At 43.2% G+C, this 57,671-nt stretch carries 57 protein-coding genes (2 of these 57 cut by a window edge); 47 read left to right on the top strand and 10 right to left on the bottom strand.

All coding sequences use genetic code 11. From position 1 onward, the window contains the following. The 29 genes from asd to mutL all read left to right on the top strand — a co-directional run. Positions 1-988, top strand: partial view of an aspartate-semialdehyde dehydrogenase gene (asd, locus tag MOB98_RS06295; protein ID WP_268358426.1) — the 3' portion only. 53 nt of this gene lie to the left of the window's left edge; 988 of the gene's 1,041 nt are visible here — the last part of the coding sequence; its start codon lies beyond the left edge, outside the window; it ends in the stop codon at positions 986-988. A 91-nt stretch (positions 989-1,079) separates the two neighbouring features. Continuing rightward, the gene (dapG, locus tag MOB98_RS06290; RefSeq protein WP_268358425.1) at positions 1,080-2,294 is read left to right on the top strand and encodes an aspartate kinase; all 1,215 of its coding nucleotides are present in this window, start codon (positions 1,080-1,082) and stop codon (positions 2,292-2,294) included. A gap of 30 nt (positions 2,295-2,324) precedes the next feature. Continuing rightward, positions 2,325-3,197 carry a 4-hydroxy-tetrahydrodipicolinate synthase gene (gene dapA, locus MOB98_RS06285; protein ID WP_268358424.1) on the top strand — a complete coding sequence of 291 codons (873 nt, stop codon included), beginning with the start codon at positions 2,325-2,327 and terminating at the stop codon, positions 3,195-3,197. Positions 3,198-3,375: 178 nt separating this feature from the next. After that, on the top strand, positions 3,376-5,043 hold the full coding sequence (gene rnjB / locus MOB98_RS06280; protein ID WP_268358423.1) for a ribonuclease J2: 1,668 nt from the start codon (positions 3,376-3,378) through the stop codon (positions 5,041-5,043). Positions 5,044-5,158: 115 nt separating this feature from the next. Continuing rightward, positions 5,159-5,896, top strand: a complete 738-nt coding sequence (gene tepA, locus MOB98_RS06275) for a translocation-enhancing protein TepA (protein WP_268358422.1) — start codon at positions 5,159-5,161, stop codon at positions 5,894-5,896. Continuing rightward, entirely contained in the window at positions 5,893-6,105 is a 213-nt protein-coding gene (tepJ, locus tag MOB98_RS06270) for a TepA modulator TepJ (protein ID WP_268358421.1), read from the top strand. Before tepA ends, tepJ begins: the two co-directional genes overlap by 4 nt. A gap of 130 nt (positions 6,106-6,235) precedes the next feature. Next, complete coding sequence (gene spoIIIE, locus MOB98_RS06265; RefSeq protein ID WP_268358420.1) at positions 6,236-8,599, top strand: DNA translocase SpoIIIE; 2,364 nt, start codon at positions 6,236-6,238, stop codon at positions 8,597-8,599. Positions 8,600-8,741: 142 nt separating this feature from the next. Next, positions 8,742-9,467, top strand: coding sequence for a GntR family transcriptional regulator (locus MOB98_RS06260; protein WP_268358419.1), 726 nt, complete (start codon positions 8,742-8,744; stop codon positions 9,465-9,467). A gap of 138 nt (positions 9,468-9,605) precedes the next feature. Next, positions 9,606-10,817 carry a bacillibactin exporter BcbE gene (bcbE, locus tag MOB98_RS06255; RefSeq protein WP_268358443.1) on the top strand — a complete coding sequence of 404 codons (1,212 nt, stop codon included), beginning with the start codon at positions 9,606-9,608 and terminating at the stop codon, positions 10,815-10,817. 259 nt (positions 10,818-11,076) lie between these two features. After that, the gene (gene yfmF, locus MOB98_RS06250) at positions 11,077-12,357 is read left to right on the top strand and encodes an EF-P 5-aminopentanol modification-associated protein YfmF (protein ID WP_268358418.1); all 1,281 of its coding nucleotides are present in this window, start codon (positions 11,077-11,079) and stop codon (positions 12,355-12,357) included. Then, complete coding sequence (yfmH, locus tag MOB98_RS06245) at positions 12,354-13,640, top strand: EF-P 5-aminopentanol modification-associated protein YfmH (RefSeq protein ID WP_268358417.1); 1,287 nt, start codon at positions 12,354-12,356, stop codon at positions 13,638-13,640. Before yfmF ends, yfmH begins: the two co-directional genes overlap by 4 nt. 54 nt (positions 13,641-13,694) lie before the next feature. Beyond that, positions 13,695-14,423: an elongation factor P 5-aminopentanone reductase gene (gene ymfI, locus MOB98_RS06240; protein WP_268358416.1), complete on the top strand. Its 729-nt coding sequence runs from the start codon at positions 13,695-13,697 to the stop codon at positions 14,421-14,423. Between the two features lie 80 nt (positions 14,424-14,503). Beyond that, positions 14,504-14,761: a DUF3243 domain-containing protein gene (locus MOB98_RS06235; protein ID WP_268358415.1), complete on the top strand. Its 258-nt coding sequence runs from the start codon at positions 14,504-14,506 to the stop codon at positions 14,759-14,761. Positions 14,762-14,890: 129 nt separating this feature from the next. Further along, positions 14,891-15,682, top strand: coding sequence for a YmfK family protein (locus MOB98_RS06230; RefSeq protein ID WP_268358414.1), 792 nt, complete (start codon positions 14,891-14,893; stop codon positions 15,680-15,682). Positions 15,683-15,700: 18 nt separating this feature from the next. Then, the gene (gene rodZ, locus MOB98_RS06225; protein WP_419900967.1) at positions 15,701-16,612 is read left to right on the top strand and encodes a cell shape determination protein RodZ; all 912 of its coding nucleotides are present in this window, start codon (positions 15,701-15,703) and stop codon (positions 16,610-16,612) included. A 49-nt stretch (positions 16,613-16,661) separates the two neighbouring features. After that, entirely contained in the window at positions 16,662-17,243 is a 582-nt protein-coding gene (pgsA, locus tag MOB98_RS06220; protein ID WP_003238444.1) for a CDP-diacylglycerol--glycerol-3-phosphate 3-phosphatidyltransferase, read from the top strand. An 18-nt stretch (positions 17,244-17,261) separates the two neighbouring features. Beyond that, entirely contained in the window at positions 17,262-18,512 is a 1,251-nt protein-coding gene (locus MOB98_RS06215) for a competence/damage-inducible protein A (RefSeq protein WP_268358413.1), read from the top strand. Between the two features lie 172 nt (positions 18,513-18,684). After that, positions 18,685-19,731 carry a recombinase RecA gene (recA, locus tag MOB98_RS06210; RefSeq protein ID WP_268358412.1) on the top strand — a complete coding sequence of 349 codons (1,047 nt, stop codon included), beginning with the start codon at positions 18,685-18,687 and terminating at the stop codon, positions 19,729-19,731. Positions 19,732-19,899: 168 nt separating this feature from the next. After that, the gene (locus MOB98_RS06205) at positions 19,900-21,075 is read left to right on the top strand and encodes a serine hydrolase domain-containing protein (protein ID WP_268358411.1); all 1,176 of its coding nucleotides are present in this window, start codon (positions 19,900-19,902) and stop codon (positions 21,073-21,075) included. A 275-nt stretch (positions 21,076-21,350) separates the two neighbouring features. Next, positions 21,351-22,913 carry a ribonuclease Y gene (gene rny, locus MOB98_RS06200; RefSeq protein WP_003221010.1) on the top strand — a complete coding sequence of 521 codons (1,563 nt, stop codon included), beginning with the start codon at positions 21,351-21,353 and terminating at the stop codon, positions 22,911-22,913. A 70-nt stretch (positions 22,914-22,983) separates the two neighbouring features. After that, complete coding sequence (ymdB, locus tag MOB98_RS06195) at positions 22,984-23,778, top strand: 2',3'-cyclic-nucleotide 2'-phosphodiesterase (RefSeq protein ID WP_268358407.1); 795 nt, start codon at positions 22,984-22,986, stop codon at positions 23,776-23,778. A 199-nt stretch (positions 23,779-23,977) separates the two neighbouring features. Next, positions 23,978-24,238, top strand: coding sequence for a stage V sporulation protein SpoVS (spoVS, locus tag MOB98_RS06190; RefSeq protein ID WP_003154135.1), 261 nt, complete (start codon positions 23,978-23,980; stop codon positions 24,236-24,238). A 266-nt stretch (positions 24,239-24,504) separates the two neighbouring features. After that, positions 24,505-25,548 carry an L-threonine 3-dehydrogenase gene (gene tdh, locus MOB98_RS06185; RefSeq protein WP_268358406.1) on the top strand — a complete coding sequence of 348 codons (1,044 nt, stop codon included), beginning with the start codon at positions 24,505-24,507 and terminating at the stop codon, positions 25,546-25,548. Between the two features lie 13 nt (positions 25,549-25,561). Then, positions 25,562-26,740, top strand: coding sequence for a glycine C-acetyltransferase (locus tag MOB98_RS06180; protein WP_268358405.1), 1,179 nt, complete (start codon positions 25,562-25,564; stop codon positions 26,738-26,740). A gap of 146 nt (positions 26,741-26,886) precedes the next feature. Then, a complete protein-coding gene (gene miaB / locus MOB98_RS06175) occupies positions 26,887-28,416 on the top strand; it encodes a tRNA (N6-isopentenyl adenosine(37)-C2)-methylthiotransferase MiaB (protein WP_268358404.1) in 1,530 nt (509 codons plus the stop codon). 1 nt (position 28,417) lies between these two features. Then, the gene (ricA, locus tag MOB98_RS06170; RefSeq protein ID WP_268358403.1) at positions 28,418-28,849 is read left to right on the top strand and encodes a regulatory iron-sulfur-containing complex subunit RicA; all 432 of its coding nucleotides are present in this window, start codon (positions 28,418-28,420) and stop codon (positions 28,847-28,849) included. Positions 28,850-29,109: 260 nt separating this feature from the next. Beyond that, the gene (gene cotE / locus MOB98_RS06165) at positions 29,110-29,655 is read left to right on the top strand and encodes an outer spore coat protein CotE (protein WP_003231833.1); all 546 of its coding nucleotides are present in this window, start codon (positions 29,110-29,112) and stop codon (positions 29,653-29,655) included. A 132-nt stretch (positions 29,656-29,787) separates the two neighbouring features. Continuing rightward, positions 29,788-32,364 (top strand): DNA mismatch repair protein MutS, encoded by a 2,577-nt coding sequence (gene mutS / locus MOB98_RS06160; RefSeq protein WP_268367300.1) that lies wholly within the window; start codon positions 29,788-29,790, stop codon positions 32,362-32,364. Positions 32,365-32,379: 15 nt separating this feature from the next. Beyond that, positions 32,380-34,266, top strand: coding sequence for a DNA mismatch repair endonuclease MutL (gene mutL / locus MOB98_RS06155; RefSeq protein WP_268358401.1), 1,887 nt, complete (start codon positions 32,380-32,382; stop codon positions 34,264-34,266). A gap of 409 nt (positions 34,267-34,675) precedes the next feature. Here mutL and MOB98_RS06150 read toward each other — a convergent pair whose 3' ends face one another. Next, positions 34,676-35,131 (bottom strand): regulatory YrvL family protein, encoded by a 456-nt coding sequence (locus MOB98_RS06150; protein WP_268367299.1) that lies wholly within the window; start codon positions 35,129-35,131, stop codon positions 34,676-34,678. Positions 35,132-35,303: 172 nt separating this feature from the next. Continuing rightward, positions 35,304-35,861 carry a hypothetical protein gene (locus MOB98_RS06145; protein ID WP_268360804.1) on the bottom strand — a complete coding sequence of 186 codons (558 nt, stop codon included), beginning with the start codon at positions 35,859-35,861 and terminating at the stop codon, positions 35,304-35,306. A 120-nt stretch (positions 35,862-35,981) separates the two neighbouring features. Here MOB98_RS06145 and MOB98_RS06140 point away from each other — a divergent pair, with 120 nt between their 5' ends. Next, a complete protein-coding gene (locus MOB98_RS06140; protein WP_268360806.1) occupies positions 35,982-36,614 on the top strand; it encodes a TetR/AcrR family transcriptional regulator in 633 nt (210 codons plus the stop codon). 73 nt (positions 36,615-36,687) lie between these two features. Here the strand turns inward: MOB98_RS06140 and MOB98_RS06135 are convergent, their stop codons facing one another. The 3 genes from MOB98_RS06135 to aprX form a co-directional block, all read right to left on the bottom strand. Then, entirely contained in the window at positions 36,688-37,044 is a 357-nt protein-coding gene (locus tag MOB98_RS06135; protein WP_268360808.1) for a hypothetical protein, read from the bottom strand. Between the two features lie 78 nt (positions 37,045-37,122). Continuing rightward, a complete protein-coding gene (locus MOB98_RS06130; protein WP_268360809.1) occupies positions 37,123-37,947 on the bottom strand; it encodes an MBL fold metallo-hydrolase in 825 nt (274 codons plus the stop codon). 112 nt (positions 37,948-38,059) lie between these two features. Next, a complete protein-coding gene (gene aprX, locus MOB98_RS06125; protein WP_268360810.1) occupies positions 38,060-39,388 on the bottom strand; it encodes a serine protease AprX in 1,329 nt (442 codons plus the stop codon). A gap of 222 nt (positions 39,389-39,610) precedes the next feature. Between aprX and MOB98_RS06120 the strand changes: the two genes are divergently transcribed. The 3 genes from MOB98_RS06120 to MOB98_RS06110 all read left to right on the top strand — a co-directional run bounded on the left by MOB98_RS06120 (position 39,611) and on the right by MOB98_RS06110 (position 41,364). Further along, the gene (locus MOB98_RS06120; RefSeq protein WP_268360811.1) at positions 39,611-39,844 is read left to right on the top strand and encodes a hypothetical protein; all 234 of its coding nucleotides are present in this window, start codon (positions 39,611-39,613) and stop codon (positions 39,842-39,844) included. Positions 39,845-40,129: 285 nt separating this feature from the next. Continuing rightward, positions 40,130-40,837, top strand: coding sequence for a poly-gamma-glutamate hydrolase family protein (locus tag MOB98_RS06115; protein WP_268360813.1), 708 nt, complete (start codon positions 40,130-40,132; stop codon positions 40,835-40,837). A gap of 74 nt (positions 40,838-40,911) precedes the next feature. Then, positions 40,912-41,364: an OsmC family protein gene (locus MOB98_RS06110; RefSeq protein ID WP_268360815.1), complete on the top strand. Its 453-nt coding sequence runs from the start codon at positions 40,912-40,914 to the stop codon at positions 41,362-41,364. Positions 41,365-41,376: 12 nt separating this feature from the next. Here the strand turns inward: MOB98_RS06110 and ebrB are convergent, their stop codons facing one another. The 3 genes from ebrB to MOB98_RS06095 all read right to left on the bottom strand — a co-directional run bounded on the left by ebrB (position 41,377) and on the right by MOB98_RS06095 (position 42,446). Next, entirely contained in the window at positions 41,377-41,730 is a 354-nt protein-coding gene (ebrB, locus tag MOB98_RS06105; protein ID WP_268360816.1) for a multidrug efflux SMR transporter subunit EbrB, read from the bottom strand. Between the two features lie 12 nt (positions 41,731-41,742). After that, on the bottom strand, positions 41,743-42,060 hold the full coding sequence (gene ebrA / locus MOB98_RS06100) for a multidrug efflux SMR transporter subunit EbrA (protein ID WP_268360818.1): 318 nt from the start codon (positions 42,058-42,060) through the stop codon (positions 41,743-41,745). 140 nt (positions 42,061-42,200) lie between these two features. Next, entirely contained in the window at positions 42,201-42,446 is a 246-nt protein-coding gene (locus MOB98_RS06095; protein WP_268360819.1) for a hypothetical protein, read from the bottom strand. 89 nt (positions 42,447-42,535) lie between these two features. Here MOB98_RS06095 and MOB98_RS06090 point away from each other — a divergent pair, with 89 nt between their 5' ends. From MOB98_RS06090 to MOB98_RS06050, 9 genes are all read left to right on the top strand, one after another. Then, positions 42,536-42,949, top strand: coding sequence for a YmaF family protein (locus MOB98_RS06090; RefSeq protein ID WP_268360820.1), 414 nt, complete (start codon positions 42,536-42,538; stop codon positions 42,947-42,949). A 99-nt stretch (positions 42,950-43,048) separates the two neighbouring features. After that, positions 43,049-43,993, top strand: a complete 945-nt coding sequence (miaA, locus tag MOB98_RS06085) for a tRNA (adenosine(37)-N6)-dimethylallyltransferase MiaA (RefSeq protein ID WP_268360822.1) — start codon at positions 43,049-43,051, stop codon at positions 43,991-43,993. A gap of 39 nt (positions 43,994-44,032) precedes the next feature. Beyond that, on the top strand, positions 44,033-44,254 hold the full coding sequence (hfq, locus tag MOB98_RS06080) for an RNA chaperone Hfq (protein WP_003221097.1): 222 nt from the start codon (positions 44,033-44,035) through the stop codon (positions 44,252-44,254). A gap of 102 nt (positions 44,255-44,356) precedes the next feature. Further along, complete coding sequence (locus MOB98_RS06075; RefSeq protein ID WP_268360823.1) at positions 44,357-44,632, top strand: YmzC family protein; 276 nt, start codon at positions 44,357-44,359, stop codon at positions 44,630-44,632. Between the two features lie 81 nt (positions 44,633-44,713). Beyond that, on the top strand, positions 44,714-44,944 hold the full coding sequence (locus tag MOB98_RS06070; protein ID WP_003238362.1) for a hypothetical protein: 231 nt from the start codon (positions 44,714-44,716) through the stop codon (positions 44,942-44,944). A 243-nt stretch (positions 44,945-45,187) separates the two neighbouring features. Then, a complete protein-coding gene (gene nrdI / locus MOB98_RS06065) occupies positions 45,188-45,580 on the top strand; it encodes a class Ib ribonucleoside-diphosphate reductase assembly flavoprotein NrdI (protein WP_014476876.1) in 393 nt (130 codons plus the stop codon). Next, positions 45,540-47,642 (top strand): class 1b ribonucleoside-diphosphate reductase subunit alpha, encoded by a 2,103-nt coding sequence (nrdE, locus tag MOB98_RS06060; RefSeq protein WP_268360825.1) that lies wholly within the window; start codon positions 45,540-45,542, stop codon positions 47,640-47,642. The genes nrdI and nrdE overlap by 41 nt, the downstream gene beginning before the upstream one ends. Positions 47,643-47,659: 17 nt before the next feature. After that, positions 47,660-48,649, top strand: coding sequence for a class 1b ribonucleoside-diphosphate reductase subunit beta (nrdF, locus tag MOB98_RS06055; RefSeq protein WP_071576906.1), 990 nt, complete (start codon positions 47,660-47,662; stop codon positions 48,647-48,649). A gap of 68 nt (positions 48,650-48,717) precedes the next feature. Further along, positions 48,718-49,338, top strand: coding sequence for a hypothetical protein (locus tag MOB98_RS06050; RefSeq protein ID WP_268360827.1), 621 nt, complete (start codon positions 48,718-48,720; stop codon positions 49,336-49,338). Positions 49,339-49,401: 63 nt separating this feature from the next. Here MOB98_RS06050 and cwlC read toward each other — a convergent pair whose 3' ends face one another. After that, positions 49,402-50,169: a sporulation-specific N-acetylmuramoyl-L-alanine amidase gene (gene cwlC, locus MOB98_RS06045; protein WP_268360829.1), complete on the bottom strand. Its 768-nt coding sequence runs from the start codon at positions 50,167-50,169 to the stop codon at positions 49,402-49,404. Positions 50,170-50,907: 738 nt separating this feature from the next. On the opposite strand from cwlC, the gene spoVK reads away from it, so the two are divergent. The 5 genes from spoVK (at position 50,908) to glnA (ending at position 56,463) form a co-directional block, all read left to right on the top strand. Continuing rightward, positions 50,908-51,876 (top strand): stage V sporulation protein K, encoded by a 969-nt coding sequence (gene spoVK, locus MOB98_RS06040; protein ID WP_268360830.1) that lies wholly within the window; start codon positions 50,908-50,910, stop codon positions 51,874-51,876. A 132-nt stretch (positions 51,877-52,008) separates the two neighbouring features. Continuing rightward, positions 52,009-53,271: a GTPase HflX gene (hflX, locus tag MOB98_RS06035; protein WP_268360832.1), complete on the top strand. Its 1,263-nt coding sequence runs from the start codon at positions 52,009-52,011 to the stop codon at positions 53,269-53,271. A 17-nt stretch (positions 53,272-53,288) separates the two neighbouring features. Beyond that, positions 53,289-54,554, top strand: a complete 1,266-nt coding sequence (locus tag MOB98_RS06030) for an aminotransferase class I/II-fold pyridoxal phosphate-dependent enzyme (RefSeq protein ID WP_268360834.1) — start codon at positions 53,289-53,291, stop codon at positions 54,552-54,554. 109 nt (positions 54,555-54,663) lie between these two features. After that, complete coding sequence (glnR, locus tag MOB98_RS06025; protein WP_003238341.1) at positions 54,664-55,071, top strand: transcriptional repressor GlnR; 408 nt, start codon at positions 54,664-54,666, stop codon at positions 55,069-55,071. A gap of 57 nt (positions 55,072-55,128) precedes the next feature. Then, positions 55,129-56,463 (top strand): type I glutamate--ammonia ligase, encoded by a 1,335-nt coding sequence (gene glnA, locus MOB98_RS06020; protein ID WP_268360836.1) that lies wholly within the window; start codon positions 55,129-55,131, stop codon positions 56,461-56,463. 117 nt (positions 56,464-56,580) lie between these two features. On the opposite strand, the gene MOB98_RS06015 is transcribed toward glnA, so the two are convergent. Continuing rightward, positions 56,581-57,671, bottom strand: partial view of a site-specific integrase gene (locus MOB98_RS06015; RefSeq protein ID WP_162101712.1) — the 3' portion only. Its footprint extends 55 nt past the window's final position; only the last 1,091 of its 1,146 coding nucleotides appear in the window; its start codon lies off the right edge, out of view; its stop codon occupies positions 56,581-56,583.

Below are 57,671 nucleotides of genomic sequence, written 5' to 3'. Positions count from 1 at the left end.
ACAAATGCTTAGAACACTTGAAGACAGAAACTTTGAAATGGACACACTTACATTGCTATCCTCAAAACGCTCTGCGGGGACAAAAGTCACGTTTAAAGGCCAAGAGCTGACTGTTCAAGAAGCTTCTCCTGAGAGCTTTGAAGGGATAGATATTGCTTTATTCAGCGCCGGCGGAAGCGTATCACAAGCATTGGCACCAGAAGCTGTAAAACGCGGCGCTATTGTTATAGATAATACGAGTGCATTCCGTATGGACGAAAATACACCGCTTGTCGTGCCTGAAGTGAATGAGGCAGACTTGCATGAACACAACGGCATTATTGCCAATCCTAACTGCTCTACAATCCAAATGGTTGCGGCTCTTGAGCCGATCCGCAAAGCATATGGCTTAAACAAAGTCATCGTATCAACTTACCAGGCGGTATCAGGAGCGGGAAATGAAGCTGTAAAAGAGCTTTACAGCCAAACACAGGCCATTTTAAATCAAGAAGAAATTGAGCCTGCGATCATGCCTGTAAAAGGTGACAAAAAACACTATCAAATCGCCTTCAACGCGATTCCGCAAATTGATAAATTCCAAGATAACGGCTATACGTTTGAGGAAATGAAAATGATAAATGAAACGAAAAAAATCATGCACATGCCGGAGCTTCAAGTTGCGGCGACCTGTGTAAGACTGCCAATTCAAACTGGGCACTCAGAGTCCGTCTACATTGAGGTAGACCGTGATGACGCTACCGTTGAAGATATTAAAAATCTATTAAAAGAAGCTCCGGGCGTGACACTTCAGGATGACCCAAGCCAGCAGCTTTATCCGATGCCTGCTGATGCCGTCGGCAAAAACGATGTGTTTGTAGGCCGCATCCGCAAAGACTTGGACAGAGCAAACGGTTTTCATTTATGGGTTGTTTCTGATAACCTATTAAAAGGCGCGGCATGGAACTCTGTTCAGATTGCAGAAAGCCTGAAAAAACTAAACCTCGTATAAAAGAGAGAATTTCCCAAAGACGAATAGAAGAGAGTAAGGCGCTATCAGCCTGCTCTCTTCTGTTACGTCCGAATAATTTGGAGTGAAAACAGTGAAGATAATTGTTCAAAAGTTTGGCGGAACTTCTGTAAAAGATGATAAAGGCCGCAAACTGGCTTTAGGGCATATTAAAGAAGCAATTAGTGAAGGATATAAGGTTGTCGTTGTCGTTTCAGCGATGGGCCGGAAAGGAGACCCGTACGCAACAGATTCTTTGCTGGGGCTGCTTTACGGCGATCAGTCAGCGATTTCTCCACGGGAGCAGGATTTGCTTTTATCTTGCGGAGAGACTATTTCCTCTGTCGTCTTTACCAGCATGCTGCTTGATAACGGTGTGAAAGCAGCTGCACTGACAGGAGCGCAGGCTGGCTTTTTAACAAATGACCAGCATACCAATGCGAAAATCATTGAAATGAGACCAGAGCGTTTGTTCAGTGTGCTCGCGAATCATGACGCAGTCGTCGTCGCAGGATTCCAGGGCGCAACTGAAAAAGGTGATACAACAACAATCGGCAGGGGAGGAAGCGATACGTCCGCAGCCGCACTCGGAGCAGCGGTTGATGCAGACTACATCGATATTTTCACCGATGTTGAAGGCGTGATGACCGCTGACCCGAGAGTGGTGGAAAATGCGAAACCGCTTCCTGTCGTGACGTATACGGAAATTTGCAACCTGGCGTATCAAGGGGCAAAAGTCATTCATCCGCGGGCTGTGGAAATTGCAATGCAGGCAAAAGTACCGATCCGCGTCCGTTCGACTTATTCGAAAGATAAAGGCACGTTGGTGACATCGCATCACTCTTCCAAAGTCGGAAGCGATGTTTTCGAAAGGCTGATTACGGGAATTGCCCATGTCAAAGATGTCACACAGTTCAAAGTGCCAGCGAAAATCGGCCAGTATAATGTTCAGACTGAAGTGTTCAAAGCGATGGCGAATGCGGGAATCAGCGTTGATTTCTTTAACATTACACCTAGTGAGATCGTCTATACGGTGGCCGGCAATAAAACAGAAACGGCTCAGCGTATTTTAATGGATATGGGCTATGATCCGATGATAACGAGAAACTGTGCGAAGGTATCAGCGGTCGGAGCAGGCATTATGGGTGTTCCTGGTGTCACGTCCAAAATTGTATCGGCTCTTTCAGAAAAAGAAATTCCGATCCTTCAGTCGGCTGACAGCCATACGACGATATGGGTGCTCGTCCATGAAGCGGATATGGTTCCTGCTGTAAACGCTTTGCATGAAGTGTTTGAACTTTCCAAGTAAATGTGATTGAATCATGATGAGGTGAAAAAAATGAATTTCGGAAATGTGTCTACAGCGATGATTACGCCCTTTGACAATAAAGGGAACGTAGACTTTCAAAAACTGTCTACACTGATTGATTACTTGTTGAAAAACGGATCGGATTCTTTAGTAGTGGCGGGAACAACTGGAGAGTCTCCAACCCTTTCAACCGAAGAAAAAATTGCGCTTTTTGAATATACGGTAAAAGAAGTGAACGGACGTGTACCTGTGATTGCGGGTACTGGAAGCAACAACACGAAAGATTCCATTAAGCTGACAAAAAAAGCTGAGGAAGCGGGCGTAGATGCGGTTATGCTTGTTACGCCGTATTACAATAAGCCTTCACAAGAAGGGATGTACCAGCATTTTAAAGCAATTGCGGCAGAAACGTCTCTTCCGGTTATGCTGTATAATGTGCCGGGCCGTACGGTTGCTTCTCTGGCTCCTGAAACGACGATTCGTTTGGCGGAAGACATTCCGAATGTTGTTGCGATTAAAGAAGCGAGCGGAGACCTCGAAGCAATTACCAAAATTGTTGCGGAAACGCCGGAAGACTTCTCTGTCTATTCAGGAGATGACGCCCTGACGCTTCCTATTCTCGCAGTCGGAGGAAGAGGAGTTGTTTCAGTGGCGAGCCATATTGCAGGCTCTGATATGCAGCAAATGATCAAAAATTATACGAATGGGCAAACAGCTAATGCGGCACTGATTCATCAGAAACTGCTGCCGATTATGAAGGAACTGTTTAAAGCGCCTAACCCTGCTCCGGTCAAAACAGCGCTTCAGCTAAGAGGCCTTGATGTCGGTTCAGTGCGTCTGCCCCTTGTCCCGTTAACCGAAGATGAACGGCTGAGCTTAAGCAGCACGATCAGCGAACTGTAAGAAAAATTTCATACAGTGAAACAAACGCGGTCATTCTCACATTCAGCTGAGTTTGACCGTTTCTTATACATATTGGTTTTCCCTAAACCTTCTGCTTTATCTTGTTTTCTAAATTTACTTTCAGTTATAATAGGAACAAGTGATGATGGACGGGTATGAGACTAGGAGGATATAGATTTTGAAAAAGAAAAATACAGAAAACGTTAGAATTATCGCCCTTGGCGGTGTCGGAGAAATTGGGAAGAACCTTTATGTCATCGAAATTGACTCAGACATATTTGTTGTTGATGCCGGCCTTATGCACCCAGAAAACGAGATGCTCGGTATTGATGTAGTAATTCCTGACATATCATATTTGATTGAACGGGCTGAACGCGTCAAGGCAATCTTTTTAACGCACGGGCACGATGAAAATATCGGCGGCGTTTTTTACTTATTAAACAAGCTGTCCGTTCCAGTGTATGGGACAAAGCTGACGCTTGCACTGTTAAGAGAAAAATTAAAACAATACGGACATAACCGAAAAACTGATTTAAGAGAAATTCACTCAAAATCTGTCATTACATTTGAATCGACTAAAGTATCGTTCTTTAGAACGATTCACAGCATCCCTGATTCCGTAGGTGTAAGTTTTAAAACATCACTTGGATCTATTGTATGCACAGGAGACTTCAAATTTGACCAAACACCTGCACTTAATCAAATGTGCGACATTGGCGAGATCGCCAAGATCGGCAATAGCGGCGTGCTCGCCCTGCTTTCTGACAGTGCAAATGCGGAACGTCCGGGTTATACCCCATCGGAAGCAGCTGTCAGCGGAGAAATTTCAGACGCGCTTTATAATTCTGATAATCGGGTGATTATTGCCGTTTTCGCATCCAATATTAACCGGATTCAGCAAGTCATTCATGCAGCGGCTCAAAATGGAAGAAAGATTGCCGTTGCCGGAAAAAATCTTCAATCTGTCCTGCAGCTGGCAAGAAAGCTTGGATATATTGAAGCAGATGATGAACTGTTTATTTCCGTGCAGGATGTCAAGAAATATCCGAAGCGCGAAGTGGCGATAGTTACAGCCGGCAGCCAAGGTGAACCGTTAGCTGCCCTGACAAGAATGGCAAACAAAGCTCATAAACAGCTGAACATTGAAGAAGGGGATACGGTTGTCATTGCGTCTACACCAATCCCTGGGCAAGAACTCATTTATTCAAAAACTGTAGATCTTCTCGCGAGAGCCGGTGCACAAGTCATCTTTGCCCAAAAACGTGTCCATGTGTCTGGCCACGGCTCACAAGAAGAGTTAAAGCTGATGATCAATCTGCTGAAACCAAAATATTTAATTCCAGTAAACGGCGAATACAGAATGCAAAAAGCTCATTCAAAAATCGCTGAGGAAATCGGCATGAAGCGCAGTGACATCTTCTTAATTGAAAAAGGAGACGTCGTTGAATTCCGTGGGCAAAACGTGAAAATCGGGGATAAAGTTCCGTACGGCAATATTTTAATTGATGGATTAGGTGTCGGTGATATCGGCAATATCGTGTTGCGAGACCGCCGCTTACTTTCACAGGACGGAATTTTAATCGTTGTCATTACACTTGATAAACAAAAGAAACATCTTGTATCAGGGCCAGAAATTATCACTCGCGGTTTTGTTTATGTAAGAGAGTCTGAAGGCCTTATCGTACAGGCTACTGAGCTTGTCCGTTCCATCGTGACAGAAGCGACTGAAACATCAAATGTTGAATGGTCAACGCTGAAGCAGGCAATGCGGGATGCTTTGAACCAATTCCTATATGAAAAAACCAAACGTAAACCGATGATCATCCCAATTATTATGGAAGTATAATGTCTGACTAAAGACCGGAGCAGTTCCGGTCTTTATTTTTTGCCCTTTCAGCCGGGATTGAATTGAGTATCTTTGTTCATAATACAAAGAGAAACTCGGAAAGGGTGAAAGCGAGATGGATCATCGTATGGAAAACTCAGAAGAAGAACGTACTGAAAAAAATGATGCGAAAGACAGCATTATGAATAAAATACAGCAGCTTGGTGAAACGACGCTCCCGCAGCTGCCCCAAGATACCAATATTCATTGTCTGACCATTATCGGACAAATAGAAGGTCATGTTCAGCTTCCTCCGCAAAACAAAACAACAAAATATGAGCATGTTATCCCGCAGATTGTGGCAATTGAACAAAATCCTAAAATTGAAGGCTTACTGATTATATTAAATACTGTCGGAGGAGATGTAGAAGCCGGTCTCGCCATAGCTGAAATGCTCGCGTCTTTATCAAAACCGACCGTTTCCATCGTGCTTGGCGGAGGGCATTCCATCGGCGTTCCGATAGCGGTATCCTGTGATTACAGCTATATCGCCGAAACAGCAACAATGACGATTCATCCCGTTCGGCTGACAGGACTGGTCATCGGTGTGCCACAAACGTTTGAATACCTGGATAAGATGCAAGAAAGAGTTGTAAAATTTGTGACAAGCCATTCAAATATAACCGAAGAGAAGTTTAAAGAGCTGATGTTTTCAAAAGGAAATTTAACACGTGACATCGGAACAAATGTAGTCGGCAAGGATGCAGTTGAATACGGACTGATCGATCACGCTGGCGGTGTCGGACAAGCGATTAATAAGCTGAATGAACTGATTGAAGAGGCGAGACGAGAAGAAGGACGGATGATTCAATGATTTTGTATACCGTGATGCCGCAGGAAATTGTATTTGCGGAACAGAACCAACAGACGAGCCCACATGAGCAGATTGAATATAAAGGTGTGCCGCTCCTTGTCGAGATGAAAGGCAATGAAGCGGAAGTCATACAAATCATGAGCACAAATCCAATGCATTTTCTCCACCCGGACATTTCTCCGGGACAAAAGCTGAAATTAAACGTATAAGATTCCACCCCTTTTTTAAGGGCAAAATATGCTATAATAGGGGAATCCTACAGAAAAACCGCAGCCTGTAAACGGCTGCTTTCTTCATTATGTATGAACTTACATTTTTTAACGCAGTAAGGTGATGAGTGTGGCAAAGAAAAAACGAAAATCAAGAAAAAAACAGGCGAAACAGCTCAATATCAAATACGAACTCAACGGGTTGCTGTGTATCGCCATTTCAATTATCGCGATTCTGCAGCTGGGGGTAGTCGGGCAAACCTTTATTTACTTGTTCCGCTTTTTTGCTGGAGAATGGTTTATTTTATGCTTGTTAGGTTTATTGGTGTTAGGAGTCTCGCTGTTTTGGAAGAAGAAAACGCCTAGCTTATTAACGAGACGAAAGGCCGGGTTGTATTGCATTATTGCAAGCATATTGCTCCTTTCTCACGTGCAGCTGTTTAAAAATCTAACGCACAAAGGGTCGATAGAATCCGCAAGCGTTGTTCGCAACACATGGGAATTGTTTTTGATGGACATGAATGGCAGCTCCGCTTCACCTGATTTAGGTGGAGGGATGATCGGTGCGCTGCTGTTTGCGGCTTCACACTTTTTATTTGCGTCGACTGGTTCTCAAATTATGGCGATTGTAATGATTTTGATCGGAATGATTCTGGTCACAGGGCGCTCACTTCAAGAAACGCTGAAAAAGTGGATGAGCCCGATTGGCCGCTTTATAAAAGAACAATGGTTTGCATTTGTTGATGATATGAAATCCGTCAAAACGAATATGAAGTCATCGAAAAAAACGAAATCGCCGAGCAAAAAACATAAACCGGACCGCAAAAAAGAGCAAATGGAACCAGAGCCTTCTGATGAAGAGGAGGAACCAGAAACAGCATCGCCTCTTATTCATTCAGAGCCGATTATCTCAAGCTTTTCAGATCGAAATGAAGATGAAGAGCCTCCAGTTATAGATAAGCGCTCCGAACCTGTATCAGAGCCGCTTCAGGACATCCAACCGGAGACAAGTGATCAGGAAACTGTTTCTGCTCCACCAATGACCTTTACGGAGCTGGAAAATAAGGATTACGAGATGCCGTCACTGGATTTACTGGCAGATCCGAAGCATACCGGCCAGCAGGCTGATAAAAAGAATATTTATGAAAATGCGAGAAAGCTTGAGCGAACCTTCCAGAGCTTTGGCGTAAAGGCGAAAGTGACGCAGGTTCATCTCGGGCCGGCTGTAACAAAATATGAGGTGTATCCTGACGTCGGAGTGAAGGTTAGCAAAATTGTCAATTTAAGCGATGACTTAGCGCTAGCACTTGCGGCAAAAGATATCAGGATCGAGGCGCCTATACCAGGAAAATCAGCAATTGGTATTGAGGTTCCGAACGCAGAAGTGGCGATGGTATCACTGAAGGAAGTGCTCGAGTCTAAATTAAATGACAGACCGGATGCAAAGCTTCTAATCGGACTCGGCCGCAATATTTCAGGTGAGGCTGTGCTCGCTGAGTTAAATAAGATGCCCCATCTATTGGTTGCAGGCGCAACAGGAAGCGGGAAAAGCGTCTGTGTCAACGGCATTATTACAAGCATTTTGATGCGTGCGAAACCGCATGAAGTGAAAATGATGATGATCGATCCTAAAATGGTAGAACTGAATGTCTACAACGGGATTCCACATTTGCTTGCCCCAGTTGTAACCGATCCGAAAAAAGCCTCACAGGCTTTGAAAAAAGTCGTCAATGAAATGGAACGGCGATACGAATTATTTTCTCATACAGGTACAAGAAATATTGAAGGTTATAATGATTATATAAAGCGCTCCAACAATGAAGAAGGAGCGAAACAGCCTGAGCTGCCTTATATCGTTGTCATTGTGGACGAGCTGGCGGATCTGATGATGGTCGCTTCATCTGATGTGGAAGATTCGATTACGAGATTGTCCCAAATGGCGCGGGCTGCCGGCATCCATCTCATTATTGCGACACAGCGGCCGTCGGTTGACGTTATCACAGGTGTTATCAAAGCGAATATTCCATCACGAATTGCATTCAGCGTTTCTTCACAGACGGATTCCAGGACGATTCTTGACATGGGTGGCGCTGAGAAGCTGCTCGGACGCGGCGATATGCTGTTTTTGCCTGTCGGCGCTAATAAACCTGTCCGTGTGCAGGGAGCATTTTTGTCGGATGACGAAGTGGAAAAGGTCGTCGATCATGTGATTACGCAGCAGAAAGCGCAATATCAGGAAGAAATGATTCCTGAGGAAACAACGGAATCTCATTCCGAGGTTACTGATGAACTTTATGATGAAGCGGTTGAATTAATCGTCGGCATGCAGACAGCATCTGTTTCAATGCTGCAAAGAAGATTCAGAATCGGTTATACGAGAGCGGCGCGCCTGATTGACGCAATGGAGGAACGAGGGGTTGTCGGGCCGTATGAAGGCAGTAAACCCAGGGAAGTCTTATTATCAAAAGAAAAATATGATGAGCTCTCTTCGTAATGAAGGGAGTTCAGTTTTCTGTAGTTGTCAATAATATCATTATGTAAACTAACACCTGGCTATTTATTTTTTCGACAAAACATGATATAGTTGTCCCAATTGTTCAATAATTTTTATCGAAAGTGGTTTACGGAGGGGAAACATGTCTACAAAAGCTGATAATCGGCACTTGTATTTAAAAGTAATTGAACGAATTAAAGAGGATATTAAAAATGGAATCTACACCGAGAAGGAAAAGCTGCCTTCTGAATTTGAGCTTTCTAAAAAGCTGGGCGTCAGCAGAGCGACGCTTAGAGAAGCCTTGCGGATACTGGAAGAAGAGCATGTGATTATCAGAAGGCATGGTGTAGGCACTTTTGTCCATTCTAAGCCGTTATTTCTTTCGGGCATTGAACAGCTGAACAGTGTAACCAAGATGATAGAACAGGCGAATATGACGCCTGGCACGATTTTTCTATCATCGCAAGTGCTCATGCCGTCTGAAGACGACGTCAAGAGATTTCATTTGGCAGAAGGGCAAGAACTTTTTTACCTCGAACGAGTCAGGACAGCTAACGGCCAGCCGATTGTATATTGTATAGACAAAATTCCGATGGATATTTTGCCGAATTCTTTTTCTCATCAGCAAGAATCTATGTTTGATTTGCTTGAGAAAAATTCTGGCTCCGTGATCAGCTATGCAGTGACTGATATTGAACCGATCGGCTATCATGATACCATTTCTCCAGTGCTTGAATGCGATCCGGAAACAGCTCTTTTGCTGTTAAAACAAATCCATTACGATCAGCACGACCAACCGGTGCTTTATTCATTAAATTATTTTAGAGCGGATAAATTCAGATTTCATGTTTTACGTAAACGATTCTAAAACGGACGCCTGTGATGTGTCTGTTTTTTTATTTGCGCTGATTCATGTTTCTTTGTACATACTTTGACGCTGATTAACGCAACATATAAGGGATGACAAGAAAGTGAATGGGTGAAAATGTTGAGAAAGAAAAATGGAATGAAAACGATTATTGCATTGTCTTCCGTACCGCTTGTAATGACACTCGGGAACTCCATGCTGATTCCCGTTCTGCCGATGATGGAGAAAAAACTGTCGGTGACTTCATTTCAAGTGTCTTTAATTATCACCGTATATTCAGTGGTGGCAATTATTTGCATACCAATTGCGGGGTATCTGTCAGATCGATTTGGGAGAAAGAAAATATTGCTTCCTTGCCTCATCATTGCAGGATTAGGGGGGGTAGTGGCAGCTTTTGCTTCCACCTATATGAAAAATCCTTACGCTATGATTTTGGCGGGCAGGGTTCTTCAAGGGATCGGTTCTGCAGGTGCAGCTCCTATCGTCATGCCGTTTATCGGCGATTTGTTTGAAGGAGACGATGAAAAGGTAAGCGCCGGTCTTGGCGATATTGAAACCGCCAACACGTCAGGGAAAGTACTGAGTCCCATACTTGGTGCGTTACTGGCTTCTTGGTACTGGTTTGTTCCGTTTTGGTTTATTCCGTTTTTCTGTTTGGTCAGCTTTTTACTCGTGTTGTTTTTGGTGCCCAAGCCTGAAGAAGATGAAGATGCGCCTGCGGTTTCTGAGTTTATCAAGAGTGTGCGGAAAATCTTTAAACAGGATGGGCGCTGGCTTTATACAGTTTTTATTATCGGGTGTGTGATCATGTTTTTGTTATTCGGCGTATTATTTTATTTATCAGATACGCTGGAGAACAAGTATGCCATTGACGGGGTGGCAAAAGGCGGATTGCTGGCAATACCACTTTTATTTTTGTCAACCAGCTCTTTTATAGCCGGCAAAAAGATCGGCAAAGATAAAGGCCGAATGAAATTTTGCGTGGTGACAGGAATGATTATGTTAACGCTGTCGTTTATTGCTTTGTGGTGGAACCACAGTTTTTATTTATTATTCGCCTTTTTAAGTTTTGGCGGAATTGGGATCGGAATGGCTCTTCCTGCTTTAGATGCGCTGATAACCGAAGGCATTGAGAGTGAGCAATGCGGAACCATTTCTTCCTTTTACAATAGTATGCGCTTTATAGGAGTAGCTCTCGGTCCTCCTGTGTTTGCGGCGTTAATGTCTAATGCAAGCTGGCTTATTTTTATTCTATCGGCGTTTTGCAGCATTGTTTCTTTATTCCTAGTGATCTTTACTGTCGATGCTAAAAAAAGCGAAGAGGAAGAAAAAAACTTAGGGACGGTCTAACCAACCGTCTTTTTTGCTTTGACTATGATACCGGCCATTTAACGGCATATTTTCAGCAGTTTGCTTCTGTCATTTTGAGGCGCAAACAGGACTTTCTGAATGAAAAAGGATCAACTAAACATCCTCCGTCTTGTCAGGCGGAGGTTATTGTTTCCTTATAAATCCTACAGTTGCTATAATTACATGAAAGAGTGTTTCTGCGCATGCTGAAAATTGGTCATAATACATACTAATTAGAAATGAACGAAGGAGGTTCCATATGTCATATGTAAATGAAATCAAAACAAAGCACGGCGGTTTAACCGCACACATTGTAGAAACAGAAAAATTCAAAACCGTTTCACTTATATTTAAAATGCTTGCGCCGCTGACAAAAGACCAAGTCACTAAAAGAGCGCTGCTCCCGCATGTGCTTCTTCGCGGAACAAAAAGCCATCCGAAAACAGCAGAATTGCGTTCTTATTTGGATGAACTGTACGGCACGTCAGTATCGGCGGATCTTTCGAAAAAAGGAGAGCGGCACGTCATTACATTCAGGCTTGAAATCCCGAATGAAAAATATTTAAAAGATCAAACGCCGCTTCTAGAAAAAGGCCTGCAGCTTCTCGCAGAAATCGTTTTTTCGCCTGCTTTAGAGGGAGGCGCTTTTCAGCCACAATATGTGGCTCAGGAAAAACGGACGCTCAAGCAAAGAATCCAAGCCGTTTATGATGATAAAATGCGCTACTCGAATTTAAGGCTGATACAGGAAATGTGCAAAAATGAACCTTACGCACTCCATGTCAATGGTGAAATCGACGATGTCGATGCCATTACGGTCGATCAATTATATGACACGTACAAAACCGCTATTCAAAAAGACCAGCTTGACCTTTATGTCGTTGGCGATGTGGACAGTAACCAAGTGCACGAGGCAATTGACAAGTATTTTCAAACGGAAGAGCGCATCCTTGGCACGACTCAAAACAATCACGCTGAGCAAAAGGCCCAGCCTAAAGAAGTGATTGATGAAGAAGATGTCAAACAAGGAAAGCTGAATATCGGCTACCGCACTGGTATCACTTATACGGATCAGGATTATCCTGCTTTACAAGTGTTTAACGGACTGTTTGGCGGATTCTCTCATTCCAAGCTTTTCATCAATGTTCGGGAAAAAGCCAGTCTTGCTTACTATGCCGCTTCGCGTATAGAAAGTTTTAAAGGATTGTTAATGGTAATGTCGGGCATTGAAGTGAAAAATTACGAACAGGCTGTTTCGATTATTGCGGAACAATTCCAGGCAATGAAAAACGGTGACTTCAGTGAGCAGGACATCGATCAGACAAAGGCCGTCATTCGAAATCAAGTGCTGGAAACCATTGATACTGCGTACGGCTTATCTGAGTTTTTATATCAGCAGGCCGCTGCCCAAGTCGATATTCCAATCGAAGACTTCCTCGCCAATATTGAGAAGGTCACAAAAGAGGATATCGTAAAAGCCGGCGAAAAGATTCAGCTTGATACGACTTATTTCTTAAAAGGGACGGAGGGTGCATCTTGATCAAACCAATCGAATATGAACAGCTTCAGGAGACGCTGTACCATGAAAAAATGCCAAACGGCCTTGACGTTTACGTATTGCCGAAAAAAGGCTTCAACAAGACATATGCGGTCTTCACAACAAAGTACGGCTCGATAGATAACCGGTTTGTCCCTTTAGATAAAAACGAGATGGTTCACGTGCCGGACGGCATCGCCCATTTTCTTGAGCACAAGCTGTTTGAAAAAGCGGACGGAGACGTTTTTCAAGATTTCAGCAAACAGGGCGCTTCTGCCAATGCGTTTACATCATTTACAAGAACGGCTTACCTTTTCTCAAGCACTTCAAATGTTGAACGCAATTTAGAAACGCTGATCGATTTTGTGCAGGACCCGTATTTTACTGAAAAGACGGTTGAAAAGGAAAAAGGGATTATCGGGCAGGAGATTAACATGTATGACGACAACCCTGATTGGAGGCTTTACTTCGGGGTCATTGAAAACATGTACAAAGAACACCCTGTCAGAATTGACATAGCCGGAACAGTAGAAAGCATTTCACATATTACAAAAGACCTTCTTTATGAATGCTATGAAACGTTTTATCACCCGAGCAACATGCTCCTCTTTATTGTCGGTCCTGTAGATCCTGAAGCGATCATTTCTCAGGTAAGAGAAAATCAGGAAAGAAAGCCATATACGGATCAGCCGGAGATCAAACGGGAGGAAGTAGAGGAGCAAGAAGCGGTTTTCCGAAAAGAAAAAGAAATTAAAATGAACGTACAGGGTCCGAAATGCCTTGTCGGGCTGAAATCAAAGAACCCGTTTAAATTAGGCAAAGAGCTGTTAAAGCATGAGCTTTCAATGAACTTGCTGCTTGAATCTCTTTTTGGCAAAAGCTCTGCCCAGTACGAATCACTTTATGAAAAAGGATATATTGATGAAACGTTCAGCTTCGATTTTACTGCTGAATACGGGTTCGGTTTTGCGGCGATCGGCGGAGATACGCCGGAACCTGACCAATTGGCTGAAAACATTTCAAGCATGCTGCTGCGCGCCGGTGAACTGATTACGGCTGAAAAGATTGAACTTGCCAGAAAGAAAAAGATTGGTACATTCTTAAAAGCGCTGAATTCACCTGAATACATCGCCAATCAATTCACCCGTTATGCCTTCCTGGATATGAGCCTGTTTGATGTCGTAACGGTTCTTGAGCAAATTACATTTGAAGATGTCCAGCAAGTGATAGAAGAGGAAATTGCTGCGGATAGACTGACTGTCTGCAAGGTTGTTCCTAAATCATAAACAAAACATCCCTCCAGTGTGAGGGGTGTTTTTCTGCGGAAAGAAGGAAAGAGGATGAACAAAACAGCACTAATCACCGGAGCAAGCGGCGGCATTGGCAAAAGCATAAGCGAAACCCTTGCGGCAGAGGGATACAATCTGCTGCTGCATTACAATACAAATCAAAACGCGGCAGCGGAGCTTGCTGAAAAAACAAGTGAGACATTTGGCGTGCATGCTGAGATTTTGCAAGCCGATCTGTCCGCGCCAGAAGGAGCAGATAGGCTGACAAGTTCAATTGTTCAGCCAATTGATGCGATCATTTTAAACAGCGGAAGAAGCCATTTTGGACTGATTACGGATGTGGATAATGCAACGGTCCAGGAAATGGTTCAGCTCCATGTGGCGAGTCCGTATATGCTGACGAGAAACCTTCTTCCAGGCATGATCCGGAAGAAATCAGGAGCGATTGTGGCTGTCAGCTCAATTTGGGGAGAAACTGGAGCATCTTGTGAAGTGCTGTACAGCATGGCAAAGGGAGCCCAGCACTCGTTTGTAAAAGGGCTGGCTAAGGAGCTGGCGCCAAGCGGCATCAGAGTAAACGCCGTAGCGCCGGGCGCGGTTGATACAAATATGATGAATCAATTCACCCCGTCTGAAAAAGAGGAGATCGCTGATGAGATTCCGATCGGCAGGCTTGCCCGGCCGCAAGAAATTGCGGATGCAACAGCTTTTCTTCTGTCTGAAAAAGCGTCATATATTACCGGCCAAATTCTGTCGGTGAATGGCGGCTGGCACTGCTGACCCGAAAATATTCGATGTATAGTTTCCTTTGCGAGGGACACAATAATCTTGTAACTTCACATGAAATGGAGGAAACAAGCATGTCAGTATTAGAAAACTGGGATAGCTGGAAAAACTTCCTTGGCGACCGTCTGAACTATGCGCAAGATAAAGGCATGAGCCAGGATACAATTACAGATCTAGCGACAGAAATCGGCAGTTACTTGGCTAATGAAGTGGATTCTAAGAACGAGCAGGAAAAAGTGCTGGCAGATCTGTGGAGCGTTGCATCAAAAGATGAACAGCGCGCCATTGCCAATATGATGGTTAAGCTTGTTGAAAATAACAGCACTCACTAGGAAGAGAGGAGATTTTTCCTCTCTTTTTTATGTTTTCCTCATCACAGCAACATTCTTCTTTCTAATTAGAGAAAAATGCTTTATGATAAAGGAAGGTAAAATTTTGCCACAATGAAGGGGGTATATCATTTGGCAAAGCTCGAATGGTATTTTGAATATGAAATTCAAGTCAACCGCCCCGGATTGCTCGGGGATATTTCATCTCTTCTTGGGATGCTTTCTATTAACATTGTAACGATAAACGGCGTCGATCTTTCCAGAAGGGGAATGCTCCTCAGGTGCCGCCATATAGATCAAATTAAACGATTAGAATCAATCTTAAAAACGATGGAAACAATTAAAGTAACGAAGCTGAGAGAACCGCGTCTTCGCGATCGTCTTGCCGTACGTCACGGCCGTTACATTCAAAGGGATGCTGATGACAAGAAGACGTTCCGCTTTGAACGGGACGAGCTCGGCTTATTAGTCGATTTTATGGCCGAGCTGTTCAAGAAAGAAGGCCATAAATTAATCGGAATCCGTGGTATGCCGCGTGTCGGAAAAACAGAATCGATTGTGGCCTCCAGCGTTTGTGCTAGCAAAAGGTGGCTGTTTGTGTCATCGACCTTGCTGAAGCAGACAATAAGAAGCCAGCTGATTGCCGATGAATACAGCACTGAAAATGTCTTTATCGTTGACGGAATTGTGTCAACAAGAAGAGGGTCAGAACGCCATCTCCAGCTGGTCAGAGAAATCATGAGGCTGCCTGCAACAAAAGTCGTGGAGCATCCGGACATATTTGTTCAAAATACAGAGTATACACTCGATGACTTTGATTATATTATTGAACTAAGAAATGAACCTGATGAGGTTATTACATATGAACATGCCGAAGAACCCCAAATGTTTGATCAATCCGGGTTTTCAAGCTTTGATTTTTAAAATTGGAAGGTGTTTGTTGTGACTGAACTAGGAATCCGGCTCAAAGAAGCCAGAGAGGAAAAAGCAATGTCATTGGATGATCTCCAAGCGGCAACAAAGATTCAAAAAAGGTATTTAACCGCCTTGGAGGAAGGTAACTATGACATTATCCCGGGGAAGTTTTATGTTCGGGCATTCATCAAGCAATATGCGGAAGCCGTCGGGCTTGATGCGGATCAGCTGTTTGAGGAGCATAAAAAAGATATCCCAAATACGTATCATGACGATGTGTCTGAAAAGATTTCCGGCATGAATCTTCAAAAGGAAATGCCAAAGTCAGCATCTAAGGCGCTGGAACTGCTGCCAACAATACTTGTGATTCTCGGTGTCATTGTCGTGATAGCGATTGTGTACGCGATCATTCAATTTGCGAATCATAAAAACAGCGATGATAATAATGCAGCATCTCAAAAATCAATTACGCAAAGTGAAAGCAAGTATGAAATCCCTAAAGATTCAACGCTAAAAGAAAATCAAAATAACAGCTCTGAAAAAGAGACAGACACTAAAAAAGAAACAAAAGAAAACGAAGATAAAAAAGAAAAAGACAGTGATAAACTGGAGATTAAAGCAGCTGGCACCGAAGGATCGTTAACGACTTATGAAGTGTCCGGCGCTGATAAAATCGAGCTTGAACTGAAGGCATCAGACAGCTCTTGGGTTCGGGTGCGCGATGAAAACAGCAGCTCGTTAAAAGAGGGAACGCTGAAAAAAGACGAAACCTTTAAAAAAGATATAACTGATCAGAAACAAGTTGAAATCCGCACCGGATATGCACCTAATCTGAAAATAAAAATCAACGGTAAGGTTCTTTCATATGAACTGGATCCGAAAGATGTGATGGCACAAACCATAAAGATTGTAAATAAAAAGGAAGAAAAGTCATCTTAATTACCAGATGACTTTTCTTCACGTCCGAGTATGAAACTGGAGGGGCTTTATGTTTAACTTACCAAATAAAATCACACTAGCTAGAATCGCATTAATCCCAATCTTCATGATTATCATGCTGGCACCGTTTGACTGGGGCAGGCTCGAATTTGGAGATGAATCGATCCCGGTTGCACACTTGGCCGGCGCTATTTTATTTATTATTGCATCCACAACAGACTGGGTGGACGGGTATTATGCCCGAAAACTGAATCTCGTGACAAACTTCGGGAAGTTTCTTGATCCGCTTGCGGACAAACTGCTTGTGTCCGCAGCGTTAATTATCCTTGTTCAATTTGATCTTGCGCCAGCCTGGATGGTTATTGTGATAATCAGCCGAGAGTTTGCCGTAACAGGTTTAAGGCTTGTCTTAGCCGGAACAGGAGAAGTCGTTGCTGCTAATATGCTTGGTAAAATTAAAACCTGGGCACAAATCATTGCAGTATCCGCATTGCTTCTTCATAATCTTCCGTTTGAACTTGTGTCATTCCCATTTGCTGACTTGGCGCTGTGGGTAGCCGTCTTCTTTACAGTCGTATCAGGCTGGGAATATTTCTCTAAAAACTGGGAAGCGCTAAAAACATCTAACTAAGAAAGAAGGACTTACGTCATGGAATTTCCAAAAAAAGCAGAAATTATTGCAGTCGGTTCAGAGCTGTTGCTTGGCCAAATCGCCAATACTAATGCTCAATTTATCAGCAAACAGCTCGCTGAAATCGGAGTAAACGTATTTTATCATACAGCAGTCGGAGATAATCCGGAGCGGCTGAAGCAGGTCATCCGCATTGCAGAAGAACGCTCTGACTTCATTATTTTTTCAGGAGGTCTCGGACCGACAAAAGATGATCTGACGAAAGAAACGATTGCAAATGCGCTGGGACGTCCGCTTGTGTTAAATGATGAGGCATTTCAATCTATTGAGGATTATTTCAAGCGAACAAAACGCACGATGTCACCTAATAACCGCAAACAGGCGCTTGTGATTGAAGGATCTGACGTACTTGCGAATCACTTTGGAATGGCTCCGGGAATGCTCATAGAGCATGAATCGCGCTTTTATATGCTTCTTCCTGGGCCGCCAAGCGAGTTGCGTCCAATGGTTGAAAACGAGGCAAAGCCTCTTCTGCTGAAAAAGATGGGCTCAAATGAAAAAATTGTGTCAACCGTTCTTCGCTTTTTCGGTATCGGCGAATCCCAGCTTGAAGCTGATTTGGAAGATATCATTGATGCACAAACGAACCCGACAATCGCTCCTTTGGCTGCCGACGGTGAGGTGACGCTGCGTCTGACAGCCAAGCATGCAGATGAAAAGGAAACAGAGCGTTTGTTAAAAGAAACAGAGGCTCTTATCCTAGAGCGTGTCGGTGAATTTTTCTACGGCTACGATGACACTTCCCTTGTCAAAGAGCTTTCTAAAGCATGTAAGGAAAAAGGCATTACGCTTTCCGCGGCGGAAAGCTTCACCGGCGGGCTGTTTTCTGAGTGGCTGACCGATCTTAGCGGCGCTTCAACATTATTTGCCGGCGGCGTCGTTTGCTATACAAACGACGTGAAGCAGAATGTGCTTGGCGTTAAGAAGGATACATTAGAGCGTTTTGGCGCAGTCAGCAAGGAGTGTGCTTTAGAGCTGGCAAAAGGTGTTCAAAAACTCACTGGGAGCGATATCGGCATCAGCTTTACCGGTGTAGCAGGACCTGATGCTCAAGAAGGGCATGACCCTGGACACGTGTTTATCGGCATTTCAGCAAATGGAAAAGAAGAGGTTCACGAGTTTCACTTTGCTGGCTCCAGAACGGGAATCAGAAAACGCGGCGCTAAATATGGCTGCCATTTAATCTTGAAGCTTTTAGAGCAAAAATAATATTTTCAGCACATTATCCTCCTAAGAAAACATGATTTCTCTGATACATTATGATATTTTGAAAGAAATCACGCCAAGAAAAAATCCGAATATGCGTTCGCTTTTTTCTTGGCAAATCCCTTCAAACAGGGTATAGTATATGTAGTGGTAACATAAAGGAGGAAAAAATAGAATGAGTGATCGTCAGGCAGCCTTAGATATGGCTCTTAAACAAATAGAAAAACAGTTCGGCAAAGGTTCCATTATGAAACTGGGAGAAAAGACAGATACAAGAATTTCTACTGTTCCAAGCGGCTCCCTCGCTCTTGATACAGCACTGGGAATTGGCGGATATCCGCGCGGGCGGATTATTGAAGTATACGGACCAGAAAGCTCTGGTAAAACAACTGTGGCGCTGCATGCGATTGCTGAGGTTCAGCAGCAGGGCGGACAAGCCGCGTTTATCGATGCGGAGCATGCGTTAGATCCGGTATACGCGCAAAAGCTCGGTGTCAATATCGAAGAGCTTTTACTGTCTCAGCCTGACACAGGCGAGCAGGCGCTTGAAATTGCGGAAGCATTGGTTCGAAGCGGTGCAGTTGACATTGTTGTTGTTGACTCAGTGGCGGCTCTCGTTCCGAAAGCGGAAATTGAAGGCGACATGGGAGATTCGCATGTCGGTTTACAAGCACGCTTAATGTCTCAAGCCCTTCGTAAGCTTTCAGGGGCTATTAATAAATCGAAGACAATCGCGATTTTCATTAACCAAATTCGTGAAAAAGTCGGCGTTATGTTCGGGAACCCGGAAACAACTCCTGGCGGCCGTGCGCTGAAGTTCTACTCTTCCGTGCGTCTTGAAGTGCGCCGTGCTGAACAGCTGAAACAAGGGAATGACGTAATGGGGAACAAAACGAAAATCAAAGTCGTGAAGAACAAGGTGGCTCCGCCGTTCCGCACAGCCGAGGTTGACATTATGTACGGAGAAGGTATTTCAAAAGAAGGCGAAATCATTGATCTGGGAACTGAACTTGATATCGTGCAAAAAAGCGGTTCATGGTACTCATATGAAGAAGAGCGTCTTGGCCAAGGCCGTGAAAATGCAAAACAATTCCTGAAAGAAAATAAAGATATCATGCTGATGATCCAGGAGCAAATTCGCGAACATTACGGCTTGGATAATCACGGGGTAGCGCAGCAGCAAGCTGAAGAGGCACAAGAAGAATTCGAATTTGAAGAATAAAAATAAAATCAGTTTGAAATGATACAAAAGGCTGGGGGAAAAAACTCAGCCTTTTTGTATTTTGCAAAAAAATGATAAAAATATTGCTTTTTTTGACAACTTTTTCAGTGCTTCATTCGTCTAACAAAACGTGTGCAAAATGGAATTTATTTTGGGAGGAAAAAATGAATGACAAGCCCAACCCGCAGAAGAACTGCGAAACGCAGACGGAGAAAACTAAATAAGAGGGGCAAACTTCTGCTTGGTTTTTTAGCAGCGATGATTTGCTTTACGATGTGGAATGTGCTTCATCGAAATAGTGAAGAGAACGAGCCATCTCAAGAAACTGCAGCAGCTTCAGATACCAGCCAGAAAAAAGAAGTCAAAAAGAAAATCGCCAAAAAATCAAAGGAACAAATCAAAACAGTGGACCGCAACCAAAAAATCAGCAATTATTTAAAGGAGATCGGTTTCAGCGGAACAGCCATGATTGTCAGAAATGGCGAAATCGTAATAAATAAAGGTTTTGGTTATGCAGACCGTAAACAAAAAATTCAAAATAATCCGTTGACATCTTTTTATGTCGGTTCGTCACAAAAAGCGCTGATTGCAACCGCTATTTTGCAGCTTGAGGAAAAGGGAAAACTTCAGACAAGTGATCCGGTAAGCGCGTATTTACCTCATTTCCCTAACGGACAAACGATTACTTTGAAAAATCTGCTTACACATACATCGGGAATAAACGGACATATTGAAGGAAACGGCGCAATCACTCCGGACGATTTAATAAAAGACATAGAACGTCAGGGAATTAATCGCCAGCCGGGCGTATGGGACTACAAGGATTCCAACTATTCTGTTCTTGCTTATATTGTGGCTGAAGTAAGCGGTGAGTCCTATGAACAATACATAACGAATCATATTTTTAAACCGGCGGGAATGAAGCATGCAGGCTTTTACAAAACATATGAAAAAGAACCTTATCCTGCTGTCGGGTATAAGCTGAAAGGCAGCAGAACGGTTACACCGTATATACCTGATCTATCTCAGCTGTATGGAGCCGGTGATATTTATATGAGCGCTATAGATATGTACAAATTTGACCAAGCGCTGATAGATGGAAAACTGTATTCGCAAAAAAGCTATGAAAAGATGTTTACCCCAGGGAGCAGTTCCACATACGGTATGGGATTTTATGTTGCTCCCGGTAGCTATTCAAACCATGGTGTCATGCCGGGCTTCAACGTCTTGAACAGCTTTAGCAAATCTGGGCAAACCATTGTTGTTTTGTTGTCAAACATTCAAAATAACGCTAAACTGGGCCAAGTGAACAATAAAATATATCAGCTGCTGAATCAAGAATAAATCTGATCTGCTTTTGGAAGGATTGCATACAGTACGTTAAAAGGCGGTTGTATGCAAACGTTAAGATGGCAAGCTTGACAAGTATTTCCGACACATTTACAATGAAGTTGTAACATTTGTTTTTTTAACATGATTGTTAAACCATTTTAAACTTGACAAGGGCGATGAAAATACTCATTCCCTGTGAAGGTTCTGTATGTTGAGAAAACTAGACAATGTACATGCCGACACTTATTTAAGCAACAACCAAGTTCATAGCAAGAGGAGGTGAAAGTATGACCCCAATTATGATGGTTCTCATCTCCATTTTGCTGATTCTACTCGGTTTAGTTGTTGGCTACTTTGTTCGTAAAACCATTGCCGAAGCAAAAATTGCGGGCGCACGCGGTGCAGCCGAGCAAATTCTTGAAGATGCAAAGCGTGATGCTGAAGCACTGAAAAAAGAAGCTCTGCTTGAAGCAAAGGATGAAATCCACAAACTTCGAATAGATGCTGAACAGGAAGTTCGTGAAAGACGAAATGAGCTTCAAAAACAAGAAAACCGTTTACTCCAGAAGGAGGAAAACCTTGATCGTAAACATGAGGGAATTGATAAACGGGAAGCGATGTTGGAGAAGAAAGATCATTCTCTGAATGAACGACAACAACATATTGAAGAGATGGAAAGCAAAGTGGATGAGATGATTCGTATGCAGCAGTCAGAGTTGGAACGGATTTCGAGTCTGACTCGTGATGAAGCAAAACAAATCATTCTTGAGCGGGTTGAAAACGAGCTTTCACATGACATCGCCATCATGACAAAAGAAACTGAAAACCGTGCGAAAGAAGAAGCGGATAAGAAAGCGAAAAACATTCTTTCACTCGCCTTACAACGCTGCGCAGCGGACCACGTTGCCGAAACAACGGTATCAGTTGTCAATCTTCCAAATGATGAGATGAAAGGACGTATCATCGGACGGGAAGGGCGTAACATTCGTACGCTTGAAACGCTGACAGGAATTGACCTGATTATTGATGATACGCCTGAAGCTGTCATTCTTTCCGGATTTGATCCGATCAGACGTGAGACAGCAAGGATTGCTCTTGATAAACTCGTTCAGGATGGCCGTATTCATCCGGCACGGATTGAAGAAATGGTTGAAAAATCTCGCCGCGAGGTCGATGACTATATTCGTGAGATGGGTGAGCAAACGACATTTGAGGTTGGCGTTCACGGCCTCCACCCAGATCTCATCAAGATCCTCGGCCGCTTAAAGTTCCGTACAAGCTACGGTCAAAATGTGCTTAAACATTCTATGGAAGTCGCATTCTTGGCCGGTTTAATGGCATCGGAGCTTGGGGAAGACGCAAAGCTTGCTAAACGTGCGGGACTTCTTCACGACATCGGGAAAGCAATTGACCATGAAGTAGAAGGAAGCCACGTTGAAATCGGGGTAGAGCTTGCAACCAAATATAAAGAGCACCCAGTCGTGATTAACAGTATTGCATCACACCACGGGGATGAAGAGCCGACTTCCATTATCGCTGTGCTGGTAGCTGCAGCAGATGCGCTTTCAGCTGCAAGACCTGGCGCAAGAAGCGAGACGCTCGAGAACTATATTCGAAGACTTGAAAAGCTCGAAGAAATTTCTGAGTCCTACGAAGGTGTTGAAAAATCATTTGCCATTCAGGCTGGACGTGAAGTGCGTATTATGGTGAAGCCGGATTCAATTAATGATCTTGAAGCTCATCGACTGGCGCGAGATATCCGTAAGCGAATTGAGGACGAGCTCGATTATCCAGGTCATATTAAAGTGACAGTAATCAGAGAAACTCGAGCCGTAGAGTATGCAAAATAAAGTGATGCGCTAAGCATCACTTTATTTTTTTGACGGCCAAGGAATTTTTAAGATAGAAGGGATTTACAAAATGAGAATTTTATTTATCGGAGATGTTGTTGGTTCACCGGGCCGCGACATGGTAAGAGAATATGTACCAAAGCTAAAAACAAAATATAAGCCACACTTTACCATTATTAATGGTGAAAATGCCGCACATGGGAAAGGCCTGACTGAAAAAATCTATCACAGCTTAATCCAGGCCGGCGCAGATGCCATCACGATGGGGAACCATACATGGGACAAAAAAGAAATTTTCGATTTTATAGATGACGTTCCCAACTTGGTTCGCCCTGCAAACTTTCCGGAGGGAACGCCGGGAAAAGGGATGACCTATGTGAAAGCAAACGGCAAAGAGCTTGCCGTCATTAATTTACAAGGCCGCACGTTTTTGCCGCCGCTTGATGATCCGTTTTTAAAAGCGGATGAATTGATTGCTGAAGCTGCGAAAAGAACACCGTACATCTTTATTGACTTCCATGCCGAAGCGACAAGTGAAAAGCTCGCACTTGGCTGGTATACGGACGGACGTGCATCAGCTGTTGTTGGAACTCATACACACGTGCAAACAGCGGATAACCGTATTTTGCCGAAGGGTACAGCATATATTACTGATGTAGGAATGACTGGACCGTATGATGGTATACTCGGGATGGACAGAGAAACGATTATTAAGCGATTCAAAACGAATCTTCCAGTCCGTTTTACTGTCGCTGAAGGAAAAACAACACTGAGCGGAGTCGTCATTGACATTGACGATCAAACGAAAAAGGCTGTCAAAATTGAACGTATTCTAATCAATGATGATCACATGTTCTTTGAATAATTGAACATATGGTTATTTTATAAAAATATTAAAAAGAAAAGCAGGAATATAGCAACTCCTTAGTGAATATAGTAAAAATGGAAGGTAGCCCGCTATTTTTGAAAAGCATTGTGGGGATGGCTTTTTGGATAGCAACATCTAATAATGATTGTTCTAATGAACACTCACTTATCCATTGTAAAACTAAGGGGGAGCAGAAATGGAAATCTTAAAAGTTTCAGCAAAATCGAGTCCAAATTCAGTGGCAGGTGCGCTTGCAGGTGTGTTAAGAGAGCGAGGAGCCGCCGAGATTCAAGCGATTGGAGCGGGTGCATTAAACCAAGCTGTAAAAGCTGTGGCGATTGCCAGAGGATTTGTGGCGCCTAGCGGCGTTGATTTGATTTGTATTCCGGCTTTTACAGATATTCAGATCGATGGGGAAGAAAGAACAGCGATTAAATTAATCGTGGAGCCTCGCTAAAAACAAATAAAGCATTCTCAACCTGTTTGCCTAGGGCAAACAGGTTGTTTTTCATTTATCGTGATATTTTCTTCCTATAGTATTTTCAGCATATAAATCGCGGAAATACAAAAGTCAGAAATGATCCGGAACGTTTCAGAAAAAAATTTACGCCCATTTTTCAAGACGGATACTTTTGTATTCCTCAGAAAGACAGTGCTGTTTACGCTTATTCCATATCATGGTACAATCCGAATGTAACAAGAATTTTTCAAGGAGGATTGTACATGCAGAGTGGAAAGATGAAAGCTCTTATGAAAAAGGACGGGACGTTCGGTGCTGTGCTGACTGAAGTTCCCATTCCTAAGATTGATAAACATGAAGTCCTCATAAAAGTGAAAGCTGCTTCCATATGCGGCACGGATGTGCACATTTACAATTGGGATCAATGGGCACGACAGAGAATCAAAACACCCTATGTTTTTGGCCATGAGTTCAGCGGCATTGTTGAAGCAGTAGGAGAGAATGTGGGCAGTGTAAAAGTGGGAGAGTATGTGTCTGCGGAAACGCATATAGTCTGCGGTGAATGTGTTCCTTGCGTAACCGGAAAATCTCATGTTTGTACCAATACAGCTATTATTGGGGTGGACACGGCTGGCTGTTTTGCGGAGTATGTAAAAGTTCCTGCTAATAACGTTTGGAAGAACCCCGCTGATATGGATCCGTCGATTGCTTCCATTCAAGAGCCTTTAGGAAATGCGGTTCATACAGTGCTTGAAAGCCAGCAGGCAGGAGGAACCACTGCGGTCATTGGTTGCGGACCGATTGGACTTATGGCTGTTGCGGTTGCAAAAGCAGCAGGTGCTTCTCAGGTGATAGCGATAGATAAAAATGAATACAGGCTGGCGCTTGCCAAACAACTGGGAGCTGCACGTACTGTTTCGATTGAAAAAGAAGATCCGCTTAAAATTGTAAGCGCTTTAACGAATGGGGAAGGAGCAGATCTCGTTTGTGAGATGTCAGGCCATCCCTCGGCGATTGCCCAAGGTCTTGCGATGGCTGCGAATGGCGGAAGATTTCACATTCTCAGCTTGCCGGAACATCCGGTGACAATTGATTTGACGAATAAAGTAGTATTTAAAGGACTTACGATCCAAGGAATCACAGGAAGAAAAATGTTTTCCACATGGCGGCAGGTGTCTCAATTGCTCGGGTCAAACGTACTCGACCTTTCACCTGTGATTACCCATCAGTTTCCGTTAGAGGAGTTTGAGAAAGGATTCGAACTGATGAGAAGCGGCCAATGCGGAAAAGTAATTTTAATTCCATAAAAGGGGGATAAACATGACGAAGGAATTTGAGTTTTTAAAAGCAGAGCTTGATAGAATGAAAGAAAACCATACTTGGCAGGATATAAAACAGCTTGAATCAATGCAGGGCCCATCTGTTACAGTGAATCATAAAAACGCCATTCAGCTTTCTTCTAATAATTACCTCGGATTTACTTCACACCCAAGACTCATCAAAGCCGCGCAGGAGGCTGTTCAGCAATTTGGAGCCGGCACTGGATCAGTGAGAACGATTGCCGGCACATTTACAATGCATCAAGAGCTTGAGAAAAAGCTGGCGGCCTTTAAAAAAACAGAGGCGGCACTTGTATTCCAATCAGGCTTCACAACAAACCAAGGCGTACTTTCAAGTATTCTCTCAAACGAAGATATTGTCATCTCAGATGAGTTGAATCATGCCTCTATTATTGACGGAATCAGACTGACAAAGGCAGATAAAAAGGTGTATCAGCACGTCGATATGAGTGATTTAGAGAGGGTGCTGAGAAAATCAATGAATTATCGGATGCGTCTGATTGTGACAGACGGTGTATTTTCCATGGATGGCAACATAGCCCCTTTGCCTGATATTGTAGAGCTCGCTGAGAAATATGACGCATTTGTGATGGTAGATGATGCCCATGCATCAGGAGTGCTTGGCGAAAACGGCAGGGGAACAGTGAATCACTTCGGTCTGGACGGCAGAGTCCATATTCAAGTAGGAACGCTAAGCAAGGCAATCGGAGTGCTCGGCGGCTATGCTGCCGGTTCAAAGGTGCTGATCGATTATTTGCGCCATAAAGGCCGTCCGTTTTTATTCAGCACGTCCCATCCGCCGGCTGTCACTGCAGCTTGTATGGAAGCAATTGATGTCTTGCTGGAAGAGCCAGAGCATATGGAGCGCTTGTGGGAAAATACGTCCTATTTTAAATCAATGATTGTGAAAATGGGTCTGACTCTCACGCAGAGTGAAACACCGATTCTTCCGATTTTAATAGGTGATGAAGGCGTTGCAAAGCAATTTTCTGATCAGCTCCTTTCACGCGGCGTTTTTGCCCAAAGCATCGTTTTCCCGACTGTAGCAAAAGGAAAAGCCAGAATTCGCACGATTATAACTGCTGAGCATACCAAAGAAGAATTGAATGAGGCGCTTGACGCCATCAAAAAGACGGCTAAAGAGCTCCAGCTATTGTAAGAGGAAGAGAGAATGCTCTTCCTCTTTTGATTCCTTATTGATTATTATTCTCAATGAGTGTACAATGATAGGTTGCCAGTTGTGCAGAGCTTCAAGAACCTTTATACTGGAGGGTGGAAGTTTGGTTTGAAAGGAGAAATCATGACATGAATGAAAAACAAAAATTAGAGAGCGGACAAGTTAATCCATCGGACAAAAAATCCGAGAAGGATTACAGCAAGTACTTTGAAGCTGTTTACATTCCGCCTTCCTTAAAAGATGCGAAAAAACGAGGCAAGGAAGCCGTTACTTATCATAATGACTTTAAAATTTCTGAAGAGTTTAAGGGGCTGGGAGACGGAAGAAAGTTCTATATCCGTACGTACGGCTGCCAAATGAATGAACACGATACAGAGGTTATGGCAGGGATCTTTATGGCGCTCGGTTACGAAGCGACGAACTCTGTTGACGATGCCAATGTCATTTTATTAAACACATGCGCGATCCGTGAGAATGCCGAGAACAAGGTATTTGGTGAGCTGGGGCACTTAAAAGCGCTGAAAAAAAACAATCCCGACCTGATTTTAGGGGTGTGCGGCTGTATGTCCCAAGAGGAATCAGTTGTGAACCGGATTTTGAAAAAACATCCGTTTGTCGATATGATTTTCGGAACGCATAACATCCACCGCCTGCCGGAGCTTTTGTCAGAAGCATACCTTTCAAAAGAAATGGTCGTAGAAGTTTGGTCCAAGGAAGGGGACGTTATTGAAAACCTTCCGAAAGTCCGGAACGGAAAAATTAAGGGCTGGGTCAATATCATGTACGGCTGTGACAAATTCTGTACGTATTGCATCGTGCCTTACACACGCGGAAAAGAAAGAAGCCGACGCCCTGAAGAGATCATTCAGGAAGTGAGAAGGCTTGCAAGCGAAGGCTATAAGGAAATTACTTTATTAGGCCAAAACGTAAACGCGTACGGAAAAGACTTTGAAGATATGACATACGGCCTCGGTGATTTGATGGATGAACTGAGAAAAATCGATATTCCGAGAATCCGTTTTACAACGAGTCATCCGCGTGATTTCGACGACCGCCTCATTGAAGTGCTCGCAAAAGGCGGCAACCTGCTTGATCACATTCATCTGCCGGTTCAATCAGGAAGCTCAGAGGTTCTGAAGCTGATGGCCCGTAAATATGACAGAGAGCGTTACATGGAACTCGTGCGAAAAATTAAGGCAGCAATGCCGAACGCATCTCTGACAACAGACATTATCGTCGGATTCCCGAACGAAACGGACGAACAGTTTGAAGAAACGCTTTCTCTATACCGTGAAGTGGAGTTTGACAGCGCCTATACGTTCATCTACTCTCCGCGTGAAGGCACTCCGGCTGCCAAAATGAAAGATAATGTACCAATGCGTGTGAAAAAAGAACGTCTGCAGCGTCTGAACGCACTGGTGAATGATATTTCTGCTAAAAAAATGAAGGAATACGAAGGCAAGGTTGTCGAAGTATTAGTTGAGGGTGAAAGCAAAAATAATCCTGATATTCTTGCCGGCTACACTGAAAAAAGTAAACTTGTCAATTTCAAAGGGCCGAAGGAAGCAATCGGCAAAATCGTCCGCGTGAAAATCCAGCAAGCGAAAACATGGTCGCTTGACGGAGAAATGGTAGGAGAAGCAATCGAGGTGAAATAAGATGACGCTCTACTCAAAAAAAGACATTGTGCAGCAGGCGCGAAACCTTGCAAAAATGATCTCTGAAACAGAGGAGGTTGATTTTTTCAAACGGGCTGAAGCACAAATCAATGAGAATGACAAAGTGTCTGCAATCATTAATCAGATCAAAGCCTTGCAAAAGCAGGCTGTCAATCTGAAGCATTACGAAAAGCATGAAGCGCTCAAGCAAGTAGAAGCAAAAATTGACGCGCTGCAAGAAGAGCTTGAAGAGATTCCTGTCATACAGGAATTCAGAGATTCGCAGATGGAGGTAAATGACCTTCTGCAGCTCGTTGCACACACCATTTCCAACCAAGTCACAAATGAAATCATCACATCAACCGGAGGCGACCTTCTAAAAGGGGAAACCGGTTCGAAGGTGAAGCATTCAAATAACAGCTGTTCTCTCTAAACACGGTGCCTTTCAGGCCCGTGTTTTTTTATATTCATGCTGAATATAATTGAACTAAAAAAACTATGTACTAAATGTTCGGTGTGCTTTTCTGATCTCGCCCGCGAAGAAACTTTATCGCACTTATAAGTAAAGTTTCTAGGCGCGCCTGCATACAATGGAACAGAAACTTTGTATTTTTATATTTTATTTATAAAAATGCACACTAGACAAATGCCCAGCATAAGATAACACGAAGAAGAACAAGGAGGCATGCCGGAATGTCTGAATACAGGGAAATTATTACGAAGGCGGTAGTAGCGAAAGGCAGAAAATTCACCCAATGCACCAATACCATCTCCCCTGAGAAAAAACCGAGCAGCATTTTGGGTGGTTGGATTATCAACCACAAGTATGACGCTGAAAAAATCGGGAAAACAGTAGAAATTGAAGGGTATTATGATATAAACGTATGGTACTCTTACGCGGACAACACAAAAACAGAGGTTGTCACAGAGCGGGTGAAATACGTAGATGTCATTAAACTCAGATACAGAGACAACAATTACTTAGATGATGAGCATGAAGTGATTGCGAAAGTCCTTCAGCAGCCTAACTGTCTTGAAGTGACCATTTCACCGAATGGAAATAAAATTGTTGTTCAGGCAGAAAGGGAGTTTTTGGCGGAAGTGGTAGGAGAAACAAAGGTTGTTGTTGAGGTTAATCCAGACTGGGAAGAGGATGACGAAGAAGATTGGGAAGATGAGCTTGATGAAGAGCTGGAAGACATCAATCCTGAGTTTTTAGTGGGAGATCCTGAAGAATAAACAAGGGACTAGGGGAGACAGTACCCCCAAGTCTCTTTTTTATATTGATATATCATTCTTTTAACACTTTTTGTTTATGTTATAATGAAGGCTGGAAAATAGAAACGTTGATACATAGTGAGGGATTAAACAATGGCCGGTTATACGCCTATGATACAGCAATATTTAAAAATAAAGGCAGAGCACCAAGATGCCTTTTTATTTTTTCGCCTTGGTGATTTTTACGAAATGTTTTTTGAGGACGCCAAAAAAGCGTCACAAGAGCTGGAAATTACATTAACGAGCAGAGACGGCGGCGCGGCTGAAAAAATACCGATGTGCGGTGTGCCGTATCATTCTGCTTCTGCGTATATTGAGCAGCTTATTAAAAAAGGGTACAAAGTCGCGATCTGTGAACAGACCGAAGATCCGAAATCTGCAAAGGGCGTTGTGAAACGGGAAGTGGTCCAGCTTATTACGCCCGGAACTGTAATGGACGGCAAAGGCATCCATGAATCAGAAAACAACTTTATCGCCTCTGTTTCCGCCTGTTCGAACGGGTTTGGGCTGGCGCTGTCTGATTTAACAACGGGAGAAAATTTGGCTGTCTTGATTGAACGGATTGAAGACGTCATATCAGAAATTTATTCAGTCGGCGCACGGGAAATCGTGGTTTCCGGAAGTATGGATGCCGATACGGTCGCACTGCTGAAAGAGCGGTGCGGTGCAACGATCTCAATTGAAGACGGAGAAACAAACGAACACGTAACGATCATTGAGCACTTAAATAATGAGGATATAACAAAAACATTTTTGCGCCTATATACGTACCTGAAAAGGACCCAAAAGCGCAGCCTTGATCATCTTCAGCCCGTGCAGGTGTATGAGCTTGAGGAAGCGATGAAAATTGACTTGTACTCAAAGCGAAATCTGGAGCTGACTGAAACGATCCGTTCGAAAAATAAAAAAGGCTCCCTTTTGTGGCTGCTGGATGAAACGAAAACTGCAATGGGAGGCCGGTTGCTTAAACAGTGGATTGACCGGCCGCTTATCAGAGTCAATCAAATAGAAGAGCGCCAAGAAATGGTGGAAACACTGATGTCCCATTTCTTTGAACGGGAAGATTTGCGTGAACGTTTAAAAGAAGTATATGACTTGGAACGCCTTGCAGGACGTGTTGCATTCGGAAACGTCAATGCACGGGATTTAATTCAGCTGAAGGAATCGTTAAAACAAGTGCCCGGCATTAAACAGCTGGTTGCGTCACTGGCCCATGACAAGGCCAAGGAACGTGCGGAGCGCATTGATCCTTGCGGAGATGTGCTTGAATTGCTGGAAGAAGCGCTGTACGAAAACCCTCCTTTATCGTTAAAAGAAGGGAACCTGATTAAAGACGGATACAATCAAAAGCTTGATGAATACCGTGATGCAAGCAGAAACGGAAAGGACTGGATTGCCCGCCTGGAACAGCAGGAGCGGGAATACACAGGTATTCGCTCTTTAAAGGTCGGCTTCAATAAAGTTTTCGGTTATTATATTGAAGTGACAAAAGCGAATTTGCATTTGCTTGAGGAAGGTCGCTATGAGCGAAAGCAGACGTTAACAAATGCAGAGCGCTACATTACACCTGAATTAAAGGAAAAAGAAGCGCTTATTTTAGAAGCGGAAAATAACATCTGCGAGCTGGAATACGAGCTGTTCACTGAGCTGCGTGAGAAAGTAAAACTGTACATTCCGCGTCTGCAGCAGCTTGCCAAACAGATGAGCGAGCTTGATGCTCTGCAATGCTTTGCGACAATCAGTGAAAATCGCCACTATACGAAACCTGAGTTCTCTAAAGATGAAGTTGAAGTGATTGAAGGCAGACACCCAGTCGTTGAAAAAGTCATGGACAGCCAGGAATATGTCCCTAACAATTGTATGATGGGCGATAACAGACAAATGCTTCTCATTACCGGTCCGAACATGTCAGGGAAAAGCACATATATGAGACAAATCGCGCTCATTTCCATCATGGCGCAAATCGGCTGCTTTGTACCCGCGAAGAAAGCGGTGCTTCCGATTTTTGATCAAATTTTCACGCGAATTGGCGCTGCAGATGATTTGATTTCCGGCCAAAGTACATTTATGGTGGAAATGCTAGAAGCCAAAAATGCGATTGTCAATGCGACGAAAAACAGCCTTATTCTGTTTGATGAAATCGGCCGGGGAACGTCCACTTATGACGGTATGGCGCTGGCACAGGCGATTATCGAATACGTTCACGATCATATCGGCGCCAAGACGCTGTTCAGCACGCACTATCATGAGCTGACCGTTCTTGAGGACAAGCTGCCGCAGTTGAAAAACGTTCATGTTCGGGCTGAGGAATATAATGGAACGGTTGTCTTTCTTCATCAAATTAAAGAAGGGGCTGCTGACAAAAGCTACGGTATCCATGTAGCCCAGCTTGCCGAGCTCCCGGAAGATCTCATTTCGCGCGCTCAAGATATTTTAAAAGAGCTTGAGCATTCAGGAAACAAACCGGAAGTGCCGGTGCAGAAGCCTCAGGTCAAAGAAGAGCCGGCCCAGCTGTCCTTTTTTGAGGAAGCGGAAAAGCCGGCTGAAGCACCGAAGCTTTCCAAAAAAGAAAAGCAAGTGCTCGATGCATTCAAATCACTTAATATATTGGATATGACACCGCTTGAAGCGATGAATGAAATGTACAAGCTGCAAAAGAAATTACATTAAAACGGGGTGATGAATGTGGCAAAAGTCATCCAGCTGTCAGATGAGCTTTCAAATAAAATTGCTGCCGGCGAGGTTGTGGAGCGCCCCGCCTCAGTCGTCAAAGAATTGGTGGAAAATGCGATTGACGCTGACAGCACAGTCATTGAAATCGATATTGAGGAAGCAGGGCTTGCCTCCATTCGGGTATTAGATAACGGCGAAGGAATGGAAAAAGAAGATTGCAAGCGTGCTTTCCGCCGCCACGCCACGAGTAAAATAAAAGATGAAAATGATTTGTTCAGGGTGAGAACACTTGGTTTTAGGGGAGAAGCACTGCCGAGTATTGCGTCCGTCTCTCATCTTGAGATTACGACAAGCACCGGTGAAGGAGCAGGGACGAAGCTCGTCCTCCAAGGAGGAAACATCATTTCCGAATCACGTTCGTCAAGCAGAAAGGGAACTGAAATTGTCGTGTCCAATCTGTTTTTTAATACACCTGCCCGCTTGAAGTATATGAAAACCGTTCACACAGAGCTTGGGAACATTACGGATGTAGTCAACCGGATTGCGCTGGCTCATCCGGAAGTTTCCATCCGCCTGCGCCATCATGGGAAAAACCTGCTTCAAACGAACGGAAACGGTGATGTTCGCCATGTGCTGGCAGCGATTTACGGCACGGCTGTCGCCAAAAAAATGCTTCCGCTGCATGTGAGTTCTTTGGATTTTGAAGTAAAGGGATATATCGCCCTGCCAGAGATTACACGGGCATCGAGAAACTATATGTCGTCTGTGGTCAATGGCCGTTACATTAAAAATTTTCCGCTCGTTAAAGCGGTTCATGAAGGATATCATACGCTTCTGCCGATCGGGCGCCATCCAATTACTTTTATAGAAATTACGATGGACCCGATTTTAGTCGATGTCAACGTGCATCCGTCAAAGCTTGAGGTCCGTCTCAGCAAGGAAACAGAGCTTCATGACTTAATTCGTGACGGAATTAAAGATGTATTTAAACAGCAGCAGCTGATTCCAAATGCCCAGCTCCCGAAAAAATCAGCACCTGCCCTCAAAAATGAGCAGCAGTTTATGACCTTTGATGAAAAGCCTGCTGAAGAAAAAGTTCCGGAAAAAACGGTTGCGACATCTTATTCACCAATGAAGCTTAGTTCAGTGGTAAAAGAATCAATTGATGTGGAGGAAGAGTTGCCTCCTCTTCAATTTGCAGCGCCTCCTATCGTTGAACGGGAACAAAGCAATAAGGTGCCTGATGTATCAGAAGAACAGCCTGAAACATTTGAGCAGGAAGAATACCATGAGCAACAGCCGGAGCCAACATCTGAGCGCGTTCCGATTATGTACCCGATCGGACAGATGCATGGGACTTATATACTGGCACAAAATGAAAACGGCTTATATATTATTGACCAGCATGCTGCGCAAGAGCGTATTAAGTACGAATATTTCCGCGAAAAGGTAGGAGAGGTTGAGCCTGAGGTGCAGGATATGATCGTGCCGCTGACGTTCCACTATTCTACGAACGAGGCGCTGATTATTGAACAGCACAAACAAGAGCTCGAAAGCGTCGGAGTCTTTTTAGAGTCCTTCGGCTCCAACAGCTACATCGTCCGCTGCCACCCAGCCTGGTTTCCAAAGGGAGAAGAAGCCGAGCTGATAGAAGAAATCATTCAGCAGGTGCTCGACTCCAAACATATTGATATTAAAAAACTGCGCGAGGAAGCGGCGATTATGATGAGCTGCAAGGGCTCCATCAAAGCAAACCGCCACCTCAGAAATGACGAAATCAAAGCGCTTTTGGACGACCTCCGAAGCACATCAGACCCATTTACATGCCCGCACGGCCGTCCGATCATCATTCACCACTCCACTTATGAGATGGAAAAGATGTTCAAACGCGTGATGTAGCGGGGGAGTAAGATGATAATTAAGCATTGATCCATTTTTTGAATGGTTCAATGCTTTTTTGTACTGATTTGGAGTCATAAAGAATATCCCTCTGTATAACAAAATTGTCATTTACAGGTAAATGGAATTGATGTATATTTTGGATAGGGGGGTGGAAACATGGCAGGTGGTCCAAAGGTAATTATCTTTTTAGATGAACTTGATGATCCGAATGTAAGAATAATTTTAGAATGCAGAATTTAAATTATTAAATCATTGTGTTTTGCTTCCTGTTCGAGTGAACAGGGAGTTTTATTTTTGATTATAGAAGGTTTTTTTCGCTTTATAACTAGTAATGTCAAACTCGGCCAAATTAGACGATGACAATGATATAAATGCAAAAAAGCTTACATAATCATAGGCTGCAATTTTAAGCTGCTCTCCTATTAGGCTGGTCATCAAATGCAAGTTCAATTAAAGCCATCAATGCTGATATCACAAAAAGCAAGACATCTGGAATATATAGAGACTGCATAAAGTAATCCGCAAAACAAATCGTTATGAAATTGCTGATAAAGTACAGGATAAAAGCAAAAAGTGCAGTCTTTTCCAATGAAAGTGATTTTGCCAGAATTATAGAGACAATCATTGTGAGTGGGTCTATGATCAAGCCTGCAGCAAAACAGACTAAAATAAATAAAACTAATGTTTGATTGGAATCGTATGTGATGCCCAGTATAGAGAATAACCCTTTCATTCCGAAGAAATAGCAGCCGAAGATCACCGCTAGTGCAATGACAACGATAAGAATGATGGATACAAGTTCGAATAATTTCGAGCTCAGCTTTATCTCTTTAAACTTCTCGTTCTGTTGTTTTTGGCTCAAGCACGACGCTCCCTTCACATGCTTACTTACCCATTGTAATATGAATCTCCTAAGCTATTTTAATGAAAACAGTAAGAGTCGAGATCCCATTAAATCACCGGAAAACAGTATAACATATTTTGACAAAAACTTAAAAAGCCCTTTTCTAGCGAAAAGGACTTTCTTTTTCATATTAACTCCTGAGATTCTCTGAGGCTTTTTCTTTTTTCGGCCAGATAAAATAGCTGGCGGTAAAGAGAAAATCAATACCTAAAATGACTGTCCATGTTTTAAGAATGCCGCTTAATGCCTCGGTTCGGGCAGAATCATTGATGAAGTAGATCATTCCTGCTAACAATCCCGCACCAATAAGGTAGGCCAGCACGTGTCTTATCCAGCTTTTTGCATAGTGCTTGGCATAATCCATTCCATAACGCTTCAGCGGTTTGGCTCCTTGTTTTGTCACATAATATTGAAATCTTTCATCCGCCCATTGAATCATTTGCTTTCCATAAGCGATCGATATACCAATGTAAACAGCCGCAATACCATGGGCAGCAGTCGCTGAGGCTCCGCGGTAAAGGTCCGCAGCAGTTGCTGCTAATAAGATTAAATCGATAACTGGGGTTAAGGTCAAGAATAACAATCCTAATGTACGTTGTTTGAATAGGTAGCGTACAGCAAGCCCTAAAACAATCACGACCCAAAACGCAATTTCACAGAAGACAATCATCCATGCGATACCGTTCAATCTATTCCCCTCTTTTCAATACAGTTGTATTATTTAAACAACATTTTACCATCTTCATTTTTATAACACAACTGTATTATAAAAATTGCTCTCTCATTTTTTTCTTGTTACAATAAAGCTATGCCAAAACAAATTGACCATGAGAAAAGAAGAAAACAAATTGCAGAAGCGACGTGGCGCGTGATTTTAGAACGGGGGATGGAGGGGGCATCAGCCAGAAACATTGCAAAGGAAGCAGGATTGTCTTTAGGGGCGCTGCGCCATTATTTTTCTACTCAGGATGAGCTGCTTGTTTTTGCTATGAAACTTGTTCAAGAAAAGGTGATGGCCCGTATTGAGGACATTACAGTGAGGGATTTGCCCCCTAAGGAAAAAGTGCTGCAGATTTTGCTTGAAATTGTGCCAACAAATGAAGAAACCATTAGAGAGATGGAGGTGTGGTTTGCTTTTACGGTTTACGCCCGACATAAGAAGGATATGTTTGATCCGAATCATGATGGGATTTACAGCGGAATGCGGAATCTGGTTGACTATTTAGATGAATTCAATTTACTGAAGCAGAATGTTGATAAAGACATTGAAGCTGAGAGACTTTACGCCCTTATTGACGGCTTGGCTTTACATGCGCTGCTTGACCCTGTACGAGTGAATAAAGACCGGATCAAACGTGTCATAATGCAACATGTAGAATCATTTTGTATGGAAAGTTTAGAATGTCAAAACACGATACATTCTAAAGGGCCTATATTGTAAATGTTCTTTGAAGCAGCGCCTTTGAATAAAAAGCTCAAAGGCGCTAAGTAATCTTATTTACGTAAAGTGACTGTCAGCTGTGCTGGACATCAATTGTATATACTGCCCGGTCCGTTACAACCTTCAACCCTTCGTTTTCCTGGTGAATATGAATATCACCTAATAAAGGAATCTCATAGGCATTTTGCGGAAGCGGTACGTTCCCATCCTCAGTATAAGTTGTTCCTGCGCCTTCTAAAACAAGTTCTTCTTTGGCCACATAGTCATCAGGATGATTCGTGCTGCGTATACCCACTTTTTGTAGGTGAAGAACAATCTGATCCAAATCTGAAACCTCTTCATCGTGGGTCAATTCACCTTTTCTAATATCAAGGGTCTGGCCGACTTTGGATTCAAGCCATTGAGAAAGCTGTGTATTCGTGTTTGCCATCAATATTCCCTCCTTTTGATCTACACGATACTATTCCCAATTGCTTCATGTTTTACACGGGAGAGAGCGCTTCACCCTTTATGTATGAAACAATTCGCTGTTCAGAGCCTTGATATAACGTTCAGCGGAACGCTGGACTGCTTCACCGGCGTTTTCTCTGACAACTTTAGAAAAAGCATTATAAAGCCGGTTGAATTGAAGCGGTTTCACTTTGGCTGCTATTTCTTCAACTTTGGAAGCGGGAAGGGGAATGAGATTTGGATAGCTGTACATAAAGCTGACCCAGTTCTGATCCGCCGCAACCGTAATAATATCTCCCGTCAAAAGACAGCCTTTTCCTTCGTTGCCCTTGCTCCAATAGAGAACTGCCCCGCCTTTAAAATGTCCGCCCAGACGGTAGAGGTCCAGTCCCGGCTTTATCTTGAGAGTTTCACCTGACCAGAAATGAATGTGATTGCTTGGCCTTGCCACCCATTCTTTATCATCCTTATGAATATAGATCGGGGCCTGAAACGCTTCAGCCCACTCAACCTGAGCAGAGTAATAATGTGGATGAGACAAAGCGATGGCTTGAATACCGCCTAATTCGTTAATTTGGTTCATTGTCTTTTGGTCAAGGTATGAAATACAATCCCATAGCACGTTGAAGCCCTCATGCCGGATAAGAAATGCTGTCTGTCCGATCGCAAACTCTGGTTCAGTTTTGATGCTATAAAGATGTTCTTCTTCCTTTTTGAGGGTGTTTTGAAGGTTTGCTTTCTCACGCAGGTCTTCAAGGGTTGTCCATGACTGTCCATCCGGATGAATATACTGCCTTTCTTCGTCGCAAATCAGGCATGAGCTAGGTGGATTTACAGTTTGCGCATGTTGTACACCGCATGTGTTGCAGATATAATATGGCATTTTTCCCACTTCCTTCACCTATTTTCTCTTATTTTATCTCATGATTATGAAAATTCAAAACACAAAACCGGCAAGTCTGCTGAGCGAGAATTGCCGGCTTTTATGGTGCTGTCTATTGGCCGGGAACGGAATTTTCTGCGTTTACAGCGCCCGCTCCGTAAACATTTGGATCTTCATCTTTCCATTTATCTGTGCCATTTTTCAACAGCTCTTTCACTTCATCAGGTGTAAGGTCAGGATTTTGCTGAAGGATTAAAGCCGCAATTCCTGCACAGATCGGTGTTGCCATCGATGTTCCTGACATTGTAAAGTACTGAGATCCTACACGGCTTGATTTTTGAAGCTTATCAATATAAGAATTCGGAGAGCGAAGGGAAATAATATTAACACCCGGCGCTAAAATATCGGGCTTTTCTTTTCCGTATACTGTCGGCCCGCGGCTTGAGAAGGAAGCGACCGTATCATCATCGCTGCTTGCGGTATTGTTATCGTCAAGGGCACCTACTGTAATCACCTTTTCGCTCACGCCCGGGCTTGCAATGGTTTGTGGATCAGGCCCTGAGTTTCCGGCAGCGACACAGACGACAATCCCCGCGTTCCACGCTTCTTCAACAGCTCTGACTAATGGGTCTTCCTGTTCATTATCATATCGAAGCGCATCGCCTCCGAGTGACATGCTGATAATATCAATTGGTTCATTCGGGTTGTCCTCATTGTATTGAATACACCACTCTACACCTTCAATAATATCTGCTAACGTTCCTGAACCTTGCTTGTTTAAAACCTTCACACCGATTAGATTGGCTTCCGGTGCAGGCCCGCGGTATTGGCCGGAAGAGGATGCCCCGCTGCTTGCGACATCACCTGCACAGTGTGTGCCATGGCCATTATCATCATACGGCTCTGTTTTCTGATTGACCATGTCCGCAAAGCCGACAATCCTGCCTTCTAAATCAGGATGCGGGTAGATTCCTGTATCGACAACAGCGACGGTCACGCCTTTTCCTGTCAGGGTCTGCCCATTTCTGACAACTTCCTTCGCATGGCTTGCTTCGTTTGCAGTGTCCAGTAGCGCTTTGACTTCGCGGTTTAAATACACTTTTCGGATATCACTGCATTCAGAAAGAAGCGAATGTAACGCTGAAGGGGTCACCTCGGCGCTGCAGCAATAGATTTTGTTAAAACGGCTTTTTAGCTTGCTGCGTTTTTCTTTTTGTAGCACCTCTCCAGCCATTTGGAAGCCGGTCTCGTGACAGCCTTCCTCAAATTCAATAATGACCGACATTTTTTTTCTGTTTTTCAATTTGGTTTCGAAAAACTGATGCAAGAAGCAAGGAGTCCATTTGAAGGGCTTGTAAAGCTGCAAGACGCTTTCGCGTAACGGCCAATCTAGCTTATGAGCATTTGCTCTCACCATTTGTACCATAGAGTACCCAAACATGTATTTTCCTCCTATTATAAGGTTCTCTGTATACTCTATGAACAGATGCTAGCTTTGGTAAGTTTGTTTGTCCTTTATAAGAAGCTGACAAGAGTTGGTTTTTATGAACCTTTCGAATCAGATACGAAAGGTTCATACGTCGTGGCAATCATTGGGGATTGAAAAGGAACGCTTGTTCGTATTATAATGTTGTCATATGAAACGCAAGGGGAGCGCAGCTGTATGAATTTCTTCTTACATCGGTCTTTGGAAAGCCAAATGCCAATCAGCATAATATATATGAAGAAAGACGGAACGATCAGTAAAAGAACGATTATTGTAAGACACAAAAGCAAAACGCAAATCAAAGCTTTTTGTTTTTCGAAACAACAGATTAGAACGTTTTTGTTAGATTCTATCCTCTCCTGTGATTTTGTGAGAACAAATAAGCAAAGCATCTATTTTGCAGGCCGTTAACAGGCTGTCCGTCTCAGCATACCGGGCGGTCTGTTAATTGGCAAAATCCTCCTTAAACCTCTATACATTTAATTACCAAGTGAGGTTGTTCCTACCTTTTTTGTCTTTCCTCTCAATCTTTTTTCACTCATATTTGAAATGAACCGCTATTAACCGTGACAATCAATTGATTTTTTGAAACCGGGAACTTTTTCACTGATGATCTAGCGTATACAATGGTAAGATAAAACCTATTGGCTAAACCTCATATAATGAACTGTGCCATTCTTATGAAAGGAGTTAAACATGAGAAGATTTATACTAAATGTCATATTAGTCTTAGCCATTGTCTTATTTCTGAGATATGTTCATTACTCATTAGAACCTGAACCATCTAATCAGCCAGATACATATTCAAATTTCAGCAGCTTGGCAGAAAATGAGAGCCCAGCCGATTATGATATTTCCTATAATGAGAAAAAAGGAAGCAAAGTGTTAATTATGTCTCCGCACGGCGGAAGAATTGAAGGCGGAGTAAGCGAGCTTGTGCGGTATTTCAATAATGAATACTCTACATACCTGTTTGAAGGGCTGAAGTCACACGATAACCAAACGCTGCACATTACAAGCACCAACTTTGATGAGCCATTAGCTGAAAAAAAGATCAAAGAGCATCAATATGTGGTGGCTTTCCACGGATATAAAGGGGAGAACAAGAATACACTTGTTGGTGGCACAGATCGAAAGCGGGCGAAAATGATCGTAAAAGCCCTCAAGAGAAGGGGGTTTTCCGCTGAGCTAGCGTCATCTAAAAGCGGTCTTGCTGGATTGAACGCCGAAAACATTAACAACCAAGGGGAAACGGGGCTGAGTATCCAGCTGGAAATCAGCCGCGAGCAGAGAGAAGCATTTTTCGATGATTTTTATTATAAGAATAGAAAATATACAAAGAACAGTGAATTTTATGCTTATGTCCGTGCGATCAAAAGTGTCCTTGAAAAAGAGTATTCGTAACAAGCAGATCAGAAGACAAAAGAAGCAAAGATCAGTAGACTGAAATAAGGTCAAAAAAGGAGGGAAAACATACGATGGCGGATCATCATTTTTACTTAAAAGCGAACTGGCCGGGTAACCGCAATGACGTCGGTACGATTGAAAGCGGAAACCTCATCACATCTATTTCGATTCCTAAAGAAATGGACGGACCGGGAGAGGGGACCAACCCAGATGAAATGCTTCTCGGAGCGGCAGCGACTTGTTATATTATTACACTGGCTGCGATGATGGAAAGAAGCGGGCTGGAAAAAGAAGACTTGCAGATGGAGTCAGAAGGTATTGTCGACGTCACAAAAGGAGTCTTTACATACAAAAAGATCATTCACCGTCCTTACGTCGTGCTCAAACGTGATGCTTCACAAGAAGACGTTACATTGGCGCACAAGCTTTGTGAAAAGGCGGAGTCGTCATGCATGATTTCACGCGCAGTTCAAGGAAATGTCGAGCTGCACCTTGAAGCTTCTGTAAAGAGGGCTGGTGAATAAAAAAACAGACGGTCACTCACAGGCCGTCTGTTTTTTTTCTTTAGCAGGAGCTTTCGACTGATTTAATACGACGACGCCTGCGATGACAAGTGTAAGGCCGAATACTCCTTTTAAACTGATGGTTTCGCCAAAAAACAAAAACCCGACAATGGCTGTGAGCGCTGTTCCAACGCCTGACCATGTCGCATACGCGCTTGATAAGTCAACGGTCTTCAGAGAAAAACTTAGAAAGGTAAAAGCCGATAGAAACCCGGCAATAACCCCGATAATGGGCCAGGCTTGTGTAAATCCCTCTGAAAGCTTCAGCATCGTGCTGCCGAACACCTCGAATACAATGGCAAGACCTAAATAAAGAAATCCTTTCATCATCCTCACTCCTTATTGCCAGTTAAGTAATACAACCCCTGAAATTAATAAAAGGATTCCGATCAGTCCTTTCACGTTCAGTTCTTCCTTGAACCATTTCACTCCGATCACTGACGTCAGCACCGTGCCCACACCGCTCCACGTCGCATATGAGAGGCTTAGGGGGATATGGTTTAAGGTGAGCGACAGCATATAAAAAGCGAGGGAATAGCCAATCACGACCAAGGCGCTTGGCTTCCACTTTTTGAAGCCGTCAGACACTTTCAGCATGGCCGCTCCTAACGATTCCGAGCATATGGCAATCGTGAGGAATATGTATCCTGTCAACATCGTAAATTCTCCTCACTTCAATATCGTTTTAGATCATAAAAATCTCAGCTAGAAAAATATTAGTGTATGCCTAAGTATGAGTCAAGAGATTCATTTTCAGTGACAGAAAAAAGACCCCTTTTTTAAGGGATCTGTTGTGTTTAATAGTAATAAGGGAATGGAGGATACGGATAAAAGGGATATCCGCCATAAAAATAAGGATTAAATAAAGCGCTTCCTACAAGCCCGCCGACAAGGCCGCCGAAAAAAGGTCCCCCGTAAAATCCGAATGGACGCCCAAATCCAAACCCGTAGCCAAATCCAGGTCTTCCAAACGGTCTCCCAAACCCAAAGGGTCTTCCAATTATCCTTGTATCTTCAGCAGTGAAATGTTCTACCTCGTTCATTTTTTCTTTCCCCCTGTAATAAATTGTAGATGATGCAGTGTATTCAGCCTACCCAGATTTGATTGGGCGTCTGATGAAAAAGAAGGGATGTGAGCACATTGGGCCTGTATCCGTCTGACTGGTCAAAAGCGCCGCCTCACGCTCATGCATACCACGTCAAAACGACAAGAGAACAGGGACATTATCACCTCATTGAAGGATTTACTCAGCCGGCTAATGGATCTAATACCGATCAGCATACACACTACTTTACTGGGATTACGTCTTTTGAAAACGGTCATTTCCATCGGTATTACGGAATCTCGGGCCCTGCGATACCCCTGGCAGACGGCACGCATTATCATGAAATCGAAGAAACGACGTATCTGGCCTATAATGAGCCGATTGAGATCCGGTACGGAGGCGTTGTGTACGACCCGAGAGATGACGGAAGAAAAACGCACCGCCATGCCCTGAAAGGAAAGACGAGAGAAATCGTCGGCAATGAGCCGCTCGGCTGGTAGCGGGATGTTTACCGGGGCAAAAAAAGGGCAAAATGGATAGGTGGTTGTACATGATGAATGCTATAATGGGAGGAGATTTATAAAAGAGAGTGATACATATTGAATAATACGAAGCAGCCCGTTGTCATTTTAGTCGGACCGACGGCAGTGGGGAAAACCAATTTAAGTATTCAGTTAGCTAAGTCCTTACACGCAGAAATTATCAGCGGAGATTCGATGCAGGTTTATAAAGGGATGGATATTGGAACAGCTAAAATCACCGAACAGGAGATGGAGGGAGTGCCTCATCATTTGATTGACATTTTAGATCCCCAAGATTCCTTCTCCACCGCCGATTACCAAGGCTTAGTGAGAAACAAAATCAGCGAGATTGCAAATAGAGGAAAGCTCCCGATGATTGTCGGCGGCACAGGGCTTTATATACAATCTGTGCTGTACGATTATACATTTACGGAAGAAGCGAACGATCCCGCGTTTCGACAGAGCATGCAGATGGCTGCGGAGCGGGAAGGCGCTGACTTTCTTCATGCCAAACTTGCTGAGGCAGATCCTGAGGCAGCAGCCGCTATTCATCCAAATAATACTAGAAGAGTCATTCGTGCCCTGGAGATTTTACATACGTCCGGAAAAACGATGTCTCAGCATTTAAAGGAGCAAAAACGAGAGCTCCTGTACAATGCAGTGATAATCGGGCTGACAATGGATCGAGACACGCTTTACGCTAGAATTAATCAGCGGGTTGATATGATGATGGAGGCAGGTCTTCTTCCGGAAGTGAAGCGCCTCTACGACATGAACGTGAGAGACTGTCAATCGATACAGGCGATAGGCTACAAAGAGCTTTATGCATACTTTGACGGTTTTGTGACACTTTCAGATGCCGTCGATCAACTCAAGCAGAACTCAAGGCGGTATGCTAAACGCCAGCTGACGTGGTTTCGCAACAAAATGCAGGTTTCCTGGTTCGATATGACACCGCCTGTTGATATGGAGCTGAAAAAAAAGGAAATTTTCACACATATAGCAGGAAAACTCGAACTTTAATCGAAACTGTATGATATAGAGAATCAAGGAGGACGAAACATGAAACCGATTAATATTCAGGATCAGTTTTTGAATCAAATCCGGAAAGAAAATACGTATGTCACTGTTTTTTTGCTGAATGGCTTCCAATTGCGGGGCCAGGTCAAAGGCTTTGATAACTTTACCGTATTGCTGGAATCGGAAGGTAAGCAGCAGCTTATATATAAACATGCGATCTCAACGTTTGCGCCGCAAAAAAACGTCCAGCTTGAACTCGAATAGATCAAAAAAAGACCGTGCCTCGGCACGGTCTTTTTTTATGAGATCAACATATGCCTTAAATATATATATCTTGTAAAAATCTGTATCAGGGGGTGGTGGGTCTTGTTTGAAAGTGAAGCAGAACTGAGACGAATCAGGATAGCGCTTGTGTGGATAGCCGTATTTTTGCTGTTTGGGGCGTGCGGGAACCATGAAACCATCATTGAAACAGACAGCGGCAATTCTGAGGATGTAACGCCTCAGCCAAGTTCGTTTCCGCTCGAACATAATCATTTTGGGGTTATGGAGGACGGCTATATTAAAATTTATGAGTATAATGAGTCCAGCAATGAGGTAAAGCTGAAGAAAGAATACGACACGGATGATGAGCTTGAATAAAATTCACAAGCATCCGAATTTACAAAGCGGATGCTACCCGCTAAACTAAATACAGACACAGATCAAACAGAGGGTGAAAAAATGAAGCATAAAGTGATCGTGAATCATTGGGAAGAAATTTGCGAAGATGATTCTTGCTATGAATATGGAACAAGCATCATTGTGAACGGAAAAGAATTAATCAGGGAAGCGTCAATTATCAGCGCTTTAAAGGCGGTTTTAGAAGAGATCGGTGCGGATGTTGAAATAGAAGAAACAGTAGAGAGCGAAAAATGCTGTGATAGCTTAAGAAAAAAAAATCTAGACTACTAAGCAGTTTTTTTTCATGTTATGATATACATCGGCTTAAAAACGACACCCCGAGTAGGACGAGAGATCACTCTCGTTCTGCTCTCTTTTTTGGGCCCTAATGGGTCTGCCCATCTGCCTGATTTGATCAAAATATGAATTTTTCATAAAAACAAATCTATATATTGTGTTTTTGCTAGAGGGTAGTATACTATATATAGTGTTAGTGATGAGAGATTCATATTTTTTGATAGGTCGTGATAAAACGTGGTACAAATCATATTTGATTCAAAAACAGGGAATGTTCAGCGGTTTGTGAATAAAACAGGCTTTCAGCAGATACGCAAGGTGGACGAAATTGACCACATGGACACTCCGTTTGTTTTGGTCACCTACACGACAAACTTCGGCCAGGTACCGGCATCAACACAATCATTTCTCGAAAAATACGCCCATCTTTTATTAGGAGTCGCTGCGAGCGGCAATAAAGTATGGGGCGATAACTTTGCAAAAAGCGCCGATACCATTTCAAGACAATATCAGGTGCCGATCTTGCACAAATTTGAACTCAGCGGCACATCTAAAGACGTTGAATTGTTTACTCAGGAGGTAGAAAGAGTTGTCACAAAATCAAGTGCCAAAATGGATCCAGTTAAATAACGAAATCATGATCCAAAAAGATGGAAAATTCCAGTTTGATAAGGATAAAGAGGCTGTACATAGCTATTTTGTAGACTATATCAATCAAAACACAGTTTTCTTTCACGACTTAAAAGAGAAGCTGGATTATTTGATTAAAAACCAATACTACGAAGAGGAATTCTTAAGCCTTTATTCTTTTGAAGACATTAAAGCAGTGTTTAAGACAGCTTACGCTAAGAAGTTTCGTTTTCCTTCCTTCATGAGTGCGTTTAAATTCTATAATGACTATGCTTTGAAAACGAATGACAAGAAAAAAATCCTCGAGCGATATGAGGACCGGATCTCAATTGTCGCGCTGTTCTTCGCAAACGGCGACACTGAGAAAGCAAAAGAATATGTGAATCTGATGATCAATCAGGAATATCAGCCGAGCACACCGACATTTTTGAACGCGGGCAGAAAACGCCGCGGTGAGCTGGTGAGCTGCTTCTTGCTCGAAGTCAATGATTCATTAAACGATATTTCAAGAGCGATTGATATTTCCATGCAGCTTTCTAAACTGGGCGGCGGGGTTTCTCTCAACCTGTCCAAGCTTCGCGCGAAAGGTGAGGCCATTAAAGATGTTGAAAATGCCACAAAAGGCGTTGTAGGCGTCATGAAGCTTCTAGATAATGCGTTCCGTTACGCTGACCAAATGGGACAAAGACAAGGATCTGGCGCGGCGTACTTAAACATTTTCCACCGCGATATCAATGATTTTCTCGATACGAAGAAGATTTCTGCCGATGAAGATGTGCGCGTCAAAACGCTATCTATCGGTGTTGTCATTCCGGACAAGTTCGTTGAGCTTGCACGTGAAGACAAAGCGGCTTACGTATTTTATCCGCACACGATTTATAAAGAGTACGGCCAGCACATGGATGAAATGGACATGAACGAAATGTACGACAAATTTGTCGACAACCCTCGGGTGAAAAAGGAAAAAATCAACCCGCGGAAATTGCTTGAAAAACTGGCGATGCTTCGTTCTGAATCAGGCTATCCATACATCATGTTCCAAGATAACGTGAATAAAGTGCATGCGAATAACCATATTTCCAAGGTGAAATTTTCTAACCTTTGCTCTGAAGTGCTGCAGGCATCTCAGGTTTCTTCATACACAGACTATGATGAAGAAGATGAAATCGGTTTGGATATTTCCTGCAACCTGGGTTCGCTTAACATTCTCAACGTCATGGAACACAAATCAATCGAAAAGACAGTTAAGCTTGCGACAGACTCCTTAACACACGTGTCTGAAACGACTGATATCCGCAATGCGCCTGCTGTAAGACGGGCAAACAAAGCGATGAAATCAATCGGCCTCGGCGCTATGAACCTTCACGGCTACCTCGCGCAAAACGGTATTGCGTATGAAAGTCCGGAAGCGCGTGACTTTGCAAACACGTTCTTTATGATGGTGAACTTCTACTCCATCCAGCGTTCTGCGGAAATCGCAAAAGAGAAGGGCGAAACGTTTGATCAGTATGAAGGATCGACCTATGCAACAGGTGAATACTTTGACAAGTACGTTTCAACTGATTTCTCACCGAAATACGAAAAAATCGCCAACCTGTTTGAAGGCATGCATATCCCGACGACAGAGGACTGGAAGCAGCTAAAAGCATTTGTGGCTGAACACGGCATGTATCACAGCTACAGATTATGCATTGCGCCGACAGGCTCGATCTCATACGTTCAGTCAAGCACGGCGTCCGTCATGCCGATCATGGAACGGATTGAAGAAAGAACATACGGCAACTCAAAAACGTACTACCCAATGCCTGGGCTTGCATCTAATAACTGGTTCTTCTATAAAGAAGCTTACGATATGGACATGTTCAAGGTTGTAGATATGATCGCGACTATCCAGCAGCACATTGATCAGGGAATCAGCTTCACATTGTTCTTAAAAGACACAATGACGACTCGTGATTTAAACCGAATCGATCTGTATGCACATCACAGAGGAATTAAAACCATTTACTATGCAAGAACGAAAGATACTGGGCAAGACAGCTGCCTTTCTTGTGTTGTTTGATTAAAGGAGAGTTTATAGTGACGAAAATTTATGACGCAGCAAACTGGTCAAAGCATGAAGACGATTTTACCCAAATGTTCTATAACCAAAACGTGAAGCAGTTCTGGCTTCCGGAAGAGATTGCTCTAAACGGCGATCTCCTCACATGGAAGTATCTCGGAAAAAACGAGCAGGACACTTATATGAAGGTATTGGCCGGACTTACTCTTCTTGATACAGAGCAGGGGAATACGGGGATGCCGATCGTGGCTGAACACGTAGACGGCCATCAGCGGAAAGCGGTGCTGAACTTTATGGCAATGATGGAGAACGCTGTCCATGCAAAGTCATACTCTAATATTTTCATGACCCTGGCACCGACTGAAACGATTAATGAAGTATTCGAATGGGTTAAACAAAACAAATATTTGCAGAAAAAAGCGCAAATCATCGTCGGACTTTACAAAGCTATTCAAAAAGATGACGAGATCTCACTGTTCAAGGCGATGGTTGCTTCCGTTTATCTTGAAAGCTTCCTCTTCTACAGCGGTTTCTATTATCCGTTATATTTCTACGGACAAGGAAAACTGATGCAAAGCGGTGAAATCATCAACCTGATCCTTCGTGATGAAGCAATTCACGGCGTCTATGTGGGCCTCCTTGCTCAGGAAATCTATAATAAGCAGACAGAAGAGAAGAAAGCGGAGCTCCGCGAATTTGCGATCGACCTTCTGAATGAGTTATATGAAAATGAGCTTGAGTATACAGAGGACCTGTACGATCAAGTCGGACTCTCACACGATGTAAAGAAATTCATCCGCTATAATGCCAATAAAGCGCTGATGAACCTAGGATTTGATCCATACTTTGAAGAAGAAGATATTAATCCGATCGTTTTAAACGGTTTAAATACAAAAACAAAATCACATGACTTCTTCTCTATGAAGGGGAACGGTTATAAAAAAGCGACAGTTGAGCCGCTCAAAGATGATGACTTTTATTTTGAAGATGAAAAAGAGCAGATATAATATCTGCTCTTTTCGGCTTGAAAGGTTCAAATGAGGAGGACGAGGAGGACGAGGAGGACGCAGTAATCATGGGAAAAATGGACGAAATGATTTTGGTCGCCCCGCGCGACAACGTGTTTAAGAACGAAAGCTTAACCTTCCAGGGCGTAAACAGTGAAGATAGCAGAGTGGCAGAAATCATGGCCCAGATCGAAGCAGCCTATCGTGAAATGAGAAGGGGAGATGCAGAGGAAGATCCGCGTTTCAAGCAGCCAATTCCTTATGTCGTCATTAAGCGCGAAGATGAAGTTTTTCTTTACGAGCGGCTGGCTGGCGGCGGAGAATCACGTCTGCACAATAAGCTTTCTCTCGGCTTTGGAGGCCATATGAATGCTATTGATGGAGCAGCCTCATTCGCTGAAGTCTTAAAGCTGAACACGGACCGTGAGCTTGAGGAAGAACTGCAAATAAATGAAAAAGATAAACAGGCGATTGTCACACTTGGATTGATCAATGATGATGAAAACAGTGTCGGCAAGGTGCATATTGGAATTCTTTCTGCGCTTCAGTTGAAGCCTGGCGCTCAAGTGGAAGTGAAGGAGAAAGAACAAATTGCAGGAAAATGGATGAAAGTCTCTGAATTAAAACAGGACGATATCTATAACCGTCTGGAAACATGGTCAAAGTTTGTTGTTGATATTCTTAAATAAAAAAACCCGGTTTCTCATGATGGAGGAGCCGGGTTTTTTATGAGGCGCTTGTCCGCGTCTCGATTAAGACTCTAGAATGACAATAGCGTCAAAGCCGGCATTCTCCGCTCTGGCAGCAAGAGCGTCTGCATTGTCTTTGGATGTAAATGCGCCGATCTGTACTTTGTATAAGCCATCCTTTAAGATGACAATGGTGTCAAAACCTTTAGCTTCGGCGCTGCTTGCAAGTGAGTCCGCATTCGCTTTGACTTTAAATGCGCCGATTTGAACCTTATATAACCCTGAACTGGACGTTTTTTTTAGGTTGAAGGCTTGCTCCAGCCCGTTTGCATGGCCTCTCGCTAAGCTTTGAATAAAGCTGCTTGTTTTAAGCTTATTTGCATCAGCGACGGTATCAATGAATCCGTTCTCGGTCAATAGGGCAGGCATTGCCGACTCCCTTAGGACGTGGAAGTTTGCTGTTTTTTTACCGCGGTCGGCAAAGTCGACAGCTTGTATCACTTTAGAGTGAATCGCTGTTTGATAAGTCGTTGTCGGTGCCCCCACGCCCGGGTATATATAGCTTTCAAAACCTGTGCCGCCCCCGGAATTAATGTGAATGGATAAAAAGTAATCTGCTCCCCAGTTATTTGCAGCATTTGTCCGGTCACTTAAGCTGACATATTGGTCGCTTGTCCGGCTTAGCAGTAAAGAAACCCCTTCATACTCATTTGTCAATATCGTACGTAACGCTAAAGCGATTTGCAGGGTTAACGTTTTTTCTTGAAGGCCATTTCCTGTTGCGCCTGGATCAGACCCGCCATGGCCAGGATCAATAAAAATCTTAACCATTCTTCATCACCTCATTACAGGATATGAAAAAACACGGCTTCTGCTTGTACGATTATCATCCGTCTGAAAAATGAGGAAATAACCCTTACATATGCGGAAATTATTTCTCGGGAAAGCGCACAATTCAACATGAAGTGACAGCAGATCCCATTGGATTAAAAAATATGAATATGTCATTTATTTTGGGTATTGCGGATTCGGGGTATCTTGCACTGATTCTGTCTGGTTTTAGGCTTGTGTTTCGAGGAGCAAGCATTTCATTAAAGCGACGAATCATTATCAGTAGAAGAAAAAGTTGGTCTCTTAGATCTACACCGAATCAACTAATCGATTCGTATTCTGGCCCCGGGTTGGGTGTTGAAACTGAAAGTGGCACGCCTTACGAACAAAGAACACGGCTTAGGCGGTATTTTCCGCTGCGGGCTTTTTTTGAGCGAAGTGTCCAGCAAGGTGATAGAAAGAATATTTCATATCGTTGCTTCTGATATAAAGTAAGAGGTGGATATATCAAAGAAATATTACCATATTCAATGCTAATGTTCTAAACAAATTGTTAAAAATAAAATCTCTTGGTTTGTCCATCCCATGTCCGTGAATACAATAAGAAATAAAGTATTTCTCGGGAAAGCGCAAGATTCCTGACCGTTCCCGAAAAAAGCAATTGTTTCGACACATGATAGGCGTTTGTCACAAAAGGCATCCGCTTGAATATCATATAGAGAGAACAGAGAGGTGAAAATGTTGGAGCGTGCTGTGACTTATAAAAACAACGGACAGATCAACATTATTCTGAACGGGCAGAAGCAAGTGCTGACAAATGCTGAGGCAGAAGCGGAGTATCAGGCCGCTTTGCAAAAAAACGAAGCGAAGCACAGCATTTTGAAGGAAATAGAAAAAGAGATGAGTGCACTGGTTGGAATGGAGGAAATGAAGCGTAACATCAAGGAAATATACGCTTGGATTTTTGTGAACCAAAAACGCGCGGAGCAAGGTTTAAAGGTGGGGAAGCAAGCGCTGCACATGATGTTTAAAGGAAATCCGGGAACAGGAAAAACGACGGTTGCACGGCTGATCGGCAAGCTGTTCTTTGAAATGAATGTCCTGTCAAAAGGCCACCTCATAGAAGCGGAGCGGGCTGATCTGGTCGGGGAATATATCGGCCACACCGCCCAAAAGACGAGAGATTTAATCAAAAAGTCATTAGGCGGCATTTTGTTTATAGACGAAGCCTACTCGCTGGCAAGAGGCGGCGAAAAAGACTTTGGGAAAGAAGCTATCGATACACTTGTAAAGCATATGGAAGACAAACAGCATGAATTTATTTTAATTCTCGCCGGATATTCGCGGGAAATGGATCATTTTCTCTCATTAAATCCCGGTCTCCAATCAAGATTTCCCATCTCCATAGACTTTCCGGATTATTCTGTGACCCAGCTCATGGAGATTGCCAAACGAATGATCGCTGAAAGAGAATACCAGCTCAGTCAAGAAGCGGAATGGAAATTAAAAGATTACTTAATGACAGTGAAAAGTACGACAAGTCCCATTAAGTTCAGCAATGGCCGTTTTGTCAGGAATGTGATCGAAAAATCGATCAGAGCGCAAGCCATGAGGCTTTTAATGGGCGACCAATACTTAAAAAGCGACTTGATGACCATTAAAAGTCAAGATCTTTCCATTAAAGAAGAAGTATCCGGCTCTGCATAGACCTCTCAAAAACTGAGAGGTCTGTTTTTTGCTGTATTTCTTGCTGTTCAAAGCAATCGATTTGTGGTATACACATGCAGGGTTTGGTATGATAATACTACTGCCCAATATGCAAAAGAAAGGAACATCCATTTGAACGAACAAGAAACGATTCAGGAAAAAGCTATTTTAGTCGGATGTCAGCTGCCGCATATCACGGATGAGCATTTTGAAAATTCTATGGAAGAGCTTGCCTCTCTGACAAAAACAGCAGACGGAAAAGTATTGACCAGCGTCACACAAAAAAGGAACAGGGCTGACGCAGCTACATATATAGGAAAAGGAAAGGTAGAAGAGCTGAAGGCACTGGTGGAAGAGCTTGAAGCTGATCTCCTCATCTTTAATGATGAACTGTCGCCAAGTCAGCTGAAGTCATTGGCAACAGCAATTGAAGTGAAGATGATTGACCGCACGCAATTGATATTAGATATTTTTGCAAAGCGGGCGAGAACGAGAGAAGGCAAGCTTCAAATTGAACTGGCGCAGCTGCAATATGCACTTCCGCGCCTGACGGGACAAGGAATCAATCTCTCCCGGCAAGGCGGAGGAATTGGGGCGAGAGGTCCCGGGGAAACGAAACTGGAAACCGACCGCCGCCATATCAGAAATCGCATTCACGAAATCAACACACAGCTTTCAACTGTTATTTGCCATAGAAGCCGATACCGTGAAAGAAGAAAGAAAAACGGTGTGCTTCAAATTGCGCTTGTCGGATATACAAACGCGGGGAAATCAACATGGTTCAACCGCCTGACAAGTGCTGACAGCTATGAGGAAGACCTCCTGTTTGCCACGTTGGACCCGATGACCAGAAAAATGGTCCTCCCAAGCGGCTACAGTGTGCTTCTGTCAGATACAGTAGGTTTTATTCAGGATCTTCCGACGACATTGATTGCTGCATTCCGGTCAACGCTTGAGGAAGTCAAAGAGGCGGATTTGATCCTGCATTTGATTGATTCCTCAAATGAGGATTACCCGGGACACGAAAAAACAGTGCTTCGGTTGCTTGAGGAGCTTGAGGCCGACGACATCCCGATGCTGACGGCTTACAATAAGCGGGATCAAAGGCTGCCTGATTTTATTCCGTCCGCCGGAAGGGACCACATTATGGTCAGTGCAAAATTTGAGGAAGACGCTGAAATGTTTAAAGAAGCGATTCAACGCTATTTGCGCCAAGAGCTGTTAACGTCGTTTGAAGCGCATGTGCCGGCAAGTGAAGGCAAGCTCCTTTCAAGAATCAAATCGGAAACGATGGTTGACCGCTTCTATTTTAATGAAGAAAATGAACGGTACGACATATCAGGTTATGTACAAGAAGAGCAAAACATCATCGGTGAATTAAAGAAGTATATGTAGGAAGGAAATTCAAAGACATGTTTGACACATTAACACACGGAGAATTATTGAAAAAAACGGCAATGGAAGTGGAAGCGGACATTGCCGGCGTTCATAAACAAATAGAAGAAATCAGTGAGCGCAATGAATGGAGGGTGCTTCAAAGCTATAGAAAACACAAAGTTAGCGACATGCATTTCACGCCGTCTACAGGATACGGCTATGATGATATCGGGAGAGACACGCTTGAAAGCATTTATGCGGATGTGTTTGGCGGAGAAGCGGGGCTCGTAAGGCCGCAAATTATCTCAGGCACCCATGCCATCTCGATTGCTTTGTTCGGCGTTCTCAGACCGGGGGACGAGCTTCTTTATATCACGGGCAAACCATATGATACGCTCGAAGAAATTGTAGGCGTCAGAGGCGGGGAAAATGCTGGATCGTTAAAGGATTTTCAAATCGGCTACAATGCGGTTGATCTGACAGAAGACGGAAAAATAGACTATGATGCAGTCGCCGCTGCGATCAATTCGAAGACGAAAGTAATCGGCATTCAGCGCTCAAAAGGATATGCGAATCGCCCGTCTTTCTTAATTAGTGAAATAAAAGAAATGATCCGCTTTGTTAAAGAAATTAATGAGAATCTTATCGTTTTTGTGGACAACTGCTACGGTGAATTTGTGGAAGAACTTGAGCCTTGCCATGTCGGAGCCGATCTGATGGCGGGATCTCTCATTAAGAATCCCGGCGGCGGTCTTGCGAAAACAGGAGGCTATCTCGTCGGAAAAGCGAAATGGATTGAAGCTTGTTCATACCGTATGACGTCACCTGGGATCGGCAGAGAAGCAGGAGCATCTCTTTACTCGCTCCAAGAAATGTACCAGGGCTTCTTTTTGGCGCCTCACGTGGTGTCACAAAGCTTAAAGGGAGCGGTGTTTACCGCAAGATTCCTTGAAAAACTGGGCTTCACTTCAAACCCGAAATGGGATGCGAAAAGAACAGATTTGATACAATCCGTTGAGTTTTCTGACAGAGAAAAGATGATTGCCTTTTGTCAGGCAATTCAATATGCATCGCCGATCAATGCCCACGTGACGCCGTATCCGGCCTACATGCCGGGATACGAAGATGATGTCATTATGGCGGCAGGCACATTTATACAAGGGGCAAGCATTGAATTATCAGCAGACGGCCCTATCCGTCCGCCGTATGTAGCGTATGTTCAGGGAGGATTAACCTATTCGCATGTGAAGAATGCGTTATGCAGTGCAGTGGATTCACTTATGAAAAAGAAATTAATTTAAATTTTTTAAAAATTTCACTGAATTTCATGTTAAGAATCCTTACATCTTATTGACACAAAATATAACATCACCTATAATGAAACTAAGTTAAGAAAAGGAGGAAATTGAGATGAGTGATAATATTCGCCGCTCAATGCCTTTATTTCCAATAGGAATTGTCATGCAGTTAACTGAGTTATCAGCAAGGCAAATTCGATATTATGAGGAAAATGGACTGATATTTCCAGCTAGAAGCGAAGGGAATAGACGATTATTTTCTTTCCATGATGTAGATAAACTGTTAGAAATCAAGCACCTGATAGAACAAGGTGTAAACATGGCAGGAATTAAACAGATTCTGGCGAAAGCGGAAGCCGAGCCGGAGCAAAAACAAAACGAAAAGACGAAAAAACCAATGAAACATGATTTGTCCGATGACGAGCTGAGACAGCTCCTGAAAAACGAGCTCATGCAAGCCGGCCGTTTTCAAAGAGGGAATACATTCCGTCAAGGCGACATGTCCCGCTTCTTTCATTAATCCGTTAGCAACTGTTTTGCTATATACATTTACCTTTTAGAGGAGGAGTTTTACGAAATGGCAAAGTACACTAGAGAAGATATCGTAAAATTAGTAAAAGAAGAAAACGTCAAGTATATCCGCCTTCAATTTACTGACATTCTTGGAACAATCAAGAATGTTGAAATTCCTGTAAGCCAGCTTGAAAAAGCGCTTGATAATAAAGTCATGTTTGACGGTTCTTCTATTGAAGGGTTCGTTCGTATCGAAGAGTCAGACATGTACCTGTATCCAGATCTAAATACATTTGTTATCTTCCCATGGACGGCTGAAAAAGGTAAAGTAGCACGTTTCATCTGTGATATCTACAATCCGGATGGCACACCTTTCGAAGGTGACCCGCGAAACAACTTGAAACGGATTCTGAAAGAAATGGAAGACCTCGGCTTCAGCGATTTCAACCTCGGGCCTGAGCCTGAATTCTTCTTATTCAAATTAGACGAAAAAGGCGAGCCGACGCTTGAACTAAACGACAAAGGCGGATATTTCGACTTAGCCCCGACTGACTTGGGAGAAAACTGCCGCCGCGATATCGTACTTGAGCTTGAAGAGATGGGCTTTGAAATCGAAGCGTCTCACCACGAAGTAGCACCTGGCCAGCACGAAATCGACTTTAAATATGCTGGTGCTGTTCGCTCTTGTGACGACATCCAAACGTTTAAACTAGTTGTTAAAACAATTGCCCGTAAACACGGTCTGCATGCGACATTTATGCCAAAACCATTGTTCGGTGTGAACGGTTCCGGTATGCACTGCAATCTATCACTCTTCAAAAATGGCGTTAACGCATTCTATGACGAAAAGGCAGATCTTCAATTAAGTGAAACAGCGAAACACTTCATTGCAGGTATCGTGAAGCACGCAACAAGCTTTACAGCAGTAACAAACCCGACAGTAAACTCATACAAACGTCTTGTTCCTGGCTATGAAGCACCATGTTATGTAGCATGGAGCGCGCAAAACAGAAGCCCGCTTATCCGTATTCCGGCTTCCCGCGGCATCAGCACTCGTGTTGAAGTACGCAGCGTAGATCCGGCTGCTAACCCGTACCTTGCACTTAGCGTATTGCTTGCTGCAGGCTTAGACGGAATCAAAAACAAACTAGAAGCGCCAGCTCCAATCGACCGCAACATCTATGTGATGAGCAAAGAAGAGCGCATGGAAAACGGAATCGTTGACCTTCCAGCAACACTTGCAGAAGCGCTAGAAGAATTCAAATCTAACGAAGTCATGGTCAAAGCGCTGGGCGAGCACCTATTCGAACACTTCATCGAAGCAAAAGAAATCGAATGGGATATGTTCCGCACACAAGTTCATCCTTGGGAGCGCGAACAATATATGTCTCAGTATTAATCTCTCAATCCCTTGGCACTATTGGTGTCAGGGGATTTTTTGATTATTTAACAATTTTAATAACTTAATATAAATCATAGACCACCCACAAAACACCCACAAAAAAACAATAAAAAATTACTCCATAATTGTGGAGATATAATCTTCGTACTTATTCATTGAATCCCTATCAATCTTTTTGCTGATGTGTGAGTAAATATCTGATGTAACTTGAATACTTTTATGACCCAGTCGTTCTTGTACATATTTCATTGAAGCACCTGACTCAAGGAGCAAAACAGCATGTGTGTCACGAAGGGCATGAATAGGGAGTTTCTCTAGACCAGCTTTATTTAGTATTCGGACAAAAGCATTAAACAAGGACGATTTAGGTAAATGTGAACCATCTTTGCGAGTGAAGACTAAGTTAAGGTCATGGTGATAGATCTCATTAAGCTGAAGTTTATCTTCGTTTTGTCGTTTTCTTAGTTCGTGAAGTTCATTAACCAACCTTTGATCAATAGTAATAATACGCCTGGATGTATAAGTCTTTGGGTCGCCAAATAATTCATCTTTTGAAGCTGCTTTAAAATCTAGAGTTTTAGAAATTGAGATAGTTTTATTTTTCAAATCAATATCTGACCACTGTAAAGCAGCAGCCTCGCCTTTGCGCATGCCAGTATTTATGAGTGTTTTAAAGAAAATATAGTACATATAACCATATTCATATGCTACACGTAAAAAAAGGGGTATGTCATCGCTATTGATAAACTCCATATTGTATTCTCGTTTTTTATTTGTTTTAATTTCAATACCATAGCAAGGATTTTTTTCGAGCTTTCCTAATATTACTGCTTTCTCCATCGCATTTCGCATTGTTCCATGGATAATTTCGATAGTTCGTTTACTATATTTTTGTTCGCATAGGTGGTTGATAAATTTTTGGTAGAGGATTGGTTTTATGTCTTTAATATCAATGTCTTTGAAGTACGGAATGATATGATTATTTATGTTTCGTTTATGTAATTCAAAAGTGTTTTTGCGCACTGATCCTAATTTATATTCTTTTAACCAGTCTTGCAGATAATTTTTAAGATAGTAGGGGTGATTATCCAATTCAAGATCATTAAAAATTCGTTTTTCTGTTTCAGCTGCAGCCAATTGAGCCTCTTTTTTTGTAGAAAAACCACGCTTGGACTTTTCTTTAAACTTTTGATTGATAGGATCTT

Origin of the sequence: Bacillus sp. N13C7, assembly GCF_026790065.1 — a bacterium.
In the GTDB taxonomy this organism is placed as follows: domain Bacteria; phylum Bacillota; class Bacilli; order Bacillales; family Bacillaceae; genus Bacillus.
Note: the sequence above shows the minus strand (reverse complement) of the source record. Positions and strands in the feature narration are given on the sequence as shown.

Excerpts from the sequence above, each read along its gene's own strand:
- dapA (WP_268358424.1), top strand. The coding sequence starts at position 2,325 with ATGAATTTCGGAAATGTGTCTACAGCGATGATTACGCCCTTTGACAAT.
- tepA (WP_268358422.1), top strand. The coding sequence starts at position 5,159 with ATGGATCATCGTATGGAAAACTCAGAAGAAGAACGTACTGAAAAAAAT.
- tepJ (WP_268358421.1), top strand. The coding sequence starts at position 5,893 with ATGATTTTGTATACCGTGATGCCGCAGGAAATTGTATTTGCGGAACAG.
- MOB98_RS06260 (WP_268358419.1), top strand. The coding sequence starts at position 8,742 with ATGTCTACAAAAGCTGATAATCGGCACTTGTATTTAAAAGTAATTGAA.
- bcbE (WP_268358443.1), top strand. The coding sequence starts at position 9,606 with ATGAAAACGATTATTGCATTGTCTTCCGTACCGCTTGTAATGACACTC.
- yfmF (WP_268358418.1), top strand. The coding sequence starts at position 11,077 with ATGTCATATGTAAATGAAATCAAAACAAAGCACGGCGGTTTAACCGCA.
- ymfI (WP_268358416.1), top strand. The coding sequence starts at position 13,695 with ATGAACAAAACAGCACTAATCACCGGAGCAAGCGGCGGCATTGGCAAA.
- MOB98_RS06235 (WP_268358415.1), top strand. The coding sequence starts at position 14,504 with ATGTCAGTATTAGAAAACTGGGATAGCTGGAAAAACTTCCTTGGCGAC.
- pgsA (WP_003238444.1), top strand. The coding sequence starts at position 16,662 with ATGTTTAACTTACCAAATAAAATCACACTAGCTAGAATCGCATTAATC.
- MOB98_RS06215 (WP_268358413.1), top strand. The coding sequence starts at position 17,262 with ATGGAATTTCCAAAAAAAGCAGAAATTATTGCAGTCGGTTCAGAGCTG.
- recA (WP_268358412.1), top strand. The coding sequence starts at position 18,685 with ATGAGTGATCGTCAGGCAGCCTTAGATATGGCTCTTAAACAAATAGAA.
- MOB98_RS06205 (WP_268358411.1), top strand. The coding sequence starts at position 19,900 with ATGACAAGCCCAACCCGCAGAAGAACTGCGAAACGCAGACGGAGAAAA.
- rny (WP_003221010.1), top strand. The coding sequence starts at position 21,351 with ATGACCCCAATTATGATGGTTCTCATCTCCATTTTGCTGATTCTACTC.
- ymdB (WP_268358407.1), top strand. The coding sequence starts at position 22,984 with ATGAGAATTTTATTTATCGGAGATGTTGTTGGTTCACCGGGCCGCGAC.
- spoVS (WP_003154135.1), top strand. The coding sequence starts at position 23,978 with ATGGAAATCTTAAAAGTTTCAGCAAAATCGAGTCCAAATTCAGTGGCA.
- tdh (WP_268358406.1), top strand. The coding sequence starts at position 24,505 with ATGCAGAGTGGAAAGATGAAAGCTCTTATGAAAAAGGACGGGACGTTC.
- MOB98_RS06180 (WP_268358405.1), top strand. The coding sequence starts at position 25,562 with ATGACGAAGGAATTTGAGTTTTTAAAAGCAGAGCTTGATAGAATGAAA.
- miaB (WP_268358404.1), top strand. The coding sequence starts at position 26,887 with ATGAATGAAAAACAAAAATTAGAGAGCGGACAAGTTAATCCATCGGAC.
- ricA (WP_268358403.1), top strand. The coding sequence starts at position 28,418 with ATGACGCTCTACTCAAAAAAAGACATTGTGCAGCAGGCGCGAAACCTT.
- cotE (WP_003231833.1), top strand. The coding sequence starts at position 29,110 with ATGTCTGAATACAGGGAAATTATTACGAAGGCGGTAGTAGCGAAAGGC.
- mutS (WP_268367300.1), top strand. The coding sequence starts at position 29,788 with ATGGCCGGTTATACGCCTATGATACAGCAATATTTAAAAATAAAGGCA.
- MOB98_RS06140 (WP_268360806.1), top strand. The coding sequence starts at position 35,982 with ATGCCAAAACAAATTGACCATGAGAAAAGAAGAAAACAAATTGCAGAA.
- MOB98_RS06135 (WP_268360808.1), bottom strand. The coding sequence starts at position 37,044 with ATGGCAAACACGAATACACAGCTTTCTCAATGGCTTGAATCCAAAGTC.
- MOB98_RS06130 (WP_268360809.1), bottom strand. The coding sequence starts at position 37,947 with ATGCCATATTATATCTGCAACACATGCGGTGTACAACATGCGCAAACT.
- aprX (WP_268360810.1), bottom strand. The coding sequence starts at position 39,388 with ATGTTTGGGTACTCTATGGTACAAATGGTGAGAGCAAATGCTCATAAG.
- MOB98_RS06120 (WP_268360811.1), top strand. The coding sequence starts at position 39,611 with ATGAATTTCTTCTTACATCGGTCTTTGGAAAGCCAAATGCCAATCAGC.
- MOB98_RS06115 (WP_268360813.1), top strand. The coding sequence starts at position 40,130 with ATGAGAAGATTTATACTAAATGTCATATTAGTCTTAGCCATTGTCTTA.
- MOB98_RS06110 (WP_268360815.1), top strand. The coding sequence starts at position 40,912 with ATGGCGGATCATCATTTTTACTTAAAAGCGAACTGGCCGGGTAACCGC.
- ebrB (WP_268360816.1), bottom strand. The coding sequence starts at position 41,730 with ATGAAAGGATTTCTTTATTTAGGTCTTGCCATTGTATTCGAGGTGTTC.
- ebrA (WP_268360818.1), bottom strand. The coding sequence starts at position 42,060 with ATGTTGACAGGATACATATTCCTCACGATTGCCATATGCTCGGAATCG.
- MOB98_RS06095 (WP_268360819.1), bottom strand. The coding sequence starts at position 42,446 with ATGAACGAGGTAGAACATTTCACTGCTGAAGATACAAGGATAATTGGA.
- hfq (WP_003221097.1), top strand. The coding sequence starts at position 44,033 with ATGAAACCGATTAATATTCAGGATCAGTTTTTGAATCAAATCCGGAAA.
- MOB98_RS06070 (WP_003238362.1), top strand. The coding sequence starts at position 44,714 with ATGAAGCATAAAGTGATCGTGAATCATTGGGAAGAAATTTGCGAAGAT.
- MOB98_RS06050 (WP_268360827.1), top strand. The coding sequence starts at position 48,718 with ATGGGAAAAATGGACGAAATGATTTTGGTCGCCCCGCGCGACAACGTG.
- cwlC (WP_268360829.1), bottom strand. The coding sequence starts at position 50,169 with ATGGTTAAGATTTTTATTGATCCTGGCCATGGCGGGTCTGATCCAGGC.
- spoVK (WP_268360830.1), top strand. The coding sequence starts at position 50,908 with ATGTTGGAGCGTGCTGTGACTTATAAAAACAACGGACAGATCAACATT.
- MOB98_RS06030 (WP_268360834.1), top strand. The coding sequence starts at position 53,289 with ATGTTTGACACATTAACACACGGAGAATTATTGAAAAAAACGGCAATG.
- glnR (WP_003238341.1), top strand. The coding sequence starts at position 54,664 with ATGAGTGATAATATTCGCCGCTCAATGCCTTTATTTCCAATAGGAATT.
- glnA (WP_268360836.1), top strand. The coding sequence starts at position 55,129 with ATGGCAAAGTACACTAGAGAAGATATCGTAAAATTAGTAAAAGAAGAA.